This window comes from Tistrella mobilis (assembly GCF_041468085.1).
Lineage (GTDB): Bacteria > Pseudomonadota > Alphaproteobacteria > Tistrellales > Tistrellaceae > Tistrella > Tistrella mobilis_A.
Map to the genome: position 1 here is coordinate 2,382,393 of NZ_CP121017.1, position 57,111 is coordinate 2,439,503.

53 protein-coding genes, 1 tRNA gene and 1 pseudogene (2 of these 55 running past the window's edge) are annotated in these 57,111 nt (G+C 66.0%); 17 read left to right on the forward strand and 38 right to left on the reverse strand.

What is annotated here, in order from left to right:
• From P7L68_RS16595 to P7L68_RS16605, 3 genes are all read left to right on the forward strand, one after another.
• Positions 1-1,651, forward strand: partial view of a SurA N-terminal domain-containing protein gene (locus tag P7L68_RS16595; RefSeq protein ID WP_372006725.1) — the 3' portion only. Its footprint begins 263 nt before the window's first position; only the last 1,651 of its 1,914 coding nucleotides appear in the window; its start codon lies off the left edge, out of view; its stop codon occupies positions 1,649-1,651.
• Between the two features lie 71 nt (positions 1,652-1,722).
• Positions 1,723-3,240: an anthranilate synthase component I gene (gene trpE, locus P7L68_RS16600; protein ID WP_372006726.1), complete on the forward strand. Its 1,518-nt coding sequence runs from the start codon at positions 1,723-1,725 to the stop codon at positions 3,238-3,240.
• 2 nt (positions 3,241-3,242) lie between these two features.
• Positions 3,243-3,818, forward strand: coding sequence for a GNAT family N-acetyltransferase (locus tag P7L68_RS16605; protein ID WP_372006727.1), 576 nt, complete (start codon positions 3,243-3,245; stop codon positions 3,816-3,818).
• A gap of 7 nt (positions 3,819-3,825) precedes the next feature.
• Here the strand turns inward: P7L68_RS16605 and P7L68_RS16610 are convergent, their stop codons facing one another.
• The 4 genes from P7L68_RS16610 to P7L68_RS16625 are packed head-to-tail and all read right to left on the reverse strand — an operon-like array spanning position 3,826 to position 8,482.
• Positions 3,826-4,035: a heavy-metal-associated domain-containing protein gene (locus tag P7L68_RS16610; RefSeq protein ID WP_372006728.1), complete on the reverse strand. Its 210-nt coding sequence runs from the start codon at positions 4,033-4,035 to the stop codon at positions 3,826-3,828.
• A gap of 5 nt (positions 4,036-4,040) precedes the next feature.
• Positions 4,041-5,702, reverse strand: coding sequence for a divergent polysaccharide deacetylase family protein (locus P7L68_RS16615; protein ID WP_372006729.1), 1,662 nt, complete (start codon positions 5,700-5,702; stop codon positions 4,041-4,043).
• A gap of 54 nt (positions 5,703-5,756) precedes the next feature.
• Complete coding sequence (gene cueR / locus P7L68_RS16620; protein WP_372006730.1) at positions 5,757-6,221, reverse strand: Cu(I)-responsive transcriptional regulator; 465 nt, start codon at positions 6,219-6,221, stop codon at positions 5,757-5,759.
• A complete protein-coding gene (locus P7L68_RS16625; RefSeq protein WP_372006731.1) occupies positions 6,218-8,482 on the reverse strand; it encodes a heavy metal translocating P-type ATPase in 2,265 nt (754 codons plus the stop codon). Before P7L68_RS16625 ends, cueR begins: the two co-directional genes overlap by 4 nt.
• Before the next feature lie 267 nt (positions 8,483-8,749).
• Between P7L68_RS16625 and P7L68_RS16630 the strand changes: the two genes are divergently transcribed.
• The 6 genes from P7L68_RS16630 (at position 8,750) to lexA (ending at position 14,098) form a co-directional block, all read left to right on the forward strand.
• On the forward strand, positions 8,750-9,355 hold the full coding sequence (locus P7L68_RS16630; RefSeq protein ID WP_372006732.1) for an aminodeoxychorismate/anthranilate synthase component II: 606 nt from the start codon (positions 8,750-8,752) through the stop codon (positions 9,353-9,355).
• Positions 9,352-10,392 (forward strand): anthranilate phosphoribosyltransferase, encoded by a 1,041-nt coding sequence (gene trpD, locus P7L68_RS16635; protein WP_372006733.1) that lies wholly within the window; start codon positions 9,352-9,354, stop codon positions 10,390-10,392. Before P7L68_RS16630 ends, trpD begins: the two co-directional genes overlap by 4 nt.
• Positions 10,393-10,396: 4 nt before the next feature.
• On the forward strand, positions 10,397-11,212 hold the full coding sequence (trpC, locus tag P7L68_RS16640; RefSeq protein ID WP_372006734.1) for an indole-3-glycerol phosphate synthase TrpC: 816 nt from the start codon (positions 10,397-10,399) through the stop codon (positions 11,210-11,212).
• Positions 11,213-11,217: 5 nt separating this feature from the next.
• Entirely contained in the window at positions 11,218-11,712 is a 495-nt protein-coding gene (moaC, locus tag P7L68_RS16645; RefSeq protein WP_372006735.1) for a cyclic pyranopterin monophosphate synthase MoaC, read from the forward strand.
• Between the two features lie 38 nt (positions 11,713-11,750).
• Positions 11,751-12,986: a gephyrin-like molybdotransferase Glp gene (gene glp, locus P7L68_RS16650; RefSeq protein ID WP_372006736.1), complete on the forward strand. Its 1,236-nt coding sequence runs from the start codon at positions 11,751-11,753 to the stop codon at positions 12,984-12,986.
• 254 nt (positions 12,987-13,240) lie between these two features.
• Positions 13,241-14,098, forward strand: a complete 858-nt coding sequence (lexA, locus tag P7L68_RS16655; RefSeq protein ID WP_372006737.1) for a transcriptional repressor LexA — start codon at positions 13,241-13,243, stop codon at positions 14,096-14,098.
• A gap of 98 nt (positions 14,099-14,196) precedes the next feature.
• Here lexA and P7L68_RS16660 read toward each other — a convergent pair whose 3' ends face one another.
• The gene (locus tag P7L68_RS16660; RefSeq protein WP_372006738.1) at positions 14,197-16,341 is read right to left on the reverse strand and encodes a ComEC/Rec2 family competence protein; all 2,145 of its coding nucleotides are present in this window, start codon (positions 16,339-16,341) and stop codon (positions 14,197-14,199) included.
• A 120-nt stretch (positions 16,342-16,461) separates the two neighbouring features.
• On the opposite strand from P7L68_RS16660, the gene gltX reads away from it, so the two are divergent.
• The gene (gene gltX, locus P7L68_RS16665; protein WP_372006739.1) at positions 16,462-17,859 is read left to right on the forward strand and encodes a glutamate--tRNA ligase; all 1,398 of its coding nucleotides are present in this window, start codon (positions 16,462-16,464) and stop codon (positions 17,857-17,859) included.
• 152 nt (positions 17,860-18,011) lie between these two features.
• Positions 18,012-19,400 (forward strand): hypothetical protein, encoded by a 1,389-nt coding sequence (locus P7L68_RS16670; RefSeq protein ID WP_372006740.1) that lies wholly within the window; start codon positions 18,012-18,014, stop codon positions 19,398-19,400.
• 50 nt (positions 19,401-19,450) lie between these two features.
• Here P7L68_RS16670 and lpxB read toward each other — a convergent pair whose 3' ends face one another.
• The 23 genes from lpxB to rplM all read right to left on the reverse strand — a co-directional run bounded on the left by lpxB (position 19,451) and on the right by rplM (position 44,109).
• On the reverse strand, positions 19,451-20,641 hold the full coding sequence (lpxB, locus tag P7L68_RS16675; protein ID WP_372006741.1) for a lipid-A-disaccharide synthase: 1,191 nt from the start codon (positions 20,639-20,641) through the stop codon (positions 19,451-19,453).
• Positions 20,638-21,462, reverse strand: a complete 825-nt coding sequence (locus P7L68_RS16680) for an LpxI family protein (protein ID WP_372006742.1) — start codon at positions 21,460-21,462, stop codon at positions 20,638-20,640. Before P7L68_RS16680 ends, lpxB begins: the two co-directional genes overlap by 4 nt.
• Complete coding sequence (lpxA, locus tag P7L68_RS16685) at positions 21,459-22,283, reverse strand: acyl-ACP--UDP-N-acetylglucosamine O-acyltransferase (protein WP_372006743.1); 825 nt, start codon at positions 22,281-22,283, stop codon at positions 21,459-21,461. The genes P7L68_RS16680 and lpxA overlap by 4 nt, the downstream gene beginning before the upstream one ends.
• 11 nt (positions 22,284-22,294) lie before the next feature.
• Entirely contained in the window at positions 22,295-22,771 is a 477-nt protein-coding gene (fabZ, locus tag P7L68_RS16690) for a 3-hydroxyacyl-ACP dehydratase FabZ (protein WP_372006744.1), read from the reverse strand.
• Positions 22,772-22,834: 63 nt separating this feature from the next.
• Positions 22,835-23,866 (reverse strand): UDP-3-O-(3-hydroxymyristoyl)glucosamine N-acyltransferase, encoded by a 1,032-nt coding sequence (gene lpxD, locus P7L68_RS16695; protein WP_372006745.1) that lies wholly within the window; start codon positions 23,864-23,866, stop codon positions 22,835-22,837.
• A 109-nt stretch (positions 23,867-23,975) separates the two neighbouring features.
• On the reverse strand, positions 23,976-24,563 hold the full coding sequence (locus P7L68_RS16700) for an OmpH family outer membrane protein (protein WP_372006746.1): 588 nt from the start codon (positions 24,561-24,563) through the stop codon (positions 23,976-23,978).
• Between the two features lie 4 nt (positions 24,564-24,567).
• Positions 24,568-26,838, reverse strand: a complete 2,271-nt coding sequence (gene bamA, locus P7L68_RS16705) for an outer membrane protein assembly factor BamA (protein ID WP_372006747.1) — start codon at positions 26,836-26,838, stop codon at positions 24,568-24,570.
• A gap of 140 nt (positions 26,839-26,978) precedes the next feature.
• Complete coding sequence (gene rseP, locus P7L68_RS16710; protein WP_372006748.1) at positions 26,979-28,106, reverse strand: RIP metalloprotease RseP; 1,128 nt, start codon at positions 28,104-28,106, stop codon at positions 26,979-26,981.
• 79 nt (positions 28,107-28,185) lie between these two features.
• Entirely contained in the window at positions 28,186-29,397 is a 1,212-nt protein-coding gene (locus P7L68_RS16715) for a 1-deoxy-D-xylulose-5-phosphate reductoisomerase (protein WP_372006749.1), read from the reverse strand.
• Positions 29,394-30,281 (reverse strand): phosphatidate cytidylyltransferase, encoded by an 888-nt coding sequence (locus tag P7L68_RS16720; RefSeq protein WP_372006750.1) that lies wholly within the window; start codon positions 30,279-30,281, stop codon positions 29,394-29,396. The genes P7L68_RS16715 and P7L68_RS16720 overlap by 4 nt, the downstream gene beginning before the upstream one ends.
• Positions 30,268-30,981 carry an isoprenyl transferase gene (locus P7L68_RS16725; RefSeq protein ID WP_372006751.1) on the reverse strand — a complete coding sequence of 238 codons (714 nt, stop codon included), beginning with the start codon at positions 30,979-30,981 and terminating at the stop codon, positions 30,268-30,270. The genes P7L68_RS16720 and P7L68_RS16725 overlap by 14 nt, the downstream gene beginning before the upstream one ends.
• A 37-nt stretch (positions 30,982-31,018) precedes the next feature.
• Positions 31,019-31,540 (reverse strand): ribosome recycling factor, encoded by a 522-nt coding sequence (frr, locus tag P7L68_RS16730; protein WP_372006752.1) that lies wholly within the window; start codon positions 31,538-31,540, stop codon positions 31,019-31,021.
• A 42-nt stretch (positions 31,541-31,582) separates the two neighbouring features.
• Complete coding sequence (gene pyrH / locus P7L68_RS16735; protein ID WP_014745297.1) at positions 31,583-32,311, reverse strand: UMP kinase; 729 nt, start codon at positions 32,309-32,311, stop codon at positions 31,583-31,585.
• A gap of 261 nt (positions 32,312-32,572) precedes the next feature.
• Positions 32,573-33,496: a translation elongation factor Ts gene (gene tsf / locus P7L68_RS16740; protein ID WP_372006753.1), complete on the reverse strand. Its 924-nt coding sequence runs from the start codon at positions 33,494-33,496 to the stop codon at positions 32,573-32,575.
• Positions 33,497-33,732: 236 nt separating this feature from the next.
• Positions 33,733-34,548 (reverse strand): 30S ribosomal protein S2, encoded by an 816-nt coding sequence (gene rpsB, locus P7L68_RS16745; RefSeq protein ID WP_372006754.1) that lies wholly within the window; start codon positions 34,546-34,548, stop codon positions 33,733-33,735.
• A gap of 289 nt (positions 34,549-34,837) precedes the next feature.
• Positions 34,838-38,338, reverse strand: coding sequence for a DNA polymerase III subunit alpha (gene dnaE / locus P7L68_RS16750; RefSeq protein ID WP_372006864.1), 3,501 nt, complete (start codon positions 38,336-38,338; stop codon positions 34,838-34,840).
• Between the two features lie 98 nt (positions 38,339-38,436).
• The gene (locus P7L68_RS16755; RefSeq protein WP_372006755.1) at positions 38,437-38,931 is read right to left on the reverse strand and encodes a hypothetical protein; all 495 of its coding nucleotides are present in this window, start codon (positions 38,929-38,931) and stop codon (positions 38,437-38,439) included.
• Between the two features lie 222 nt (positions 38,932-39,153).
• Positions 39,154-39,438 (reverse strand): YciI family protein, encoded by a 285-nt coding sequence (locus tag P7L68_RS16760; RefSeq protein WP_372006756.1) that lies wholly within the window; start codon positions 39,436-39,438, stop codon positions 39,154-39,156.
• 97 nt (positions 39,439-39,535) lie between these two features.
• Positions 39,536-40,438 carry a LysR family transcriptional regulator gene (locus P7L68_RS16765; RefSeq protein ID WP_372006757.1) on the reverse strand — a complete coding sequence of 301 codons (903 nt, stop codon included), beginning with the start codon at positions 40,436-40,438 and terminating at the stop codon, positions 39,536-39,538.
• 71 nt (positions 40,439-40,509) lie between these two features.
• Complete coding sequence (locus tag P7L68_RS16770; RefSeq protein WP_372006758.1) at positions 40,510-41,937, reverse strand: amidase; 1,428 nt, start codon at positions 41,935-41,937, stop codon at positions 40,510-40,512.
• A gap of 78 nt (positions 41,938-42,015) precedes the next feature.
• Positions 42,016-42,951, reverse strand: coding sequence for a LuxR C-terminal-related transcriptional regulator (locus P7L68_RS16775; protein ID WP_372006759.1), 936 nt, complete (start codon positions 42,949-42,951; stop codon positions 42,016-42,018).
• A gap of 197 nt (positions 42,952-43,148) precedes the next feature.
• A complete protein-coding gene (gene rpsI, locus P7L68_RS16780; protein ID WP_145978220.1) occupies positions 43,149-43,595 on the reverse strand; it encodes a 30S ribosomal protein S9 in 447 nt (148 codons plus the stop codon).
• A gap of 55 nt (positions 43,596-43,650) precedes the next feature.
• Entirely contained in the window at positions 43,651-44,109 is a 459-nt protein-coding gene (gene rplM, locus P7L68_RS16785; protein ID WP_372006760.1) for a 50S ribosomal protein L13, read from the reverse strand.
• A gap of 303 nt (positions 44,110-44,412) precedes the next feature.
• Here rplM and P7L68_RS16790 point away from each other — a divergent pair, with 303 nt between their 5' ends.
• Genes P7L68_RS16790 through P7L68_RS16805 form a run of 4 tightly spaced genes read left to right on the forward strand, consistent with a single transcriptional unit; the run spans position 44,413 to position 47,683 of the window.
• Positions 44,413-45,222, forward strand: a complete 810-nt coding sequence (locus tag P7L68_RS16790; RefSeq protein WP_372006761.1) for an enoyl-CoA hydratase — start codon at positions 44,413-44,415, stop codon at positions 45,220-45,222.
• A gap of 4 nt (positions 45,223-45,226) precedes the next feature.
• On the forward strand, positions 45,227-45,730 hold the full coding sequence (locus P7L68_RS16795; RefSeq protein ID WP_296709664.1) for a CoA-binding protein: 504 nt from the start codon (positions 45,227-45,229) through the stop codon (positions 45,728-45,730).
• Positions 45,727-47,043 carry an O-acetylhomoserine aminocarboxypropyltransferase gene (locus tag P7L68_RS16800; protein ID WP_372006762.1) on the forward strand — a complete coding sequence of 439 codons (1,317 nt, stop codon included), beginning with the start codon at positions 45,727-45,729 and terminating at the stop codon, positions 47,041-47,043. The genes P7L68_RS16795 and P7L68_RS16800 overlap by 4 nt, the downstream gene beginning before the upstream one ends.
• 34 nt (positions 47,044-47,077) lie before the next feature.
• A complete protein-coding gene (locus P7L68_RS16805) occupies positions 47,078-47,683 on the forward strand; it encodes a histidine phosphatase family protein (RefSeq protein WP_372006763.1) in 606 nt (201 codons plus the stop codon).
• A gap of 18 nt (positions 47,684-47,701) precedes the next feature.
• Here P7L68_RS16805 and P7L68_RS16810 read toward each other — a convergent pair whose 3' ends face one another.
• Positions 47,702-48,331 (reverse strand): FMN-dependent NADH-azoreductase, encoded by a 630-nt coding sequence (locus P7L68_RS16810; RefSeq protein WP_372006764.1) that lies wholly within the window; start codon positions 48,329-48,331, stop codon positions 47,702-47,704.
• A gap of 131 nt (positions 48,332-48,462) precedes the next feature.
• Here P7L68_RS16810 and P7L68_RS16815 point away from each other — a divergent pair, with 131 nt between their 5' ends.
• Together P7L68_RS16815 and P7L68_RS16820 are read left to right on the forward strand one after the other, a co-directional pair.
• A complete protein-coding gene (locus P7L68_RS16815) occupies positions 48,463-49,422 on the forward strand; it encodes a LysR substrate-binding domain-containing protein (RefSeq protein WP_372006765.1) in 960 nt (319 codons plus the stop codon).
• Positions 49,413-49,985: a flavin reductase family protein gene (locus P7L68_RS16820; RefSeq protein ID WP_372006766.1), complete on the forward strand. Its 573-nt coding sequence runs from the start codon at positions 49,413-49,415 to the stop codon at positions 49,983-49,985. Before P7L68_RS16815 ends, P7L68_RS16820 begins: the two co-directional genes overlap by 10 nt.
• Positions 49,986-49,989: 4 nt before the next feature.
• Here the strand turns inward: P7L68_RS16820 and P7L68_RS16825 are convergent, their stop codons facing one another.
• The 9 genes and pseudogenes from P7L68_RS16825 to P7L68_RS16865 form a co-directional block, all read right to left on the reverse strand.
• On the reverse strand, positions 49,990-51,018 hold the full coding sequence (locus tag P7L68_RS16825) for a nucleotidyltransferase domain-containing protein (protein WP_372006767.1): 1,029 nt from the start codon (positions 51,016-51,018) through the stop codon (positions 49,990-49,992).
• A gap of 11 nt (positions 51,019-51,029) precedes the next feature.
• A complete protein-coding gene (locus P7L68_RS16830; RefSeq protein WP_372006768.1) occupies positions 51,030-52,298 on the reverse strand; it encodes an HD domain-containing protein in 1,269 nt (422 codons plus the stop codon).
• A 130-nt stretch (positions 52,299-52,428) separates the two neighbouring features.
• A complete protein-coding gene (cutA, locus tag P7L68_RS16835; protein ID WP_372006769.1) occupies positions 52,429-53,154 on the reverse strand; it encodes a divalent cation tolerance protein CutA in 726 nt (241 codons plus the stop codon).
• The gene (locus tag P7L68_RS16840; protein WP_372006770.1) at positions 53,151-53,594 is read right to left on the reverse strand and encodes a response regulator; all 444 of its coding nucleotides are present in this window, start codon (positions 53,592-53,594) and stop codon (positions 53,151-53,153) included. Before P7L68_RS16840 ends, cutA begins: the two co-directional genes overlap by 4 nt.
• Before the next feature lie 97 nt (positions 53,595-53,691).
• Positions 53,692-54,816, reverse strand: coding sequence for an NAD(P)/FAD-dependent oxidoreductase (locus P7L68_RS16845; protein ID WP_372006771.1), 1,125 nt, complete (start codon positions 54,814-54,816; stop codon positions 53,692-53,694).
• Positions 54,817-55,065: 249 nt separating this feature from the next.
• Positions 55,066-55,143, reverse strand: a tRNA-Pro gene (locus tag P7L68_RS16850).
• A 735-nt stretch (positions 55,144-55,878) separates the two neighbouring features.
• A pseudogene (locus P7L68_RS16855) lies at positions 55,879-56,173 on the reverse strand (MerR family transcriptional regulator); the annotation flags it as partial.
• Between the two features lie 40 nt (positions 56,174-56,213).
• Positions 56,214-56,558, reverse strand: a complete 345-nt coding sequence (locus P7L68_RS16860; RefSeq protein WP_372006865.1) for an integration host factor subunit alpha — start codon at positions 56,556-56,558, stop codon at positions 56,214-56,216.
• A 159-nt stretch (positions 56,559-56,717) separates the two neighbouring features.
• On the reverse strand, positions 56,718-57,111 hold the end of the coding sequence (locus P7L68_RS16865) for a beta-ketoacyl-ACP synthase III (protein WP_372006772.1). It continues 584 nt past the right edge of the window; only the last 394 of its 978 coding nucleotides appear in the window; its start codon lies off the right edge, out of view — the gene reads right to left on this strand; the stop codon is at positions 56,718-56,720.

The following is a 57,111-nucleotide window of genomic DNA, read 5'->3' on the forward strand; positions in this document are numbered from 1 at the left end:
GGTGGGCATGGCGGTCGGCGATGCGATGATCCGTGCCGAAACTGCGCGCCTGGGCCTTGGTGTTACCGACGACATGATCGCCCGCTCGATCACCGAGGCGCCTGCCTTCCGCGGCATGGGCGGCCGGTTCGACCGGATGGTCTATGAGCAGGTCCTGGCCCGCAACGGCTACACGCCCGCCACCTATGAGGCTTCGCTTGCGGACGATCTGCGTCGCCAGCAGCTGATCTCGGCCCTGGCTGCTCCCGTCCCGGCTCCCGAGCCGCTGGTGACGCTGGAACACATGTTCCAGGGTGAAAGGCGCCGGCTGATCACGGTGCGGGTCCCGGCCGATCCGGCCATGATCGAGGCGCCGTCGGACGAAATGCTGGCGACGTATTACGACGCCAACAAATCGACCTATGCGATCCCCGAACGGCGGTCGGTCAGTTTCGCGACGCTGACCCCCGAGGTGCTGGCATCCGAGATCACCATCGACGAGCCGGCGCTGCGCGAAGCCTATGAGGCCCATCTCGATCGTTACACCACGCCTGCCACCCGTCAGGTTCTGCAGATGACCTTCCCGGACGAGGCCGCCGCCAGGGCTGCCCGCGATCGGATCGGGGCGGGCGAGTCCTTTGACGATGTGGCAGCGGCGCTCGGCTTCGACGCCTCGACCATCGATCTTGGTGAAGTGACCCGCGAGCAGATGCTGCCCGAGCTCGCCGATGCCGCCTTTGCACTCGACGATGGCGGGGTGTCGGCGCCGGTGCAGAGCCCGCTCGGCTGGCATGTGCTCACCGCCCGCAACATCATCGAGGGCCAGACGCAGAGCTTCGACGACGTGCGCCGCGGGCTTGAAGAGGATCTCAAGCTGGAGCGCGCCCTCGACAAGGTCTATGAGGAAGCGACCCAGATCGAGGATAGCATCGCCGGCGGTGCGACCATCGAGCAGGTCGCCCAGCAGTTCGGCCTTGAGCTGGTGAAGATCGATGCGATCGCGGCCGACGGGACAGACGGCCTCGGCCGTCCGGTCGCCCGTGCGCCCGAAACCGACCGCTTCCCGGCCCTCGCCTTCTCCACCGATCAGGGTGCCACCACGCCGCTGACCGAATGGGAGAACGGCCGCTACTTCATTCTGCGCGTCGACGGCATCACCCAGCCACAGGACCGCCCGCTGGACGAGGTGCGTGAGCGCGTCGTTGCCGACTGGCGTGCCGACGAGGCCCGCAAGCAGGCGACCGATCGCGCGACGAAGCTGGTCGAGGCCGTGAAGAGTGGCGCGGCGCTTGCCGCGGCGGCAGCCGAATTCGGCCTGGATGTCGAGACCCCGCCCGCGATCGACCGCCGCGGCCAGATCGCCGGTGCCGCTGGTGCACAGCCGCAGCGCGCAAATCTGCCGGCCCCGCTGGTCCGTGATGCCTTTGCCGCAAAGACCGGTGATGCCATTGCGGCCGACACCGGCGACGGCAGCCGGATCGTCGCGGTGATCGCCGATGTGATCGTGCCCACGGCACCGGAAGGTGCGGAAGCCGCCGCGCTGGGTGCTCGGCTGGAGCAGGCGCAGTCCCAGAGCATCCTTACCCAATATGAGAAGGTGCTGCGCGCCCGCCATCCCGCCTCCATCAACCAGGGCCTGATCAACCAGATGTACCCGGCTGCCGGCTCCTGAGCCGACCACCACCTGCATCGACCCCAGCACAAGCCCCCGCCCGGCCCCTCTTTGAAAGCACATGGTCGCCCATGGACATCGCGCCCGATTTCGACCGCTTCGCGACGCTCTACGGCGAGGGCCGGGCACAGGTGGTCTCAACCACCCTGGCCGCGGATCTGGAGACGCCGGTCTCGGCCATGCTCAAGCTTGCGGATCGGCGCCCCTATTCCTTCCTGCTTGAATCGGTCGAGGGTGGTGCGGTGCGTGGCCGCTACTCCCTGATCGGCCTGAAGCCCGATCTGATCTGGCGGGTGGTCGACGGCAAGGTCGAGGTCAATCGCGACGCCCGGGCGGATCTCGACGCTTTCGTCCGCGAAGAGGGGGCCGATCCGATCGCCTCGCTGCGGGCACTGATCGCCGAAAGCCGTATCGACCTGCCTGAAGGCCTGCCGCCCATGGCGGCCGGCCTGGTCGGCTATCTGGGCTACGACATGGTTCGCTTCATGGAGCGCATGCCGGCCCCGAAGAACGATGCGCTGGGGATCCCCGACGGGGTGTTCACCCGGCCGACGGTGATGGCGATCTTCGATGCGGTCGACAGCACCGTCACCCTGGTAACGCCCGTCCGCCCTGCCGAGGGCTGCGATGCCGCCATGGCGTGGCGGCTGGCCCGGGAGCGGCTGATGGATGTGGTGGCCGATCTGGGCCGCGGTCTGCCGGTGGGGCTTGCGCCGCCTGCAGCCGATCTCGGACAGGGGGCCGAGCCGCGCTCCAATGTCGGTCAGGAGCGTTTCGAAGAGATGGTGCGGACGGCGAAGGAGTACATCCTGGCCGGCGATGCCTTCCAGATCGTGCCCTCGCAGCGGTTCACCCTGCCCTTCCGGCTGCCGCCCTTTGCCTTCTACCGGTCACTGCGCCGCCAGAACCCCTCGCCCTTCCTGTTCTATCTGGATTTCGGCACCTTCCAGGTGGCAGGGTCCAGCCCCGAGATTCTGGTCCGGGTCCGCGACGAGGTGATCACCGTCCGCCCGATCGCCGGCACCCGTCGGCGCGGCAAGGATGCGGCCGAGGATCAGGCGCTGGCCCATGAACTGGCGGCAGATCCCAAGGAAGTGGCCGAACATCTGATGCTCCTCGACCTCGCCCGCAATGATGTCGGCCGCTTTGCCGAGATCGGCACGGTCAAGGTCACCGAGAACATGATCATCGAGCGCTACAGCGCGGTGATGCACCTGGTCTCCAATGTCGAGGGCCGGCTTTCCAATCGCCATGACGCGCTCGACGCTCTGATCGGCGGCTTTCCCGCCGGCACGGTGTCCGGCGCACCGAAGGTGCGGGCGATGGAGATCATCAACGAGCTGGAGCCGGACCGCCGGGGCGTCTATGGCGGTGGTGTCGGCTATTTCTCAGCCGGTGGGGCCATGGACAGCTGCATCGTGCTGCGCACCGCGGTCATCAAGGATGGCGAGTTGCACGTCCAGGCCGGCGCCGGGGTCGTCGCCGACAGCGACCCGACCTCGGAATATGAGGAAACCCGCGCCAAGGCCCGGGCTCTGATCCGCGCCGCCGGCGAAGCCTGGCGCTATGCCGGCGGTCTGGCCAGGTGACGGTGTCGGCGACCGACCCGCTGGCACCGCCAGAAGTGCCCCCGGCGAGGATCGAGACCGACCGGCTGATCCTGCGCCAGTGGCAGCATCGCGACCTTGCACCCGTTGCCGCGCTCCGCGCAGATGCCAGAGTGGGCGAGATGCTCGGCGGTATACTCACCGAAGCGCAGGCACATGACTTTGCGCACCGGCAGGCAGTGGAGATCGCCAGGCGCGGCTGGGGCTTCTTTGCCATCGAGGACCGTCGCTCGGGAGCATTTGCCGGCTTCGGCGGTCTGCGGCCTGTCCCTTTCGAGGCGACCTTCACCCCGGCGGTCGAACTGGGCTGGACACTGGCCCCCGCCCTCTGGCGACAGGGGCTTGCAACCGAGGCCGCACATGCGGCGAGCCGCTTTGCCTTCAGCACCCTGGATCTGGACGACGTCGTGGCCTATACCGCTGCGTCGAATCAACGCTCACGGGCAGTGATGCTACGCCTTGGCATGGTTCCGGATCCGGCGCAGGATTTCGACCATCCGCGCCTGGCTCCGGACCATCCCCTCGCCCGTCACGTGCTCTATCGCCTCAGGCGAGCGTGATGCGACATCACGCGGCCTTGCCCGCGAAGTCATAACCCGCGTCGTCGATCGCCTCGCGCACGACGGCCTCGTCATGGGCACCGGCGATCGTGACCAGGCCCGCCGGCCGGTCGATCTCGATCTCCGCCTCGGGCAGGCGGGCGCCCAAGGCGCGGCGGACCGCCTTTGCACAACCGTCGCAGGTCATGCCCTCGACACGATAGGTCCGGGTGGTCATTTCCATCACTCCTTCACAGCCGGCCCGTCCGCAAAGACAGGGCCTTCCTCGGCCCGTGCGGGGGCCGCCTCGTCCGACACGGTCCGGGGACCGGCCGGTTCACTGGCACCGGGGACCGCGACCAGCGCGGTCAGCGGCACGAAGACGACCCCTCGCGCCCGAGCCGCCGGCAACCAGCGGTTCAAAACCCTCAGGGTCTCGGGATGCGGATGCCCGATGGCGATCGCAGCGCCGTGGCGCCGGGCAATCGCTTCCAGCCGATCGAGCTGGGCCGCAATCTTGCGCTCGTCGATCTCGTGATCCAGGAAAACGTCGCGCTGCGCATTCGGGATGCCCGCCGAGATAGCGGCCTTCGATCCCACCGACTTCGCCGTCGTCCGGCTGTCCAGGAACATCAGCCCCCGCGCCTTCAGTTCGGCCATGACCGCCGCCATGAGCGGCGTGTCCTCGGTTGCCCGGCTGCCCATGTGGTTGTTGATGCCGACATAGGCGCCGAAGGCATCCAGATTGTGCTTCAGCCGTTTGACGTTCTCGGCCACCGAAAGCGCGGGGTTCAGCGCACCGGGGCCCGGATCGGCTGCGCCCTGCGGCTGCATCGGCATATGCACGATCAGTTCATGCCCGGCCGCCCGCGCCTTGGCCGCCTGGCCCGCGACATCCTGTGCATAGGGCAGGAAGGCGAAGGTGATCGGCGACGGCAAGCCGATTGCCGCCGCGGTCTGCGGCTTGTTCACGCCCATATCGTCGATGACGATGGCCACCCTTGGCCCCTTTGGTGCGGCGGGTGCAGGCACTGCATAGCGCTGCCAGGCGGGCTTGCCGTCGGCCGGTGGCCGGATGGCATCCGGCACCGGTGGCTGGATCGCCGCCAGCTGCTGCGGCCCCCGTTCGGGTACGGCCGCAGCCGGCGCCTCGGCCGGCTTGACAGGTGACGGTTTCGGGGTGGCCGTCGGCGATGGGGGTTTCGCGGACGCGGAGGCGACCGGTGCAGGCGACGCGGTCGCCGCAGCCTGGGGCTGCGACTCTCGGCTCGCATCGGCACCGGTGATCGTGTCACCGCTGCCGGCAAGGTCGGGCGTCCACTCCTTACGCGGTGCTTCCGGGCCTGAGGCGGGTACGGCAGGCGCGGCCTGGGCCTCCGGCCTGGCGGTTTCGGTCACGGCCGCGCCCGCAGGCAGGGTCGGCCGGGCAACCTGTTCGTAACGGGCCGGCTTGATCAGCGACCCGATCACGGCACCTGCCACCACCAGAACCGCGATACCCACCAGCCCATAGCCCAGGAAACGTCGCCGGGCGAGCAGCGCAGTCCCAAATCGGGTAAGAGGTCCGGGTTCCGCAGCGGTTGAAGGTCGCACCGGCCCGCGCAGGCTGGGCAATGTGTTCCCGGCTGCGGGCTTGCGGGGGGCGGACTTCGGCTTGCGCGCACCGCCGGCAGCCGCTTCGGACCTGGCCGCGGCCGCTTTGGGGGCACCGCCCCTTGCTGCACCCGCTTTGGCCGCACCTGTCTTCGCCGCGCCCGTCTTTGAAGCCCCGCCGGTCGTGCTGCGCGGCCTGCCTCCGGCAGCCGCCTTCCGTCCTGCGGTGCCGGCCTCGTCGCCGCCCTTGCGGGTGCCACCACCCTTGCGGTCGGCGCCGCCACCGCGGCGTCCGTCCTCGCCCTTGCTCATGCGTCTGGTCCGTGATCACTCTGGTCCTGGGCCGACCGGCGGCCGGCGGGCGCACTATAGCCCATCGCCCGGCCGCTGCCGATGGTCCCGCACGTCATGGCAGCCCGGCATATCCGGGCCGTCATGCTCGGCCAGATCGTCAAGGATCGGGCAGTCCGGGCGACCATCGCCATGACAGTTGGCGACCAGATGAGCGAGGGTCCGCCGCATACTCCCGAGTTCTGCCATCCGCCGGTCGATCTCGGCGATGCGGGCCTCGGCCAGCTGGCGGACGTCACGGCTGGCCCGCCCGCGATCATCCCAGAGCGCCAGCAGGTCCCGGACATCATCGACCGAGAAGCCCAGATGCCTGGCACGCAGCACGAAACGCAGGCGATCGAGTGTCGTCGTCGGATAGCTGCGATAGCCGTTGGCGGCCCGCGCAGGTTTCGGCAGCAGGCCGATCTCCTCGTAATAGCGCACCGTCTTCGGATTGGTTCCGGCCGCCTCGGCGAGCGCACCGATGGTCAGATCGCTCATACGGCCGTCTCCCTCCTCTCGGCCGGCCGCCAGCGGGCCAGCAGCAGGGCATTGCCAAGCACGCTGACGGAACTCGCCGCCATTGCCGCTCCGGCAAATACCGGATCCAGAATGCCCAGGGCCGCGAGCGGAATGCCGATCACATTGTAGCCGAAAGCCCAGGCCAGATTCTGGCGGATCTTCACCCGCGTCGCCCGGCAGATATCGAGCGTCGCCGGCAGCAGGGACGGGCTCTGCCGCATCAGCGTGACATCGGCCGCGGCCATCGCCACATCGGTGCCGCCACCGATCGCGACCGACAGATCCGCCCCGGCGAGTGCCGGTGCATCGTTGACGCCGTCGCCGACCATCATCACCCGCCGGCCGGCCGCCCTGGCTTCGGCCACGACGGCGGCCTTGCGCGCCGGATCGGCGCCACCGACTACCTCGGTAATGCCCAGGCGCGCAGCCACGGCCCGGGCGGTCGCCGGTGCATCGCCGCTCAGCATTTTGACGGTGATCCCGCGATCATTCAGCGCCGTCACTGCCGCCGCGGCATCGGACCGGGGTGCGTCGGCCAGCACGAAGCCGCCGAGGAGTTCGGGCGTACCCTCCTCCGGTACCGTCGCCAGCCAGACGACCGTGGCCCCATCGGCTTCAGCCGCTTCTGCCTCCGCCGTCAGTCCGGCCGGTATCTCCACCCCCGCTTCGGCCATGAATCGGCGCGAACCCAGGCGATGGGGTAGTCCTGCGATCACACCTTCAACGCCGGCACCCGGGCGGTTTCGCCTCTGCACGACCTCTGCGGGCACCACCTCCCCGGTCTCCGCAGCCGCACGAATGGCCCGGGCGAGCGGATGCTCGCTCGCCTGCTGCAAGCCAGCCGCCCGGGCGAGCGCATGGCCCGTGGCGCCGATCATCCGCAGCAGCCGCGGCCGTCCTTCGGTCAGGGTGCCGGTCTTGTCGATCAGCGCCAGATCGATGCCGACACCGTGATCGAAGGCTGCCGGAGATCGCACCAGAATGCCGGCTTTCGCCGCGGCCCCCGTTCCGGCCACGATCGCGGCCGGTGTGGCGAGGCCCATGGCGCAGGGACAGGCGATGACCAGAACGGTCACCGCGTGAATGATCGCGTCGGGCCAGGGCGAACCGGCCGCCATCCACCCGGCGACGGTGGCGATGGCGATCAGGATCACCGCCGGCACAAAGACCGCGCTCACACGATCGACCAGCGCCTGCACCGGCGCGCGCGTCGCCTGGGCGTGTTCCACCATCCGCACCACCTGGGCGAGGGTGGTATCACGGCCGACCCGGACGATGCGGGCAAGCAGAGGATCGAGACCATTCACCGTGCCGGCCGACAACGTGTCGCCGGCACGCTTCATGACCGGCAGGCTTTCCCCGGTCAGCATGGATTCGTCGGCGGCCCCCTCGCCTTCGATCACGCGTGCGTCTGCTGCGATACGCTCGCCCGGCCGGATCGACAACACGTCGCCCGGCCGGAGTGCGGTCACGGCGACCTCGACATCATTTCCGTCCGGCGTGCGGCGCAACGCCGTGTCGGGCCTGAGCGCCGCCAGGGCTCGTATTGCGGCGCCGGTGGCACGACGCGCCCTGCCCTCCATCCAGCGGCCGAAGAGGACCAGCACGATCACCGCGGCCGCCGCCTCGAAATAAAGATGATGGACCCGGCCATGAACCGCCCAGAGATAGAGGCTGAGACCGAAGGCCGCCCAGGTGCCGAGAACCACCAGAAGATCCATGTTCCCCACCCCGGCGCGCAGCGCCCCCCAGGCGGGTTTCAGGAACCGCCGGCCCAGGCCGACCTGCACCGGCACGGCCAGAGCCAGCTGCGCCCAGCCCGGCAGCGGACCGATACCGAACTGGGTCCAGACCATCTGACCGACCAGCGGCAGGGCCAGCAGAGCACCGATCAGGACCTCGATGCCCATCCGGCGGCTCTCGGCAAGCTCCTGGGCCTCACGCGCCTCGCGGGGGTCGACACCCAGGCCGCCATCCGCGGCGGCTTCGCGAATGATGTCACCCTCATAGCCGGCGCGGGTGAGTGCCTGAATCAGACGCTCATCGGTGACGCCCGGATCCAGCGTCACCAGCGCCTCGTGGGTGGCGAGGCTGACCTCGGCATCCCGGACCCCTTCAACCCGCTTCAGCGCCCGCCCCACCCGGGTGACGCAGGTGCCGCAGGTCATGCCCTCGACGGCGATACGGCGTTCGACGGCATCCTGGTCCGGTTCCTGTTGCGCGGTGGTGATCGTATCCATGTTCGCAACCCTTATTCGGATGCTCCGCGGGGGCGATGCCGTCGGGCGGCATCGGATGGAGCATCCCTTCGCGGCTCAGTCTGCACCTTCCAGTCGCTGGAAGGTCAAGCGCCCCCGGTCGGTTGCGACCGCCTGTCGCGGCTTTCCGGTGATCGCCAGTCGATCCGGCAGCATCCCGCAGCTTGACGACGGCGGATGCAGGGGGTTTCCTGTGCCTCCGGCGGCCCGTATGGGCCGGTCTTCTTCCGCGCGAGGACCCTGACCCCGATGATCCTGATGGTGGACAACTACGACAGCTTCACCTGGAACCTGGTCCACTATCTGGGCGAGGCCGGCGCGGAGGTCGAGGTGGTGCGCAACGACCAGATGACCGTGGACGAGGCCATGGCGCTTCGGCCCCAGGGCATTCTGCTCTCTCCGGGCCCCTGCGATCCCGATCGCGCGGGCATCTGCCTGGACATGGTGGCAGCAGCCGCACGAACCGGCACGCCGCTTCTTGGCGTCTGTCTGGGCCACCAGACCATCGGCCAGGCCTTCGGCGGGCATGTGGCGCGCGGACCAAAGCCGATGCACGGCAAGGTGACCCCTATCCACCATCATGGCGGCGCCCTGTTCGACGGCCTGCCCCGGACCTTCCCTGTGACCCGCTACCATTCCCTGGTGGTGGAGCGTGCCAGCCTGCCTGCCGCGCTGGTGGTGACGGCCGAGGATGACGACGGCATCATTATGGGGCTGTCGCATCGCGAACTGCCGATCCATGGCGTGCAGTTCCACCCCGAAAGCATCGCATCCGCCCACGGTCACGAGCTTATCGGCAACTTCCTGAAGACGGTCCGCACCTCCGGGACCGCACGCGCTACGGAGACCGCATGACTTCCGACACCACCGGCCCGGATTTCCGGGCGCTGATCGCCCGCGCCGCCGACGGCCATGCCCTGAACCGCGAAGAGGCCCGTCAGGCCTTCCGGTTGATGATGGGCGGCGAGGCGACGCCGGCGCAGATCGGCGGATTTCTGATGGCGCTCCGCGTGCGGGGCGAAACGGTTGAGGAAATCACCGCGGGCGCCGAAGTGATGCGGGCCAAGGCCACGACGGTCAAGGTACCGGCCGGAGCGATCGACACCTGCGGCACCGGCGGCGACGCACGCGGCACCTACAACATTTCGACCGCGGCCGCCCTGATCGTCGCGGCCTGTGGCGTGCCGGTGGCCAAGCATGGCAACCGCGCACTCTCCTCCAAATCCGGGTCGGCCGACGTGCTCAAAGCGCTGGGGCTTAACATCGATGCCGATCTGGAGCGCGTGGAACGGGCCGGGCGCGAGGCGGGTTTCTGCTTTCTGATGGCCCCGCGCCACCATGCCGCGATGCTGAACGTCGCCGGCCCCCGAGTGGAGCTCGGCACGCGGACCATCTTCAACCTGCTGGGCCCGCTTGCCAATCCGGCCGGCGCGACCCGCCAGTTGATCGGTGTCTTCGCCGAGCGCTGGGTGGAGCCGGTCGCCCAGGTTCTACGCAATCTCGGCTCGGAACGCGCCTGGGTGGTCCATGGCCGCGACGGCCTGGACGAGATCACCGTCACCGACGAAACCGCCGTCTCGGAACTGAAGGACGGCGAGGTCACGAGTTTCAAGGTCGCACCCGAAATGTTCGGCCTTTCGCGGCATCCGGCAGAGGCATTGAAGGGCGGTGACGCCCAGACCAATGCCGCGGCGATCCTGGCGATGCTGGATGGCGCGCCCGGCGCGCTCCGCGACATCGCCCTGCTCAATGCCGGTGCAGCCCTGCTGGTGGCCGGCGTTGCCGGCGATGTCGGCCAGGGCATCGCCATGGCCCGCGACGCCCTGGATCAGGGCCGCGCCAAGGCGGTTCTGGACAGGGTCATCGCGATCACCAACGGCCGGGAGGGCTGAGAACATGGCTGGAGATACGCTCGCCCGGATCTGCGCCGACAAGCGCGACCACATCGCCCGCATGAAGGCCGAAACGCCGCTGGCGGCCCTTGAGGCCCGGCTTGGTGAGGTTTCGGCACCTCGCGGCTTCCGCGACGCCCTGGCCGGTAGAACCGCCCAGGGCATGCCTGCGCTGATTGCCGAGGTCAAGAAGGCTTCGCCCTCCAAGGGCCTCATCCGGGCCGATTTCGACCCGGCGTCGCTCGCCCGCGCCTATGCTGCCGCCGGGGCTGCCTGCCTGTCGGTGCTGACGGACACCCCCTATTTCCAGGGCGAAGATGCGTATCTGGTGGCAGCGCGTGGGGCGGTCGACCTGCCGGTGCTGCGCAAGGATTTCATGCTCGATCCTTATCAGGTCGTCGAAGCCAGGGCATTGGGTGCTGACTGCATCCTGCTGATCATGGCGGCGCTGGACGATGATCAGGCGGCTGAACTTGAGGCGGCAGCCTTCGATCTCGGCATGGATGTCCTGATCGAGGTTCATGATCGTGCCGAACTCGATCGTGCCCTTCGATTGAAAAGTCCGCTGCTCGGCATCAATAACCGCAATCTCAAGACCTTGGTGGTTAATCTTCAGACGTCGATCGATCTTGCGGCCGCAGTGCCCGCCGATCGGGAACTGGTCTGTGAAAGCGGCCTCGACGGCCCTGACGCGCTTACCCGCATGATGGGCCACGGCATGTTCCGCTTCCTGGTCGGCGAAAGCCTGATGCGTCAGAGCGATGTTGAGGCGGCGACCCGCCATCTGCTCTCGGCGCGTGCGCCGGCTGCGGCGGAGTAACCGCCATGACATCCGGCCTCACCCATTTTGACGAGAGCGGCGCCGCAGTCATGGTCGACGTATCGGCCAAGGAAATCACCGAGCGTGTGGCCGTGGCCGAAGCGCGGGTCCGCATGGCGCCCGAGACACTGGACGTGGTGAAGCGCGGCGATGCAAAAAAGGGGGACGTGATCGCGATCGCCCGCCTCGCCGGCATCATGGGCGCCAAGCGCACCGCCGACCTCATTCCACTCTGCCATCCGCTGCCGCTGCAGTCGGTGACGCTTGATCTCGAAGCCGATGACGCGCTGCCCGGCCTGGTCATCCGGGCCACCGCCAAGGTCACGGCACGCACGGGGGTCGAAATGGAGGCGTTGACCGCCGCCAGTGTCGCAAGCCTTACGGTCTACGATATGCTCAAGGCGATCGATCGGGGCATGACCATCGAGAATGTCCGTCTGATCGAAAAACGCGGCGGCCGGTCCGGGCATTGGCAGGCGCCCGCCGACGGCGACCGCTGATCCACACCCCCCTCCTCATATACCGGGAGCCCGACAAGATGCTCACCGTCGACGACGCCCGCGCCCGCATCCTTGCAGACGCCACGCCGCTCGGCGCCGAGACGGTACCGCTGGGGCTCGCCCGCGGTCGGGTGCTGGCACGCGATGTGATTGCCCGCCGCACTCAGCCGCCGCAGGCCATGTCGGCCATGGATGGTTGGGCGCTGCGGAGTACCGATCTTGCGAACGGGCGCCGCAGTTTCCGGGTGGTCGGCGAAGCCCGGGCGGGTCAGGGTTTCGATGGTGACGTCGGCACCGGAGAGGCGGTGCGGATCTTCACCGGGGCCCCGGTCCCCACAGGGGCCGATCTGGTCGTGATCCAGGAAGACACGCGGATCACCAGTCATCACGAGGACGGCACACCTGCGGCGATGTACATCACCGGCGAGCATCCCGACATGGAATCCGGCGACAATATCCGGCCGGCCGGCATTGATTTTCAGACCGGCGCGGTCGGTCTCCAGGCCGGCAGGGAGCTGGAAGCCCGCGCGATCGCACTTGCTGCGGCCATGGGACATCCCTGGCTGCCGGTGCACCGGCGCCCGCGGGTGGCGCTTCTCGCCACCGGCGATGAATTGGCCCGGCCGGGGGAGCCGCTCGGCCCGGATTCGATCGTCGATGCCGTCAGCCCCTGCCTCACCGCCCTTTTCACCGATGCCGGCGCCGATGTCGTCGATCTCGGTATCGCCCCTGATATACGCGACCAGATCGACGCTCAGATCGCCACGGCGCGGGGCGCCGACCTGCTGGTCACCATCGGCGGAGCGTCGGTCGGTGACCATGACCTGGTTCAGGCCGCGCTGGTGGCCGCCGGCGCCGGGATCGACTTCTGGAAGATCGCCATGCGCCCGGGCAAGCCGCTGATGTATGGCCGGCTCGATGGCATGCCGGTGCTGGGACTGCCGGGCAATCCCGTCTCGGCCTATGTCTGCAGCGTGCTCTTCGCACTGCCGCTCATTGACCGGCTGGCGGGCCGCGCGCCGCGCGCCGCCGCTTCCGAGCGGCTGCCGCTGGCAGCGCCGATCGCCGCAAATGCGATGCGTCAGCATTACATGCGGGCCCGTCTTTTGTGCGAGCCCAACGGCCAGGCGACAGTGCTGCCGGTTCGCGATCAGGACAGTTCGCTGCTGTCGGCCCTGGCCGACGCCGATGTCCTGATTCTCCGCCGCCCGCATGCAGCTGCGGCGGAACCGGGCGAACTGGTCGATGTTCTGCGCCTTGATCGCCTCGGCTGAGAGGCTGGCGTAGAGCCACACCCAATGCTGGAATAACGCTCAAGATATCACCTCTTTTTGTTGCATTTTAGCGAACAGGTGCGAACAAGACTGAAACGAACAGACGACAAGCGCCTTGACGCAAGGCGCGTACGGGCGTAGCCTGAAATTGATGTTGCGCCTTTGTTCTGTGTGACATCAGTCTCGTTCAAGCAGTCTGCGGTTTCGAGACCGGTCGGGGCCGGTCTCTGCCGCGCGATCACCGGGAGGCGCGGGTGCTCACACGCAAGCAGCACGAATTGCTGCGGTTCATCCTGGACCGGGTGCGGGCCACAGGGGTGGCGCCGTCCTTCGAAGAGATGAAGGACGCGCTGGACCTCAAGTCCAAATCGGGCATCCATCGCCTTATCCTTGGGCTTGAGGAGCGCGGTTTCATCCGCCGCCTCGCCCACCGGGCGCGGGCGATCGAGGTCATACGCCTGCCGGATGGCGGTCCGTTCCAGATGCCGGGGCAGATGCAGGGCGACAGCCCTACCCCGGCGCCGACTGCCATGGCCTCTGCAAATCCCTTCGTCAGCCAGGCCGCAGCCCAGCGTGGACCGCGTCTGGTTGAGATCGGGGGCGGACGAATGGCCAACCCCGTGCAGCAGGACACCCAGCCTCAGCAACAGCCCCAGCGCTTCCGCAGCCTGACCCGACCGCCGCTGAATGCGCCGCCGCGCCTGGGGCGGGCGGAAGACAGTGGCAATGTGGTACTGCCGCTCTACGGCAAGATTGCCGCCGGTACGCCGATCGAGGCCCTGTCCGATGGTGATCGGACCGTCGAAGTGCCGGCAACCATGATCCCTGCGGGCTCTGAGTATTTCGCGCTCGAAGTCGAAGGCGATTCGATGATCGACGCCGGGATCATGAATGGTGACACCGTCATCATCCGCCGGACCGATACCGCCGATAACGGGACCATTGTCGTTGCGCTGATCGATGGTGGCGAAGCAACGTTGAAGCGTCTGCGCCGCCGGGGGCAGTCGGTGGCGTTGGAGCCGGCGAACCAGCACTATGAAACCCGGATCTACCGGCCGGATCAGGTGAAGGTGCAGGGGCAGCTGATCGCCCTCTTCCGCCGCTACGCCTGATCGACATCCCCGGACGACAGATTGCCGCCGTTCCGCAAACCTGCGGCCGGCGGCTTTTTTATCGGATGCTCATTTTGCCGATGCCGGAAGGGGGATATTCACCTGGTCCAAGGCCGGTCACCCCGCGGACCCACAACCCCTTCCATCACCGGCCGGGCCTCATCGAGACGAATCGTGACCGCGCCGCCCCCAAAGCCACGGCCGGTGCGCTCGACCAGCGTGATGGTGGCACAGCCGTCGGGCCGGCCGGGATGAGCGACATCACGGCGGGGATCGGCACCGGCGACCACAAGCTCCGCAGCGGCACAGGCCTCCGCCAGCCGGCTGCGTCCGCGGGTTATCGCGATCCGAAGTCCTGCCCGTTCAAGCCGGCACAGATCGTCGCCGTCACAATGAGCGACCTCTGCCATATCTCGGATGGCGAGCGTCCCGAGTTTTTCCGCCCATTGGTCGAGCACGAAACGGTCACGCTCCGGCGTCATGGCATAGAGGGCGCCATCGAACCCGCGGAGGGCTATGCTGCGCCCATCTCCTGACAGAAACAGGTCCGGCAATGCCGGCCGGGCCGCCAGCACGAGCCCCAGGGCGATGGCGGCGAGGCCCGCCCAGCGCCAGGCGCGCCGCCAGATCACCAGCCACAGCCCGCCGAAGGTCATCAACAGCAGGGCCGTCACGCTGAAACCCGCGACCGGTACCACCGCCCCCGGCCAGCCTGCAACGGTGGTTGCGGTCGCAATCACCAGTTCCATGCCGCGTGCCGCGAAGGCGAAGCAGATGCCGGCTGCGCTTTCCGAGACGAGGCTGAGCAGGCTGCCGGTCAGTGCGACGGGCATGATCCAGAAGCCGGTGACGGGCACGGCCACCAGATTCGAGACAAGGCCATAGCCGCTCGCCCGTCCGAAGGCATAGGCGGCATAAGGGGCCGTGGCCGCACCGGCGATCATCGAGGTCGCAAGCAGACCAAACACCCATGCGGCCGCCCGCATCGGCAGTCCACGGGTGGTGCCGGCGTCAAGGCCGGCGAGGCGCCGGACGGTCGGGCTTTCATAGAGCGCGATCAGCGCGACGACCGCCGCGAAGCTCATCTGAAAGCTGGGACCGATCAGCGCTGCCGGCTGCAGCACCAGCACGACGATCGCAGAGCTCGCCACGAGAGGCAAGGACAGCACCGGCCGGTCGGTCAGGATGGCAAGCAGGCCCAGCCCCGTCATGACAAAGGCACGCTGGGTGGGCACGGCAAAACCGCCGACGGCAAGATAGGCCGCAGCCCCCAGCAGGGCGGCCAGGGCTGCGATCTTCCGCCCCGGCCAGCGGTCCGAGACGCGGGGCAGAAAAGCCATGACCAGTCGGACCGCGCCGAAGATCAGCCCCGCAACCATCGTCATGTGCAGACCCGAGATGGAGATCAGATGGGCAAGACCGCTGTCGCGCATCGCCGTTTCCGTCTGGTCGCCGATCGCCCCTCTCAGTCCTGTGACCATGGCGGAGAGCACCGCCCCGCCCTCGCCCGGTGCGGCCGCGCGTATGACCGCATCCAGGTCGAGACGCAGCCGTTCCACGGCTTCGCGTATGGTCTGAAAGATTTCGGACGGTGGCGGTGTCGGCACGATCTCCGGTCGGGCATAGGCGAAGCCAATACCGCCAAGCCCCTGAAAAAAGGCACTCCTGGCGAAATCATGGCCGCCCGGTACGACGGGCAGCGAGGGTGGCGACAGGCTCGCGCGCAGGCGCACCCCGTCGCCCGGTCGCGGTACCGGCCCCTGCCGGACGGTAATCCGCACCCGGGCCGGAAGAGCCCCGGCAGTAAGACGGTCGATCGCGGTCGGGATGATCAGAAGCCGCCCGCCACCACGCCCGTCGGGCTCTACCGCCAGCACACGACCGATCACCTCCCCCTGAACCGGACGTAGCAGCATGGGAGCATCGACCAGCCGCGTGCCGGTGACCGCCGACCAGAAGCCCGCCGCCGTCCAGGCACAGGCGAAGAGCGCCAGGGCGACCCATGGCAGCCGGGATCTGAGGACGATGCCGAGGCCGAGGGCGCCCAGTGTGAGCACGGCCCCCAGCCAGACCGGCGGTTCCTCCACCATGCCGAAATAGCTTCCGCAGCCGGTCGCGAAAAAGACCGCACTCCACAGCCGCCATCTGTCCTGCTCGGCGATGAAGGCGCGATACAGCGGTTCCCCGATACTGCGACGGGGCGCCGCTGCCGGCTCTTCCCCCATCTCTTCCGCCAGGCTCATGCCGCCCCCGCCGTCCGGTGTGGATGACGCCAAGCCCGGGGCTGCACCCGCGGGTTTTTCGTGCTAAGCAGAGGACCACTCGCCGTGCCCGCCGCGGCGCCCATTCGAAAGCCGTGTTCCATGACCGTCGTCACCCGATTCGCCCCCTCACCCACCGGCTTCCTCCATATCGGCGGCGCACGCACCGCGCTGTTCAATTGGCTGTATGCGCGTCATACCGGCGGACAATTTCTACTCCGGATCGAGGATACCGATCGACAGCGTTCGACCAAAGAGGCGATCGACGCCATCCTCGACGGTCTGAAGTGGCTGGGCCTGAATTGGGACGCCCCGGAGATCTATCAGTTCGCCCGTGCAGAGCGTCATGCCGAGGTCGCGCGCGACATGCTGGCACGCGGCCGCGCCTATCACTGCTGGTGCACACCGGAAGAACTGGACGCCCAGCGGGCCGAGCAACGTGCAGCAGGCAAGCCGGTGCGCTATGACGGCCGCTGCCGCCATCGCGACCCGGCGACCGTTCCGGCCGGCGTGAAGCCGGTGGTTCGCCTGCTCGCGCCATCGGAAGGCGAGACCCTGGTCGATGACCAGGTCCAGGGCATGGTGCGCTTCTCGAACGATCAGCTGGACGATCTCGTTTTGCTGCGCGGGGACGGGACGCCCACCTATATGCTGGCGGTGGTGGTCGATGATCATGACATGGGCATCACCCATGTGATCCGCGGCGACGATCATCTGACCAATACCGCGCGTCAGAGCCTGATCTACCAGGCGAATGACTGGCCGACCCCGACCTTCGCTCATATTCCGCTGATCCACGGCCCCGATGGCGCCAAACTGTCCAAGCGCCATGGGGCGCTGGGGGTGGATGCCTATCGCGATATGGGCCTGTTGCCCGAGGCGGTCCGGAACTACCTGCTGCGTCTGGGCTGGTCACATGGCGATGACGAGATCATCTCCGATGCGCAGGCGATCGAGTGGTTCGACCTGCCGGCCATTGGCCGGAGCGCCGCGCGCTTCGACATGGCCCGGCTGACCAACCTGAACTACCATTACCTGCGTACGGCCGAGGATGCCCGGCTTGTCGAGCTGGTCGTCCCGTTCATCGAGGCCAAGACGGGCAAGGCCGTGGACGATACTGGCCGCGCCCGGCTGCTGGCAGGTATGGCAGGGCTGAAAGAGCGCGCGAAGACTCTGATCGAACTTGCTGATTCTGCGGCCTTTTATACCGTCGATCCGCCCTTCGAATTCACCGATAAGGCCGCCAAGATCCTTGAGGGCGGCGGTCGCGACGTGTTGGCGGCGCTGAAGCCGAAGCTGGAGGCGGCAACCGCCTGGGAAGATGCGATTCTTGAGGATATCGCCCGGGTCCATGCCGAAGAAACCGGGCTGAAACTGGGCGCCGTCGCCCAACCGCTTCGGGCCGCCCTGACCGGCACCACCGTTTCGCCCCCGATCTTCGAGGTGCTGCGCGTCCTCGGCCGGGATGAGGCCATGAAGCGCATCGCGGCCGCAGTCTGACTGCCGGGTTTCCAGTCCATCCGGACCGGCCATCCCCTTGGGATGGCCGGTTTTTTGTGCATCTGCCTTGACTCCATGCCACCGCTTGCCCTGCAGCACCGTCCGTGACACGCTCGCCAGATCCAGGCGGCACAACAAGGGTGGCAACGACGATGCAGGCCGCAGAGACCATCTGGACCGACGCGGATGAACTCTGGCGCTGGCAGACGGAGCTCGACGTGCTTGGGCCCCGCCTGCCGGGCAGTGCCGCTCACGAGGCCTTCAGTGACCAGATCGCCGACCGGCTGCATCGCCTCGGCTTCGAGGTACAGAGCGATATCCATCACTTCGACCTCTGGCAGCCGCTGAGCTGGAGCCTCAGCCTGCCGGATGGCACGAATGTTCCGTGCTGCATTTTTCCGTATTCAGGGGAGACGCCGGACGGCGGGGTGACGGCCCCCCTGATTCGATGCCGCAGCCGGCGGGATCTTGCGCGGGCCCGTGGGGCGATTGCGCTGATCGAAGTCGACATGCCGGCCATACCGGCCCGGCTGCTGTTTCGCAGGCGCCTGTCGATCCCCTCAGACCTGCGCCCCCCTGGCCGGATCCGCAATGCGGTCATCGCTTCGGTGCTGAAGGCACCCGATCTGCGCCGGGCCGCTGCACTCGGCGTTCGCGGCGTGGTGTGCGTCTGGAAGGGCATGTCGGCAGAGAATGCCAGGGATCAGCATCTCCCCTTCACCACGCCGTATCAGGGTTGCCCGGCAGTCTGGGCAGATATGGCCGCCCGCGACCGTCTGATCGCCCATGCCGAAGCCGGCGGCAGGATTACCCTCACCCTGACCGCCGAACGCCGAGCGGCGACGTCACGCACGCTTTGGACCGTGCTCCCGGGCCGTGAGGCGGATCGTACCATTCTCATCAACACCCATACCGATGGCCCGAACGCCTGCGAAGAGAACGGGCCGATCGGCCTGATCGCCCTTGCCCGGTATTTCCGTCATCGCCGACAGCCCCCGCGTCGGACCATGGTCTTCGTCTTCACCACAGGCCATTTCCAGATCCCGCAATTCGGTATCGGCCATCGTCAGGCCACCTCCCGCTGGCTGGAGGATCACCGCGACTGGTGGGACGGTGCGGACGGTCATCGCAAGGCCGTTGCCGGCGTTACCCTGGAACATCTCGGCTGCATGGACTGGCAGGACGGCCCCGACGGTTTCGGGCCGACCGGTGAAATTGCGCCCGAACTGGTCTATGCCGGCAATCCGCAGCTGGCGCGGCTCTATCAGGATTGCCTTGCCGGCCGGAAGAGAACCCGGTCGATCATCCTGCGGCCGCATAACCGGCTGCATTTCGGCGAAGGCCAGCCCCTGTTCCAGGCCGGCATCCCGGCACTCGCCCTGATCCCGGCACCGGACTATCTCTGCCGCACCGGCGACGTTCTGCCACAACTGGATGCCGGGCTGATGCTGGAACAGCTCAATACCTTCCGGGAGGTTCTCGACCGCCTGGACCAGCTTGACGATCCGGGACCGGTTCAGCGTCAATCCTGGGGTCTGTGAGCGCTGGTTATTCTCTGCAAACCTGGAGACAGGATATCAGGGCGGGCCGGTCATCCCCGCCCGAGCCGGCGCGCAGCAAGGTCGAGAACGACCCGTGCTGCGCGGGCGCTCGGCCGGGCCGGATCATCAGCCGGGCCCCGCAGACGGCTCAACGCTTCGGCGAGATCGGCACGCTGGGCATCGCGTGCACCGGCACTCTCAATCAACGGGGTCAGGGTTCGAACCATCGCATCCGACGTCGCATCGTCCTGGATCAGTTCGGGGATGATTTCACGCGCCATCACCAGATTGACCAGGCTGACATGGCGCACGGTCACCAGCTGCCGGGCGATCCTGAAGGTCAGCGGGTTGATGCGATAGACCACGACCATGGGCACCGACTGCCGGGCAAGCTCCAGGGTGACCGTACCTGACGCTGCGAGCGCCAGATCACCGGCCGCAAAGGCATCACGGCGCTCGGCCGCAGTCGCCACCACCACGGCCGGCTGCGGCAATGCCCAAGCTGCGACAATGGCGCGAACACGATCCGCTTCGGCACGGATCGCCGGCACCACCACACGCAGGCGCGGATGCTGCTGCGACAGGCGCGCCATGGCTTCCCCCATCGGCGGCGCCAGGCGAGAGATTTCACCCTTGCGGCTGCCCGGCAGCGCCAGCACGATCAGATCGTCGTCCGCTATGCCATGCGCGGCCCGGAAACCGGGGCCGTCACCAACATCGACGGCATCCTCGACCGCAGGATGGCCGACAAAGGTGCAGGGCAAGCCGACCCGCGTGAACCAGGGTGGTTCGAAAGGCAGCAGGGCCAGCAGGTGATCGAAGATGGCCGCAAACTTTTCTGCCCGCTTCGGGCGCCAGGCCCAGACGGTGGGCGCCACGTAATGGACCAGCGTCAGCCCCAGCGGCTTCAGGCGTGTCGCCAGCCGGCGGTTGAAACCAGGGCTATCGATCGTCACCACGACATCAGGTCGTGCTGCTGCAATGGCTTCCGCCGTCTGGTTCAGACGTCGTCGCAATGACCGGACATGCGGCAGCACTTCCAGCAGACCGAACAGGCTGAGTTCTTCCATCGGGAAGAGGCTCTCTAAGCCCTCTGCCGCCATGGCCTCGCCGCCCACGCCCATCAGCCGCACCCGGCCGCCGGTCAGTTCACGGAGCGCCCGGATCAGCCGGGCGCCGATCAGATCACCCGATGCTTCTCCGGCAACGAGGGCGATCAGCGGCCCTTGGGTGGTGGTCACGACATTTCCCCCGTGACGAACAGGCCTGCGGCATCCGCAGCCGCAATGATCGCCGGGCGGTCGAGCACCAGAACCCGCCCTGCCCCAAGCGCCAGACCGGCAAAACCGGCCTTCCGGAGCTGATCGATGGTGTCGGCGCCGATGGTGGGCAAATCGACCCGGCGCTCCTGCCCTGGCTTGGCGGTCTTCACCAGAACCGGTCGCGGGCCCGGACGCGCCAGGGCGCCGCAGCGCGAGATCAGGGCTTCGGTCCCTTCAATGGCCTCGACGCCGAGCACGATCCCCTGCTGAACCACGACCGCCTGACCGATATCGAGCCCGCCCAGAACCTGCACGACTTCCAGGCCGCGGCAGATATCCACCCGCGCCTGATCATCCGGCACATGCCGGCCCCAGACGCCGGGTGGTGCGTCGAGCCCGCCGGCTATTTCATCCGCGCCGACCACACGGAAGCCTTCGGATTCCAGATCGGCCACCACGGCTTTCAACAGGGCATCGTCTCCCTGCCCGATCCGTGTCGCCACCCGGGCAAGCAGTCTGGCTCCCCGCGCATCGGGCATCACGGTCGCAAAAGACGGCCGCTTCACCCCGCCGGCCATCACCAGATCGCGCACACCGGCCGCCTTGAGCGCTGCAATGATCCGTCCTGCTGCGCCAATCCGGATCTGCGCATGCGGAACATCTGCAAAGCGCACCGGATCTCCGGCACCTTCCAGCACAACCACAAACACAGGCCGGCCGGCGTCACGGGCAGCCTGTACCACGAGTTCCGGCAGGCGCCCGGCACCGGCGATGACGCCGAGCGTAGCCCCGCCGGTCACGACGCGTCGCCCGCTCCGCCCTTCACCCGTGGGCGGGTCAGGGCCCGGTCAGCCTCGGCCTTCACGAAGTCGATCAGCGGACGCACCGCATCCACGTCACCGAACTCCGCTTCGACGGCGGCCAGACGTTCGGCCTGAGTACCGCCATCGGCCAGGAACAGCCGGCGATAGGCCGCGCGCACCGCATGCATGTCTTCGCGGCTGAAACCGCGCCGCTTCATGCCGACGATATTGAGGCCGGCCAGATGCGCGCGCTCGCCGGTTACCGTGCCATAGGGAATGACATCGGCCTCGACGCCGGACATGCCGCCGATCATCGCATGGGCGCCGATCCGCACCCACTGATGCACCGCCGACAGGCCGCCGATGATGGCGTGGTCCTCAACCCGGACATGGCCGCCGAGCGTCGCGTTGTTGACCAGCAGGCAGTGATTGCCGACATGGCAGTCATGGGCAACATGGGCGCCCACCATCAGCAGCACGTTGTTGCCGATGGAGGTCAGCATGCCGCCCCCCTCGGTCCCGGGATTGACGGTCACATGCTCGCGGACCACCACGTCGTCGCCGATCTCAATCCGGCTGTCTTCCCCACGGTACTTCAGATCCTGGGGCTGATGGCCGATAACCGCGAATGGAAACGCCTGGAAGCGCGCACCAATACGGGTGTTGCCGGTGACGACGACATGGCTGTGGAGCACGGAATCGGGGCCGATCTCCACCCGCGATCCGATGACGCAGAACGGGCCGACGCGGCTGCCGGCACCGATGCGGGCACCCGGCTCAACAACTGCGCTCGGATGGATCTGGATGGTCTCGGTCATGATTTCATCCGTCACGCGCGGTCGACGATCATGGCGGCGAACGTGGCCTGGGCCACCACCTTGTCGTCGACGGTCACCTTGGACTCGAACTTCCACACCGCACCGCGGCTCTGCTTCTTCTCGACATTCACACGCATCACGTCGCCGGGCTTGACCGGACGGCGGAAACGCGCTTCGTCGATCGACATGAAGTAGACCAGCTTGCCCTCACTGTCGGGGCCGAGCGTACGGACCACGAGCACCGCCGCCGTCTGCGCCATACTCTCAATGATCATGACACCGGGCATGATCGGCGCGCCGGGAAAATGGCCCTGAAACTGATATTCGTTCATCGAAACGCATTTGATGCCGACCGCGCTTACGTTCGGCTTCACGTCGACCACCTTGTCGATCAGCAGGAACGGATAGCGGTGCGGGATCATCTCCATGACCCGCTCGATCTCGATCACCTCGGACTGTTCTGCGGAAGGCACGGTGGTTTCGCTCATCTCGATGGATATCCCCTAAAAGTTGCCCGCGCGGATTGTTTCCCGCTGTCAAGCTGCCCGATGTCAATGTTGCTCCCGGTCGCGCCGCCGGATCAGCTTCGCCAGCGTGACACTCTGACGATGCCAGTCGCGTACCGGAACTGCCGGATAGCCGCCCCACACCGCACCGGCCGGCACGTCGGTGATCACCCCCGACTTGGCCGCAAGCTGGGCACCGGCACCGATGTTCAGATGGCCGGCGATGCCAACCTGCCCGCCAGCCACCACAAAATCGCCAAGCACGGTAGAGCCGGAAATGCCCACCTGTGCCACGATCACGCAGCCGCGGCCAAGGCGGACGTTGTGGCCCAGGGCCACCAGATTGTCGATCATGCAGCCATCGCCGATGACCGTGTCGGGGCCGGCGCCCCGGTCAATGGTCGAGTTCGCGCCGATCTCCACATCATTTCCAATGATGACCCGCCCAACCTGAGGGATACGGACATGACCGGCGGCCGGATCGCTGGCGAAACCGAAACCATCCTGACCGATCCGCACACCGGTGTAGACATAGACGCGATCGCCAAGGACGGCGAAACCGACATAGGCACCAGCGCCGATCACGCAGTTCCGGCCGATCACCGTGTTCCGGTCGATCACTGCATTGGCCTGGATGATGCTCCCGTCGCCGATACTGGCACCCGCCATCACCACAGCACCCGGGCCGATCTCGACACTGCTCCCCAGTTGTACGCCATCTTCAACTACTGCGCGAGAATGAACGCCAGGGCTGACGGGCCGCGGTGGATGAAATCGTCGGGAGATCCGTGCAAAAGCCATGTACGGAGCCGGAGACACCAGCAGAGGCAGATGGGCAGGCGCGCGCTCGGCATCGGCCGGCGACAGAATGCACAGCCCTGCCCGGCACTCGGCCAGCTTGGGAAGATAGGACCGGTTGTTCAGGAAGGTGACGTCATCCGGACCGGCGAGATCGATCGGCGCGACGGCACGGAGCATGCCCGCAGGCGCCGGGCCACGCAGGGTCGCATTTACCGACTCGGCCAGTTCCTGTGCCGTAAACGGGCCAGCAACCTCGAAGAACCGTGGATCGGCCATGGCCTTTACCATCCCTCCTGCTGGAGACGGCACCGTAACGCTCCCGCCACGGTGCCGCTTCCGGTCGTCTGATCATGTCCGCAGATCCCGGTTGGAACCGGCAGATGGATCACTTCTTAGGTGCCTGGGCCTTGGGCAGATCCAGTTTCGGCACGCTTTTGTTCATGCGCTGGATGACTTCGTCAGTCACATCCAGGCTGTTATCCACCAGGATCGTCGTCTGGCGCGGCAGAACCAGGGTATAGCCCCGCTCTTCAGCCAGATTGGCGAGCACCTGCAGGAAGGCCTGATCGATTGCCATCTGCGCACGTGCACTGGTCTCGTCGAAAGACCGGCGACGCTCGGCAACCGCCTTCTGCATTTCGCCGTATTTGCGTTCGAACTCCTCGCGACGCTTCTGGAACGCCTCGGGCGACAGCAGGCTGCGCTGCTTCTGGAGGTCCTCCTGCTCCTTGCGCAGCGCCTCCTCGTCCTTGGCGATACCGTCGCGGAAGCCTGCGCGCACCTTGCCAAGCTGCTCCTGCAAGCTCTTCGCAGCGCTGGTTTCCTCCATCACCTTCTGCACATCGACGACAGCAACGCTCAACGGTTTCTGTTGAGCGGCGGCCGGCCCGGCAGCCAGGAGAGAGGCGGAGGTGAGGACGAGTCCCGCGGCGAGCGCGACACCACGCAGGCGCTGGCCGATCTTGGAAGTCATGGGTTCAGAACCTCGTTCCGAAGCTGAAGCGGAAGACCTCGGTATCATCGAAGTCTTCCTTGAGAACCGCCTGGGCAGCGTCCAGGCGGATGGGACCGAAGGGCGAAATCCAGGTCAGGCCCACGCCGACCGAGGCGCGGATGGAGTTGACATCCCGGATTTCAGGGCCGCTGTCATCAAGCTCGGTGACACTACCAAAATCGCTGAACACGCGGCCACGCACGTCGTAATCATCCGGCAACCCAAGAGGGAAGCCGACTTCGACCGTGCCCGAATAGAGGAAGTTACCGCCGAGGGCGTCGCCGGCCTTCACGTCGCGCGGGCCAACGCCAGCTGTTGCAAAACCACGCAGGCTGTCACCGCCCAGGAAGAAGCGGTCGTTAATGGGCACGTCTTCGCCGAGCCCAAGGATATAGCCGACCTGGCCGCTGACCAGACCGACCACATCATCAGTAATCGGATAATACCATGCAGCATCCGCGCGGTGGCGTGCATATCTGGCATCACCACCAAGGCCAGCAAGATCCTGGGTGAGGCGCAGCAGATAGCCATCACGCGGATCGACTTTGCTGTCACGTTTGTCGTAAGTAAACGTTTGACTGACGATCGAACTAAGGCGCTCGCCTTCCTGTTCACGGATATAACGAGACGCATCATCGTCGACATCCGTTACTTCGTCATTGCGCAGCGTATACTTCAAACCATGCCGCAGGCTGGGAGTCAGCCAATAGTCCGCCCGGAGGGCGCCGCCGGTCGTCTTCTGCACGTAACCGGATTCGTCTTCACGGTCGATCTCGCGACGGAAGACGTCGAAACCGGCAGCAACGTCGCGGTTCAGGAAATAAGGTTCCGTGAAGCTGAGGTCGATCAGCTGCTCATCGCCGGAAATGGTGAAACCCAGTCGCAGATCCTGGCCCCGACCGAGAAGATTCCGTTCGCGAATGCCCACATCACCCAGCGGGCCGGAGCCCGTGGAGTAACCGACGCCGAACGAGATTTCGCCGGTCGACTTCTCCTCGACATCCACCTTGACCACGGTCTTGTCGGGATCAGTACCAGGCTCAGTGGTCACCTCGACCTTGTCAAAGTAGTCGAGATTGCGAACGCGATCCCGCGAGGTACGAATGCGTTCGGCATTGAACGGATCGCCTTCGGCCACGCGGAACTCCCGACGGATCACTTCGTCCAGAGTCCGGGCGTTACCGTTCACCTCGATACGTTCGATGAAGTTTCTTGGCCCTTCATCAATGTTGTAGGTGATGTTGATGACATGAGTCTCTCGATCCTTCGTCACCGAAGGCTGGACTCGTACGAAAGGATAGCCGCGATTGGTGACCTCGGTCGTCAGCGCTTCGACCGTGCGATCGACCTTAGTCGCGTCGTACCAATCTTCGCTTTCGGTTTCGACGACATCTTCGAGCGTCGCCGTATCAAGGCCCGGCAGCGTGCTCTGCACGTCGACCTTGCCCAGCTTGTAGCGCTCGCCCTCTTCCACCACGAAAGTGACGTAGAACTCCTCGCCCTCTGGCGCCAGTTCCGCCACTGCCGACTGGACCACGAAATCGGCATAGCCGTTCTTCAGATAGAAGCGGCGCAGCAGTTCACGATCATAATTCAGGCGATCCGGGTCGTAGGTGTCGTTCGACGTAAAGAAGTTGTACCACCGTGCTTCTGTGGTCAGGACCACGTCACGGAGTGCGCTGTCGCTGAAGCGGTCATTGCCGGTGAAACTGATCTTGCGCACCTCGGTGCGCGGACCTTCTTCGATCTCGAAGATCAGATCGACGCGGTTCTGATCGAGCTGAATGATCTTGGGATCAATCCGGGCAGCATAGCGGCCGTTGCGCCGGTAGACCTCCTGCAGACGCTCCACATCCTGGGCGACCCGGGTGCGGGTATAGACCGTGCGCGGACGCAGCAGAACCTCCTTCTCGAGGTCACTGTCTTCCAGGCGCCGGTTGCCTTCGAAGTCGATCCGGTTGATGACCGGGTTCTCGACCACGTCCACCACCAGCGCGTTGCCTTCGACACGCAAGGCGACATCGGCAAACAAGCCCGTGCCGTAGAGGGTCTTCAGGCTCTCGTCAATCAGGGACGGATCGGCCGGATCCCCCTGGCGCAGAGACAGATAGGACCGGATGGTCTCAGCCTCGATGCGCTGATTGCCGTTCACCTGGATACGGTCAATCCGGACCGCCTGGGCGGCCGGCGGCGCCACAGGCGCCTGAGCATGCGCGATTGCCGTGCTGGCGAGCATCGTCGCCGTCATGGTCATGGCCAGCCAAGAACGCGGCACGCGGGGCCTCCCACCTCAAGCCAGATGTCGACCGGCAATCATGCCCGGCCGACCTCAAATTTCATGCGACCCGCCGGACAGCTCCTACCGGGCCCCTTCTCCTGCCGCATCGCAACGCGTCAGGTGAAGAGGCCTGCAAGATAGTCGACAACCCGGAGCCTGACGAGATCATTCCAGGTCGCTACGATCATCAATGTCAATACCAAGACCAGCCCGAAGCGGAAACCATATTCTTGCGCCCGCTGGCTCAGCGGACGACCTCGCGCAGCCTCGGCTGCATAGAATGCCAGATGTCCGCCATCGAGCAAGGGGACCGGCAAAAGATTGATGAGCCCGAGATTGATCGACAGCATCGCCGTGAACCAGATGACGGTCGCGACGCTCATACGGACCACCTCGCCCGACATCTGAGCAATGCCGATAACACCCGCCAGTTCTTCAGTACCTCTGGTACCGGCGATCATTTCCCCGACGGCCCCGAAGGTTATCGCGACGATGGACGCCGTCTCGCGTACGGCACCGGAGACTGCCTCCACCGGCCCCTGCCGGACCCATTCCGTGCCCGATGCCGAGATGCCGATCCGCGGCATCTGGTGAGTGTTGCCGAAGCGGTCGTCCACCGACACCATCTCGGGCGTCAGCGACATGGAAAGGACACGGCCCCCACGATCGACCTCCAGCGTCACCGGCTGGCCATTGCCCGCAACCACCGCGGCCTGCAGATCCTCGAAACGAGTGACCGGACGGCCGTCGACGCCGGTCACCCGGTCACCGGGCTCCAGCCCGGCTGCCGCCGCCGGACTGTTCTCAAGAACATTGCCGATCACTGCCGGTGTGGTCTGCTGCCCCCAGATCATGTACAGCGCCGCCAGGGCAACAATCGCATAGATGAAGTTGAAGACGGGCCCTGCCGCCACAATCGCTGCCCGCGCCTTCACCGAGCGGCCATGGAACGACACCTTGCCCGTGGCAGGATCATCCGCGGCACGACCGCCGGCGCTGGCCGCATCGGCATCACCATACATCTTCACGTAGCCCCCGAGCGGCAGGAGCGAGACCTTCCAGCGGGTTCCGGATTTCGCCGTCCAGCCGAAGATCTCGGGGCCGAAGCCGATCGAGAAGGTTTCAACGGTCACGCCGCAGCGCCGCGCCACCCAGTAGTGGCCGTATTCGTGCACAAAGACGACGATGCCAAGCACGACGGCGAAACCGATCGGGTAGCTCAGCGATTGGATAAGCTGGTCCATCTGCAGCGTCAGATCCCGCTTTGTGTGCAACCGCGCATTCGCTGTTGCAAAGGGTCGTCCAAAGAGCGGCCGCGGTCGTTCAGCGCGCGTCCACCAGCATCATGGCCCGGCGCCGTGCCGCAGCATCAAGCGCGATCACTTCGTCGATCGACCCGGGTGCCCGCCGAGGCTCGGCATCCAGCGTATCGGCCACGACACCGGCAATGTCGAGAAAACCGATCCGGCGGGCAAGAAACGCTGCCACAGCCACCTCGTTCGCGGCATTCAGGATTGTGGCGGCGCCATCGCCGCATTTCAAGGCATCCCGGGCAAGCGCCAGACAGGGGAAACGCACGAGGTCCGGCGCTTCAAAAGAGAGTGTCGCAATCCGCGCCAGGTCCAGCCTGTCGCTGGGTGCCGGCCTGCGATCGGGCCAGGCCAGCGTCCAGGCAATGGGCGTTCGCATGTCCGGTGCACCCAGATGCGCGAGTACCGACCCGTCGGCATACTGGACCAGACCGTGGATGATCGACTGCGGATGTACCAGTACGTCAAGGCGATCGAGCCCCACCGGGAACAGGTGATGCGCCTCGATCAGCTCCAGGCCCTTGTTCATCATCGACGCACTGTCGACCGAGATCTTCGCCCCCATCGACCAGTTAGGATGGGCAACCGCCTGCTCCGGCGTCACCTGGCGCATCTGATCAAGGGTAAAGCTCCGGAACGGGCCACCCGAAGCTGTCAGAATGACCTTTTCGACCACATGCAGACGTTCAGGTTCCAGGATCTGAGCGATGGCATTGTGCTCGCTGTCTGCCGGCAGCAACCGGGCGCCATGTCGTTCCACCTCGGCGGTAAACAGATCACCGGCGCAGACCAGGCATTCCTTGTTGGCGAGCGCGACGAGTGCACCGCGACGCACGGCCGCGAGCGTCGGCGCCAGCCCTGCCGAACCCACGATCGCCGCCATCACCCAGTCCGCCGGCCTTTGTGCCGCCTCGATCAACGCCTCGGGGCCGGCCGCCGCCTCGATTCCGGTGCCGGCAAGACACGCTTTCAGATCGGTGTAGCGCGCTGGATCAGCGGTCACTGCCAGCCGCGCCTTCAGCTGAACGGCGTCGCGCGCCAACTGCTCCACATTGCCATTGGCGGTCAGCGCCTCAACCGGATAGCGCTCGGGATCACGGGCGATGAGATCGATGGTCTGACGACCGACGGACCCCGTGGCCCCCAGGATCGACACCCGTCGCGGCGTTCCGGCCGCGGCAGAAACAGAGGATGAACGTGCAGGTGACTGTGGGGGTTGGGTCATAGTCCCTCGGCAAACAGGCCGCCGGTCACCATCAGCATTAGTGCCAGCGCCGGGGCAGCGAACAAAAGGCCGTCGAGCCGATCGAGCAGGCCACCATGGCCCGGCAGCAGCCGGCCGCTGTCCTTGACGCCGAAATGGCGTTTCACGCCGCTCTCGACAAGGTCGCCGATCTGCTCCACGACCGCAAGCGCCGCCCCGGCGGCGCCGACGGCCACAAGATCCTGGGGCAGGCGCACACCAGCGATGACGGCAACCAAGACAGAAATGACGAAGGCGGAAAACATGCCGCCGAACAGGCCGGCCCAGGTCTTGTTCGGGCTGATCCGGGGAGCGAGCCGGAACCCACCGATAGCCCTGCCGAAGACGAAGGCTCCGATATCCGTAGCCCAGACCACGAGCATCAGCCAGAAGGTCCATTCCAGCCCGAGCGGCTGCGCCCTCAGCCAGATGAGTGCCAGCACCGGCAGGCCGACATAGACAACACCCGCCGCCAGCCAACGCCGCCGGGCACCCTCGATCTTCAGGAAGGCGGCGGCGAGAGCCGCAACGGCAACCATCAGCAGCGCGGCCTCGTAGCGCCCGGTTCCGGCAACCCAGGCCGCGGCGCCAAGCACGCCCCCGAGGCCGAGCCCCACCGCCATCCAGGTCATGCCGGTCAGGTCGACCAGGCGCCGCCACTCGTTGAACAGCAGAACGGCCAGCAGCCCGGCAAAGAGGTGAAAAACGTCGCCGCCCAGATAGATCAGGGCCAGTACCGGCGGGCCCAGAACCAGCGTCGTGAGCAGACGCAGCTCCAGCGTACGCCGCCGCTCCGCGCGGGCATCTGCGGCCGCGGCTCCCCCCCCGCCGGGAGGTAGGGGCTGGTGCCCGCTAGACGGCGCCATAGCGACGTTCGCGGCGTTTGTATTCGGCGAGCGCCGCATCCAGCGCCGCCGCGTCGAAATCCGGCCACAATGTCGGAACGAAAATCATCTCCGCATAAGCCAGCTGCCAGAGCAGAAAGTTGCTGATCCGCTGCTCGCCGCTGGTCCGGATGATCAGATCGGGGTCCGGCAGATCATGGGTCTGAAGACGCGCACCGAAAGCCTCCTCGTCCAGCTCATCCAGATCAACCCGACCGGCAGCGGCTTCGGCGGCCAGCTCTCGTGCCGCGGCCAGAATCTCAGCCCGCCCCCCGTAGCTGATCGCGATGGTCAGGACCATTCCCGTACAATGCCGTGTCCGCTCCACAGATCGGTGCAGCAGGTCTTGCATGTCAGGTGACAGCCGTGAACGGTCGCCGATAAAATTGAGGCGAACATTGCGATCGATCAACAACTTGACCTCCCGGTCGAGATAGAAGCGCAACAATCCCATGAGGTCACGGACCTCATCGAGCGGGCGCTTCCAGTTCTCGGACGAGAAGGCGAAGAGGGTGAGATAACCGATCCCGTGCTCCGCGGCGCGATCGATCACCTTCCGAACCGATTCGGCCCCACGATAATGACCGACGGTGCGCGGCAGGCCGCGGGCTTTCGCCCAGCGGCCATTGCCGTCCATGATGATCGCGACGTGGCGCAAGGGGGGATCTGAGACCAGCGCCATGGGGCTCGGCTCCATCCTGAGGGGACGCGCTCCGGGCTCAGACCTGCATGATCTCCTTTTCCTTCGCCGCCACCAGGTCGTCGATCTGCTTGATGCGTTCATCCGTCACGGTCTGCACGCGCTCAGAGGCGCCACGCAGCTCGTCCTGGCTGATCTCGCTGTCCTTCTCAAGCTTCTTCAGCTTATCGAGGCCGTCACGACGAACATTGCGCACAGAAATTCGGGCCTGCTCACCGTAACGCGAGGCCACCTTGCCCATCTCGCGACGACGCTCTTCGGTCAGTTCCGGAATCGGCACCCGGATGACGGCGCCCTCGCCGATCGGGTTGAGACCGAGACCGCTGTCGCGAATCGCCCGCTCAACCGCCTTGGCGAGGCTCTGATCCCAGACCTGGACCGACAGCATGCGCGGCTCGGGGACGCTGATGGTCGCGACCTGGGAGACCGTCATCTCGGAGCCGTAGGCATCGACACGCACCGGCTCCAGCAGATTGGCCGAGGCGCGGCCGGTGCGCAGACCCGCCAGCTCATGCTTCAGGGCGTCGATTGCGCCGTCCATGCGGCGGCGGACGTCCTTGATGATGTCATCCTTGGACACGGTTCAGGCCTCGTTGGTAATGATGGTGAAAAGTCCCCGACCGAGCATCACTTCGGCAAAGCCGCCGGCATGATGGAGGTTGAAAACCACGATCGGGATGTTGTTATCGCGAGCCAGTGTGATGGCGGAAGCATCCATCACTTTCAGGTCACGCGAAAGAACTTCCAGATAGCCGAGGCTGTCATAGCGCTCGGCGCGCGGGTCCTTTTTGGGGTCGGCGGTGTAGACACCATCGACCTGAGTTCCTTTCAGGAGCGCATCGCAGCCCATCTCCACCGCGCGCAAGGCTGCGGCGGTATCCGTCGTGAAGAAGGGGTTGCCGGTACCGGCGGCAAAGATCACCACCCGGCCCTTCTCCATATGCCGCACTGCCCGGCGCCGGATATAGGGCTCACAGATGCTCGACATCGGGATGGCGGACTGCACGCGGGTTGCCACGCCGATCCGCTCCAGCGCGCTCTGCATGGCCAGCGCGTTCATGACCGTGGCCAACATGCCCATGTAATCGGCCGTCGCCCGCTCCATGCCGGTCGCGGCGCCGGAGATGCCGCGGAAGATGTTGCCGCCGCCAATCACCAGGCAGACCTGCACACCCATGGACTGCACGGACCGGATCTCGCCGGCAACGCGCTCCACCATATCGACGTCCAGACCATACTGGCGATTGCCCATCAACGCTTCGCCCGAGACCTTCAGCAGGACCCGGCGGAACCGCGGGGTGGAGAACGACATGGATTGTCTCCTGTTCGACGACGCTGTTCGGCCCGGAGAGGATGCTACCGGATCCGGAGTGGCTACGCCGGTCTGGGCGGAACGGATGCGGACGCGGTAAGTCGGCCGCGGCAGCGATACCGGGCGCGGGCCGTGTAACGTATAGCCGTGCGCGCGGGCCAAGGCAACCACCGCAACGGCCGGCACCGCACTCCCGGCCGGAGCAAAAAAGGGGCGCCCGTGGGAGCGCCCCTCTTCCGTATCCGCAGACCTGCGGGGTGATCAGGCGCCGAGCGCCTTCTCAACCTCAGCCGCGAAGTCCTCCTGCTTCTTCTCGACACCCTCGCCGAGTTCGAAACGGGCAAAGGCCTTCAGGGTCACCGGCGCGCCGACCGTATCCTTGGCATTCTCGACGACCTTGCGGATCTTGGTCTCGCCGTCGATCACGAAGATCTGCTCAAGCAGGCAGACCTGCTCGTAATACTTGCGGATGCGGCCTTCGACCATCTTCTCGATGATGCTCTCGGGCTTGCCGCTCTCGCGCGCCTGCTCGATCAGCACCGCGCGCTCACGGTCGAGGGACTCGGCCGACACGTCGGCGATGTCCAGCGCCTCGGGGCGCGCAGCTGCGGCATGCATAGCGATCTGGCGGCCGAGCTCGGCCAGCTTCGCCTTGTCTCCGGTCGATTCGAGGGCGATCAGCACGCCGATCTTGCCCAGACCCTCTGCGATCTGGTTGTGGACGTAAGCGGCGATCACGCCATCGGTCACGTCGAGCACGGCTGCGCGACGCAGGGCCATGTTCTCGCCGATGGTCGCGATCAGGTCGGTCAGCTTCGCTTCGACAGTGCCGCCATCGGGGTAGGCAGCGGCCTTCAGCGCCTCGATATCGGCACCGGCCTCAAGGGTCACACCCGCGACCTTGGCAACATAGTCCTGGAACTTCTCGTTGCGGGCCACGAAGTCGGTCTCGGAGTTCACCTCGACCACCGCGGCACGCAGGCCGTCGACCTTCACGCCGACCAGGCCTTCAGAGGCCACACGGCTCGCCTTCTTGGCGGCCTGCGCCAGGCCCTTGGTGCGCAGCCAGTCGATGGCCGCGTCCAGGTCGCCATCATTCTCGGTCAGCGCCTTCTTGCAGTCCATCATGCCCGCGCCGGTCTTCTCGCGGAGCTCCTTGACCAGGGCAGCAGTGATCTGAGCCATGATTCCACCTCGTGTGAGTTCTGTTGCGAACGCAGTCGCCAGACGGCGCATCGCGTCACGGAAATCCTGCGGGTCCGGGTTCGCATGTCTCGCGGCGATGGGCCGCATGCGCCCTGCCCGTCTTCGGTTCTGTCGTCGATCCGGTCCGGAAACGCGAACGGCGGCACCCCGGGGCGCCGCCGCATCGCCAGCCGCCCCCGGGGAGAGGGCGGCCGTTCGTCCGTGGTCCGGATGCGTCAGGCCTGGGCCTCGCCCGCGGTCTCGGCAGCCTCTTCGACCACCTCGTCCTCGGCGCCCTCGTCATCGAGATCGACCGAAACCGGATCGGCCAGTGCGCCGAGATCGGCGCCCGAGCGGATCATCTCCTGCTGGATGCCGTCGAGGACCGCGCCCGAGATCAGCTCCAGATAAAGCTGGATCGCCTTGGTCGAGTCGTCATTGCCGGCAACCGGGAAGGTCACGCCGTCGGGGTTCGAATTGCTGTCCAGGATCGCGATCACCGGAATGCCCAGCTTCGCCGCTTCGCGAACTGCCAGCTCTTCCTTGTTGGTGTCGATCACGAACAGCGCGTCCGGCAGGCCGCCCATGTCCTTGATGCCACCGAGCGACGCCTCAAGGTTGTCGCGCTGACGGGTCAGCTTCAGCAGCTCCTTCTTGGTCAGGCCCAGATCGGCCTGCTGGTCGAGAAGCTGCTCGATCTCACGCAGACGGCGGATCGAGTTGGAGATGGTCTGCCAGTTGGTCAGCATGCCGCCGAGCCAGCGGCGGTTGACGTAGTACTGACCGCAGCGCTTCGCGCCCTCGGCGACCAGCTCCTGCGCCTGGCGCTTGGTGCCGACGAACAGCACGCGGCCACGGTTGGCGACGATGTCGCGCACCGCTTCCATCGCACGATAGAGCTGCGGCTGGGTCTCGCGCAGGTCGATGATGTGGATGCCGTTGCGGGTGCCGAAGAGATACGGCGCCATGCGCGGGTTCCAGCGGCGGGACTGATGCCCGAAGTGAACGCCGGCTTCGAGAAGCTGACGCATGGTAAAGGTGGGAAGCGCCATGGAAAATCGTCCTTTTCCGGTTCGGCCTCCGCGAGGTTGAGATCGGCACCGGCATCGTATCCCGAGGTTCCCCCTCAGGATGCGACGGCCACCGGTACCGACACCGGAGCGACGCCGACCGCCCTTCCCCGTGTTGCCACGGGCATGCTGGCAGTTGGCCGCGGACCTCGCGTGCGTGTGAACGCCCCGACGAAACCCTCGCCGGGACGGCCGCTCTATAGCCCGGGCGGCCGAGTTTGGCAAGGGTTTAGCGGGCAATCTGCGCCGTTTTCCGCCCTTTTGGGCCGGTTCAGGCCTCGATGGCGTCGATCACGCCGGGGGTGATCTTGAGCGCGGCCTTCAGGGCCGGCGTGATCGAGACCGGCTTGGGCAGATCCAGGCGCACGACCTGACGCTCTCCCTCAAGGTCGATATCCAGCTCCAGGGTGATGCGGCCGCGACCTTCGGGTTCCCGTTCGATCAGCCGACGGATGAGCGCCAGCGCCCGCTCTTCGGCCACCTGGATGGTCAGACGAGCAGAGGACGAAGCTGCGACATCGTCGAGCGAGCGGACGTTCTGGGCCGTCAGCCGGACCGTATCTTCGCGCCACTCGCCACTTGCCTCGATCAGCAGCGGGACGCCCGGCTCCAGCAGATCGCGGGCCTGGGACAGGGTTTCGGAGAACAGCGTGACCTCGAACACGCCGGTCGGATCGGAGAGCTGGGCAAAGGCGAACCGGCTGCCCTTGGCCGACCGGCGTTCCTGCTTGGCGATCAAGGTCCCGGCAAGCTTGAGCCCCGCCGCCCCTTCCCGCTCCAGCTTGGCCGCCAGATCGCCGGCCCTCACCACCCCCAGCCGGTCCATGACCTTGTCATAGGCATCGAGCGGATGGGCCGAGAGGTAGAAGCCCACGGCCTCAAGCTCCCGCTTCAACTGCTCCATCGGCATCCACGGGTCGACCTGGGGCATCGGTGGCTTGGGTACGGCCTCGCCACCGGGGCCGCCGAACAGGCTGACCTGGTTGCTCTCCCGCTCTTCCTGGGCAGCCTGCCCGTAGCGCAGCACCATGTCGATGGCGTTCATCACCTGCGCACGATTGGCGTTCAGGCGATCGAAGGCACCGGCCTTGGTCAGGCTTTCCATCATGCGCTTGTTGATGATCTTGGTGCCGAGCCGCGCTGAAAGGTCGAAGAGATCGGCATAAACTCCGCCCTTCCGGCGTTCGGCCACCAGCTCTTCCATCGCCTGCGGACCCACTTGCTTCAGGGCGCCCAACGCATAGAGGATCTCGCCCTTGGGCGCCGCCTTGGTCCGGCGCACCGAAAACACGGCATCCGACTGATTCACGTCCGGCGGCACGACCCCGATCTTCAGCCGGTTCAGCTCCTGCCGGAAACCGGCCAGCTTGTCGGTGTTGTGCATATCGAGCGTCATGGAAGCCGCCATGAACTCGACCGGCCAGTTGGCCTTGAGATAGGCTGTCTGATAGGCAACAAGTGCGTAGGCTGCGGCATGTGACTTGTTGAAGCCATAGCCTGCGAACTTGGCGATCTGATCAAAGATCAGGCCGGCGGTCTCCTTGTCGACCCCGTTGGCGACGGCCCCCTTGGTGAAGCTCTCACGCTGGGCATCCATCTCTTCCTTGATCTTTTTGCCCATCGCGCGGCGCAGCAGATCGGCCTGACCCAGGCTGTAGCCCGCCAGCACCTGGGCGGCCTGCATCACCTGCTCCTGATAGATCATGATCCCGTAGGTTTCCTCCAGGATCGGCTTCAGCATGGGATGCAGGTATTCGGCCTCTTCCGAGCCGTGCTTGACCGCAATGTAGCGTGGGATGTTGTCCATCGGACCGGGGCGATACAGCGCCACCACCGCGATGATGTCCTCGAACTTGTCGGGGCGCATCTTGCGCAGCACGTCACGCATGCCCGAGCTTTCCAGCTGGAACACGCCGACGCCTTCGCCGCGCGCCAGCATCTCGAAGCTCTTCCGGTCATCCAGAGGCACCCGGTTGATGTCGAAATCGGGCTCGACCTGCCGTATCAGACGTTCGGCCGTGGTGATCACGGTCAGGGTCTTCAGCCCCAGGAAGTCGAACTTGATCAGCCCGGTCTGCTCGACATACTTCATCGAAAACTGGGTGACCGGCATGTCGGAGCGCGGGTCGCGATAGAGCGGCACCAGTTCGTCGAGCGGCCGGTCGCCGATCACCACACCGGCAGCATGGGTCGATGCATGGCGGTAAAGGCCTTCGAGCTTGAGCGCGATGTTGATCAGCCGCGCGACCTGCTCGTCCTCGTCGCGTGCCCGCTGCAACGCCGGCTCGCCGTCGATCGCCTCCTGCAGGGTAACCGGATTGGCAGGGTTGTTCGGGACCAGCTTGCAGATCTTGTCGGTCTGACCAAAGGGCATGCCCAGGACGCGGCCGACATCGCGCAGCACCGCGCGGGCTTGCAGCTTACCGAAGGTGATGATCTGGGCGACCCGGTCGAAGCCATAGAGTTCGCGGACGTGCTGAATGACCTCGTCACGGCGATCCTGACAGAAGTCGACGTCAAAATCCGGCATCGACACGCGTTCGGGGTTCAGGAAACGCTCGAACAGCAGGCCGAACCGCAACGGGTCGAGATCCGTGATGGTCAGCGACCAGGCCACGACCGAGCCCGCGCCGGAACCGCGGCCGGGCCCGACCGGAATGCCATGTGCCTTCGCCCACTGGATGAACTCCGCCACGATCAGGAAGTAGCCGGGAAAGCCCATCTTGACGATCACGTCGAGCTCGTAGTCCAGCCGCTCCCGATAGGGAGCCGCGACGGCCTCGCGCTCCGCCTCGTCCATGGCCGGCGTGTAGACGGCCGTCTCCAGGCGCCGCTCCAGCCCTTCCCTCGACAGTCGGCGAAGTTCGTCCTCTTCCCGCGCATTCGGATCACGGGTGGATTTGGGCAGGATAGGCTTGCGGAACGGCGCCTTGGCTGCACACCGCTGCGCAATCACCAGCGTATTGTCCACCGCTTCGGGCAGATCGGCAAACAGCGCCCGCATGTCAGCGGCCGACTTAAAATAGTGGTGCGGCGTCAGACGGCGGCGGTTGGTGTCTTCGATATGGCGACCTTCCGCGATGCACAGCAGCGCATCATGAGCCTCGTACATCGCCTCGGTCGTGAAGAACACGTCATTCGTCGCAACAAGCGGCAGATCGAGATCATAGGCGATCTCGACCAGCCCGGGCTCGCTGTCCGCCTCGGCATCGGGCGGGGTCTCACCCGGAGCGCAGTGACGCATCAGCTCAATATAGAACCGACCGGGAAAAATCGCTGCCAGGCGCCCGGCCTGCGCCCGCGCCTCATCATCGCGCCCCTCAAGAATACGTGCACCCACCGGACCGTTGGGGCCGCCCGACAGGCAGATGACATCGGACGAGAATTCTGCCAGAACCTGTTCCGATACCTGGGGCGTCTCCCCAGTCGGCGTGTCCATGAAGGCCCGGCTGACGATGCGGCCAAGATTGTCATAGCCGGCGCCGGTCTGCGCCAGCAGCACAAGCGGTTCAGGCTCCGGCCGCCGGCCGAAGCGGTCCTCTCCGGCCGCACGGGTCAGCCGGATGATCATGCCCAGGATCGGCTGGATGCCCTCCTTAGGCAGGGTGGAGGAAATCTCCATGGCCCCGAACAGATTACCGGTGTCGGTCACCGCCACCGCCGGCATCTTCTGCGCCTTGACCAGTTTGACCAGATCCTTGGTCTTCACCGCCCCTTCCGACAACGAATAGGCGGTATGGACGCGAAGATGGACGAAATCGGCATACGACACAGGTAAAGGCGCTCCATCGCTCAGGGCGGGGACGATCCCCGAAATCTGGACCAAATCCCCGCCCGGAGCAACCTCGGGCGCGGTCGGCGCCCAGCGCGTCAGTTCAGCCGGGTGGAGAGATGCGCGACGATGTCATCGGTTGCCGGCGTCGGCCCCTTGCACTGCTGACAGGTCTCGATCAGGCGGTAGTCGCCGCGATAGTCGTCATCGGCGAACCAATGAGTCAGCGCCCGGAGCGTGCGGGCGCGGTAGTCCTCCTGCTCCTCTCCCAGAGCTGCGAGCGGGGCATGATGGATATAGGTGCCGAACAGCTCTTCACACATCTCGACATACCAGCGGGTATCGAGAATCGCACGGTGCCAATATTCATCTGCCTCCACCCCGGGCGCGTGATAGCTGTCAGGATCGAGGAACATGAGCGCGAGGAACTGCTTCAGCTTCATCTCGGCCCAACGGCACTTCTCGACTGACCAGCCAAACCTCGCTGCGCACATCTCGTTGATGCGTGAGAAGTCATAGGCCTCAAGGCGGCCGAGAACGGCAACCAGCCGATCATTCAACGGATCACGATGCAGATTCAAAGGAAGAGTCATCGGCAGTCTCCCGCAAAAACATCACAGGCCCGGCCAAAAACCGTGCAGCGGCTGCGGCAGGGCCGTCCGGAAAGCAAGAAGGCGGTGTCGGAACACGTCGTAGAAAGCCTGCGCTGCGATCAGACGCCTGACGGCTCGCCTGTCGACGGCAGTGCTGAAATTCTATTACAGGTTTATTATTGTCGCAATAAATTTCGCATTTATTCGAGATACATGCGACCTCTAGGCGATCATAAAATCCAGGCGAGGATCAGCACGGTTGGCGGCGATCTCCAGGATCTCGGCCGTAACCACCCCCTGCGACACGAACGGATCTGCCGCGACCCGCCTCTCGACCTCCTCACGCGAGAGGCCATGGATGACGACAGCACCGCCCTGCCCCGTTGCGAGACTGCCCGCAAGCACGAACCGCCCATCGGCGAAGCCGTCGTCCAGCCATGCCCTGTGCCCGGCCAGAGCCCCGGCAGCCCGGTCACGATCAGCAAACCTCAGCACCACAACGAACATTTTCGGCCAACTCCTTCGGTTTCCTCGTCCGGCCAGTCTGCCGACACATCGATCGAGGCCCCATCGAAGATGTTGAACAGTCTGATGAAAAAATTTTTCAGGCAGCGACACCGTCGAGCACTGGTCCGAGGTTCCGCAAGGCACGCGCCAGGACATCGGCTACGGCCCGGACGCGGGGTACACGCGCCATTTCGGGATGGATCAGAAGCCAGAGGCCGAGTGACAGACCCGGCAACGGCGCCGATACCCGGACCAACCCCGGAACCGCCGCGCCGATGAAGCAGGGCAGCACCCCGAACCCGATGCCCGATCGGATGGCCCGGGTGGCCCCCGGAAGGCTATTGGCGCGAAAACGGATCTGCGATGGCCGGATATTGGCCGCGACCCAGCGTGCCGGCCCCGTACAGGCGAGCCCCTCGTCATAACCGGTCCAGGGCGCATCAGCGGGATCCCGCCCGTCCCATGTTCGGGCCAGCGCGGCATCGGCATGAACGGCCATCGCCACCGTCCCCACCCGCCGCCCCTTCAGCGACAGCTCCGGTGCATCGGTTACACGCAGGGCGATATCGGCGGCGCGCCCCGCCAGCGACAGGACGTCGTTCGAAATCACCAGTTCAAGAGTAACGTCCGGCAGATCCTGACAGAGCGTGACCAGCAGGTCCGGAAGCAGGTACTCGGCGACGGCATCCGGCGCCGTCAGCCGCACGATGCCCCGTTGCCCTTCGTCCCGGCCGCGGATGCGGCCCTCAAGGGCCTGGATGTCGGTGCGCAGGCGAGCCGCCAGATCGCACATCTCCTCTCCGGCTGCCGTCAGACGCCAGCGGGGCGGCGTGCGGTCGAACAGCCGCACGCCCAGGCCGGCCTCGATCTGCCGCAGGCGTCGGGAGAGGGTCGGGTGACTGATCCTGAGTGCCGCTGCCGCAGCAGTTACCGTACCCTGCTCGGCAACCGCCAGGACCAGACGCAGATCATCCCAATTGAGGCCAAAGGCTTGCGACATGATCCCGACCCACGCCCAAAGCTGCCAGGGAGCAGCACTGTGACCACTCCCCAGCTATAGCCCGGCGATGGTCAGACGGCAAATATTCCCGGCCGGACCTGACGCCAGGGCTGAAGCTCCTCCAGATCCCGCCCGAGTTGCAGCAGAAGATCCTCCCGGCCCATGCCGGCCGCGAGCTGGATCGGCACCGGAATGCCGTCATGCAAGCCGGCAGGCAACGCCATCGCCGGCAGGCCGGTCATATTGAACTGGGCGGTGAAGGGAACCGTGTCAAACAACCGGTCATACCAACCTTGCGCATCAAGATGGGGATCGCTCTGGTCAAGATAGCCAAGCGGCACTGGCACATCCTTCAGAACCGGCATAAGAATAATGTCATAACTCCCGAAGAATACTCCAAAATTTCGCGAGACCATATTCATCACCATGAAGGCCTGCTCGACATCCATTGCGGTCAGCCTGGCTCCTGCCTGCGCACAGGCCATGGTCACCGCCTCGACATTATCCGGCCCCGGCTGCAGGTTCAGCATCTCGGCCATACCGTAGACCCCCGCCGCCAGGAACGACATCCAGGCAGTGAAGTTCGCTCGATGGAAGGCTGCCACATCGTAATCCGGCACCGCTTCTTCGACGATATGCCCTTCGGCCTCCAGCAGCTTCGCCGTCCGGACCAGTGCCGCATCGATATGGGGCGCCGCTGCCGGCGATCCCGGCCACTGCCGCGCCAGGGCGATGCGCAGCTTTGGCGTGGAGCTCCGAACTGCTTCGGCATAAGGCATGGCCGGCGGCCGGATGTCGGTCATCGCGCCGGGGTCCGCCCCCGCAACGGCGTCAAGCAGGGTGGCTGCATCGCGGATGCTCCGCGTCACGGCGAACTCGTTGGCCATACCCAAAAGAGGCAGCCCGTAATAGGGGCCGAAGGGAATGCGCCCGCGCGAGGGCTTGAGGCCGACCAGCCCGCACGCCGCTGCCGGAATACGGATCGAGCCGCCGCCATCATTGGCGTGGGCCACCGGCACGATACCCGCCGCCACCGCCGCCGCCGAACCGCCGGATGAGCCGCCCGGCGAGCGTTCCGGGTTCCAGGGATTGCGGGTCGGGCCGTAAAGTACGGCCTCGGTGGTGGCATTGAAGCCGAATTCGGGTGTCGCGGTCACACCCAGCGTGTTCAATCCCGCCCGGCGGAAGCGGGCGAAGAGCTCGGAATCGACCGGCGGCACAAACTGGCCCTGGCCGAGCATCCGCGAGCCCATCATCTCCGGATGGCCGCCGACCGCCAGCACCAGATCCTTTACCAGAAAAGGCACGCCGGCAAAGGGGCCGGACGGATCACCCGGCACCGGCTGGTCAAAGCGGCGAACCACCGCGTTGATCCGGCCATTCACCGCCTCGATCGCCTGGTTGGCGCAATCGGTCAGCTCGGCGGCGCTCACCTCGCCCGCAGCGACCAGACCAGCAAGGCCGGTCGCGTCCTCGACGACGTAATCCTTCAGATCCATCCCTGATCTCCCTGTTTTATAATATGGGATCAGAGGATCTTCGGCCGATCCGCAGGCGGCCTCCAGGATGCAGATGGATCACATCGACCCGAGCGCCGTCACAAGTGCGGCGCGGGAATTGATTTCCAACTTGTCATAGATCCGCCGCGTCTGGTTGCGGATGGTCACAGGCGACAACCCGAGCCGCCGGGCGACCTCTTTATGACCAAGACCCCGCGCGAGCAGGGCAGCGATCTCGGCCTCGCGCGGGGACAGCCGGTCGGCGGGTGCCGCACGACGCAGCACAAGCCGCACCAGCCCGGCCCCTGCCCCATCGACCTCGGCGATCAGCCCGAATGCCGGAACCTCCTGTTGTCCGGGACGCCCCAGGATTGCCCGAAGTGGTGCCGGCAGCAGCGGTTCCGCCGCAAGGCCCAGCCGCGCCAGGCGCTGCCCGCCGAAGATACACAGCCCCGCCGGAGTAACATGCAGTTGCACGGCATCGGTATCCATAGGCGCCTCGGCACGGCCACGAACCATCCGGTCCAGGGTGGTGACCGCTCCATAAAGGAAATCCTGCTCATCCTCCTCCCAGGGCCGTCCGTCGCCACCGTTGCGATAACAGGACAGAAACAGGGAGGCCGGCTGCCCGGGCCGTAACGACATGGCCGCGGCCGCGGCATCCAGGTCGTAACGCCTGGCCATCTGCATCAGCCCGGCGGTCTGTTCGATCTGCCGCCTGCGATAGGTCGCAACCCGGTCAGGCGCACGACGGATCTGGCCCAGCATCAGATCGTCATGACGCATCGCCCGCCAATCGTCGAAAAACGGCCCGGCAATATTGAAGGTCCGCGAGGCGGCGATCTCGACCCGCCCGCCATCCCAGGCGGAAAAGCCATACCAGGCGGCATCGAAGCCGAGCACCCCCGCCAGCCGTCCGATCGCCAGATCAAGTGCGTTCAAAGGCGAGGCCTCGGCAAGAAAACCGTCGACGTCTTCCAGCCAGGTCGAGAAGCTGCGGATGTCCATGGCCATGGGAGGCGTCCCTTCAGAGCGAGACGACATGCAGACTATGTTACGATGGTGACACCAGCCGGGACATTCAGCAATGGCGGCATCTCTCTGCCCCATAACGAAAAGCCGGCAGTCCCGAAGGAACTGCCGGCTTTTCGCAAAGGCATACCCGGTGCACGGGGCCGCAGATCCCGGAAGGATCGCAGCCCCGGCGCGGATCAGCGCTTCGAGAACTGGAAGCTGCGGCGGGCCTTGGCCTTACCGTACTTCTTGCGCTCGACGACGCGGCTGTCGCGGGTCAGGAAGCCTTCCTTCTTCAGCGGCTTGCGCAGGGTCGGCTCGTAGAGGGTGAGCGCCTTGCTGATGCCGTGACGGACGGCACCCGCCTGACCCGACAGACCACCGCCGACCACGGTCGCAACGATGTCGAAATTGTCGACGACGTTGGCCACGGTGAAGGGCTGGCGGATGACCATCATCAGAACCGGACGCTTGAAATAGGCGTCGGCGTCCTGGCCGTTGACGGTGATCTTGCCCGAACCCGGCTTCACCCAGACGCGAGCGATCGCGTTCTTGCGCTTGCCGGTGGCATAGGAACGGCCCTGCGCGTCGCGGACCGGCTCGGGGAGCTGCTCGTCGGCGATCAGACCGGCGGCCTGGGCCATGTCCTTCAGCGCGCCGAGGCCCTGGGCCTGAACGTTGGTTTCGGTCATGACTCGATTACCCCACGTTCTTGCGGTTCAGGGCGGCGACGTCCAGCGGCTCGGGCTGCTGAGCCGCATGCGGGTGCTCGGGGCCGGCATAGACGTGCAGCTTGCGCATCACGTCGCGGCCGAGGGGGCCGCGGGGGACCATGCGGCGCACGGCGGCCTCGATCACGCGCTCAGGATAGCGACCGTCGAGGATCTTGTCCGCGGTCCGCTCCTTGATGCCGCCGGGATGACCGGTGTGCCAGTAGTAGGTCTTCTGGACGCGCTTGCGGCCGGTGAGCACCACCTTTTCGGCGTTGACGATCACGATGTGATCGCCGCAATCCATGTGGGGGGTGAACATCGGCTTGTGCTTGCCGCGCAGACGGTTGGCAACAAGGGCAGCGAGACGGCCGAGCACGAGCCCGTCAGCGTCGATCACCGTCCACTTGTGCTCAAGGTCTGCCAGCTTGGCGGTATAGGTCTTCATGAGCCTTGGCACCGAGATGGGTTCTTGAAACTGGAGGCGGAGTATGCCAGAGAACCGGCGGTCGTCAATGACGAAGAAGTTAGCGTTATCAATAACTTATAAAATCGGTATTATAATACCACACACCCTGAGCCAGGAGAACCGGGGCTTTGAGGCCGTTTATCGCAGATCATGGGGTCCGGCGAGGCTTGGACGGTGGCACCGGCCGGCGTTATGATGCGCGCGGATCCATAGTACATTCCCGCAAGCGCGCGCAGCACGACGCCCGCAGATACAGGTGAGCAAAAGGAGGGAGAACGCGCCATGACCGACCAGTCGCCAGCCAGAACCGCCGAGGCAGCCCCCATCCGGCTGGACGTGGATGCCGACGGCGTCGCCGTGCTCACCCTCACCCGCTCGGCGCAGCGCAACGCGCTGTCGCTCGGCATGATGACCGCGATCGAGACCGCGCTGGAACAGATTGCCGCCGATCCTGCGGCACGGGTGGTTGTGCTGCGTGCGCAAGGCCCGGCCTTCTGCGCCGGCCACGACCTGAAGGAAATGCGCGCCTCACCGGATCGCGCCTCTTACGAAGCGCTCTTCGCCCAGTGCAGCCGGATGATGACCCGGATCGTGCGCCTGCCCAAGCCGGTGATCGCCGAAGTGTCGGGCATCGCCACGGCGGCAGGCTGCCAGCTGGTGGCGAGCTGCGACCTGGCGGTTGCCGCCACCACCGCCCGCTTCGCGACCCCCGGGGTCAATCTCGGCCTGTTCTGCTCGACGCCGATGGTGGCGCTCTCGCGCGCGGTCGGCCGCAAGCACGCGATGGAGATGCTGCTGCTGGGCCAGATGGCCGATGCCGAGACGGCGTACCGCTTCGGCCTGGTCAACCGCGTCGTCGCCCCTGAAGAGCTGTCGGACACGGTGATGGGCATGGCGCGGATCATCGCGTCCAAATCGCCGCTGACGCTCAAGATCGGCAAGGAGGCCTTCTATGTGCAGGTCGAGATGCCGCTTGACGACGCCTATGCCTATGCCTCGCGGGTGATGACCGAAAACATGATGGCCCGCGATGCCGAAGAAGGCATCGACGCCTTCATCAACAAGCGCCAGCCCGTCTGGCAGGGGTGCTGATCCGATGACCGGGACCCGTGCGGTCGTCCATGACCGCTATCCGGATGCCTATATCCGCGACATCCTGCGCAACACCCGCGTCATCGCCATGGTCGGCGCCAGCCCGAACTGGAACCGGCCAAGCTATTTCGCCATGAAATATCTGCAGGAAAAGGGCTATCGGGTGATCCCGGTCAACCCCGTCGCCGCCGGCCAGACCATTCTGGGTGAACCCGTCTATGCCACGCTGGACGAGCTGCCGGTGGTCCCCGACATGGTCGACATCTTCCGCAATTCCGAAGCCGCAGGGCCGATCACCGACGATGCCATCCGCATCGGCGCCAAGACGGTGTGGATGCAGCTGGGCGTGCGCAACGACGCGGCAGCCGCCCGCGCCGAAGCGGCCGGGCTGAACGTGGTGATGAACCGCTGCCCGAAGATCGAATACGGCCGCCTGTCCGGGGAGCTGGGCTGGAGCGGCGTGAACACTGGCGTGATCAGCGCCAAGCGCATGGGACCGCCCCGATGACCGATCAGACGACGAAGCCCGATGCCGCAAGCGGCGCCGCCGGCTTCGGCTTCTCCACCCTCGCCGTCCATGCCGGCAACCGGCCTGAGCCCCATACCGGCGCGCGGGTGACGCCGATCTACCAGACATCGTCCTTCGTGTTCGACAGCGTCGACCACGCAGCTTCTCTGTTCAACCTCCAGACCTTCGGCAACATCTATTCACGCCTGGGCAATCCCAGCGTTTCGGCGCTGGAGGAACGGGTGGCGGCGCTGGAAGGCGGCCGGGGTGCCACCGCCTGCGCCAGCGGCCATGCCGCGCAGTTTCTGGCGCTGGCCAGCCTGATGGAGGCCGGCGACGATCTGGTTGCTTCACGCTTCCTCTATGGCGGCTCCTACACCCAGTTCAGCCAGAGCTTCAAGCGCTTCGGCTGGGGCTGCAGCTTCGTCGACGCCCGCGACCCCGAAGAGGTCACCAGGGCGATCGGGCCGCGCACCAAGGCCGTGTTCGTCGAAAGCCAGTCCAACCCCTCGGGCGTGCTGACCGACATTGCGGCACTCGCCGATGTCGCCCATGCCCACGGTCTGCCGCTGATCGTCGACAACACCATCCCGAGCCCCTATCTCTGCCGGCCATTCGAGCTGGGCGCCGACCTCGTCACCCATTCCCTGACCAAGTTCCTCGGTGGCCACGGCAATTCGCTGGGCGGGGCGATCGTGGAAAGCGGCCGTTTCGACTGGAAGGCATCCGGTAAATTCCCGTCGCTGTCGGAGCCCAATCCCGGCTATCACGGCCTGCGGTTCGAAGAGACCTTCGGAGATTTCGCATTCACCGTCCATGCCCACGCCGTGGCGCTGCGCGATTTCGGCCCGACACTCTCGCCCTTCAACGCCTTCATGATCATGACGGGCATCGAGACCCTGCCGCTGCGCATGGACCGCCATGTCGCCAACGCAAAGGCAGTCGCCGAATGGCTGGAAGCCCACCCGAAGGTCGCCTGGGTCTCCTATGCCGGTCTGCCGTCGAGCCCGCAATACGATCTTGGTCGCCGGCAGATGCCGCGCGGTGTGGCGCCGGTCTTCACCTTCGGCCTGAAGGGCGGTTATGAGGCCGGCATCCGGCTGGTGGAAAGCGTGGAGCTGTTCAGCCATCTCGCCAATGTCGGCGACACCCGTTCGCTGATCCTGCACCCGGCCTCGACCACCCATCGCCAGTTGTCGCCCGAGGACCGGACGAGGAGTGGGGCGGGTGACGATGTCATCCGGATTTCGATCGGCATCGAGACGGTCGACGACCTGATCGCCGATCTCGACCAGGCCTTTGCCCGCCTCTGACGCTCGTTCTCACATCAAGGCTTCCGTCCCGTTCATGGCATCGTCCAGCTTTCCGGGGGCCGGGCCCGCCCTGCCCGCTCTTGCATCCGTCGACCGGCTGATCTTCCTGCGCCATGGCCGCACCGCCTTCAACGCCGAAGGCCGCGTCGCCGGCCAGAGCGACATTCCGCTTGATGAGACCGGCCGAAACGAGGCCTGGGCTGCGATCGAACCGGTTCGCGCCCTTGCCCCTGACGCCATCGCCGCCAGCCCCATGCAACGGGCACGAAGCACCGCGGCGATCATCGCCGAAGGGCTGGGCATGACCGATCTCGTGCAACTGGTCCCGGGGCTGCGTGAACGGAATTGGGGTATGTACGAAGGGGCCCCGCTCGGCGACCGCCCCCCTTACGAAGACACGCCGCCCGGGGGTGAACCCTGGGCGGCGTTCCTGGACCGCACGGCGCATGCTCTGGCGGGTGCGTTGCGCATGATGGGCAACCCGCGCCGCCCCCTGATCGTGGCCCATTCCGGCACCTCGCTCGCCCTGTCGAAACTGCTGGGCGCGCCGATGCCGGTCGAGAAGGCGCAGAATGCGGTACCGCTGGTGTTCCAGCGCGCCCGCGACGGGTCGTGGCGCTGCTGGATACCGGGCAGCTGACGCGCGGGATGGCGGTCGTCAGGCGGCAACCGCCTGCGGCACCAGACGGGCGATCTCAGCCTCGGCAGCGGCGATCGCATTGGCACGGGCATCCGGCCCCATGCCAATGCCCTCGGCACGGACGATTTCGACATCGGTGATGCCGATGAAGGCAAACACGGCCTTCAGCCAGCTCTCCTGATGGTCGAAGGCGGCCATGGCCGGGTTGGACGAATAGACACCACCACGGCTCGACACCACGATCACCTTTCGACCACCGGCCAGGCCTTCGGCACCATTCGGGCCGTAGCGGAAGGTGCGGCCAGCGCGGGCCAGGCGATCGATCCAGGCCTTGAGCTGGCTCGGCACCGAGAAATTGTACATCGGCGCGCCGACCACTACGACGTCGGCCGACAGGAACTCGTCGAGCACCGCCTCGGCCAGCGCCAGCTCATCCTGTTGGAGCGGCGTCAGATCCTCGGTCTTGCCGGCGCGGACCACCGGCATGCGCTCGGCCGACAGATGCGGCAGCTCATGCGCGGCCAGATCGCGGGTGATGACCTCAAGGCCCGGCACGACCTCGGCGATGGCGGTGGTGATGGCCTCTACCAGCTGGCGGCTGACAGACTCGCCTTCCGTGGCACTGGACTGGATCTGGAGCAGCTTCATGACAGGCGTCCTAGGGGTGATGCAGAGGGATGGAAAACTCCCCCTATACCTGCCGATGGAACGCGTCTGGTGCCAGATGGCAAATTCTGGATAATACGTTCCACTGATGGAACGATCCGACGAGGTGGCTGATGCAGGACCTGAACGACCTGATGATCTTCGCCCGCATCGTCGAGCATGGCGGCGTCGCGGCTGCGGCCAGGGCGCTGGGCCTGCCCAAATCCACCGTCAGCCGGCGGCTGGCCGTCCTGGAAGAACGTGTCGGCGTGCGGCTGATCCAGCGCAATACCCGCGCCTGGACCGTCACCGAGGTCGGCCGCGCCTATCATCGTCATTGCCAGGCGGTGATCGCCGCCGCAGAGGCCGCACAGGAGGTGATCGACCACAGCCGGGCCGAACCGCGCGGCCTGATCCGGATGAGCTGCCCCCTGCCGCTGCTGTTTACGGCGATCGCTCCAATTCTGTCTCGCTTCATGGCGGATTATCCGGACGTGCGGGTGGAAGTGGAGGCAACTCAGCGGCGGGTCGATGTCATCGAAGAAGGCTTCGATCTTGCGCTGAGGGTCAGATCACTGCCGCTTCAGGATAGCGATCTGGTGGTTCGGATCCTGGGGCAGAGTGCAAGCGTGGTCGTGGCTTCGCCACAGCTGCTCGACGGTCGCCCGCCTTTCACCCGCCCCGAAGAGATCCCGATGCTTCCGACCGTCGCACAGACCATCCCCGGCACGCGTGGCCATGCCGGTAGCAACGCCGGCCCGCCCCACCACTGGCAGCTCACCGGGCCCGGCGGTGAGGTCGTACGAGTGGCCCATCATCCGCGCCTTGCCGTGGATGACCTGCCGACCCTGCATCACATGGCCCTTGCCGGCATCGGCGCCACCATTCTGCCGGATTATCTGGTGGCGCCGGATCTGGAAGCCGGCCGGCTCGTCGCCCTGCTGCCCGACTGGCACCCGCCTTCTGGTGCCGTCCATGCCGCTTTCCCGTCCCGCCGCGGTCTGGTGCCGGCGGTCCGGCGCCTGATAGACCGGCTTGCAGACGAGTTCGACGGCGAGGCCGGCTTTTCACGAGGAGACAGGGGATGTCCGTAAACCGGCACCGCCGCTTCACCAAGCCTGAGATGCCGCTCGACCTGGTGCGGCGACATCTGGAACCGGGCCCGGTGGTCCTGGTGACCTCCGCACACGGCTCCAGCCGCAACGTGATGACGCTGGGGTGGCAGACCGTGATGGAATTTTCACCATCTCTGGTCGGCTGCATGATTTCGGCTGCGAATCACAGCTTCGAGCTGATCCGACAAAGCGGCAGCTGCGTGATTAACGTGCCCCCGGCCAGCCTGATCGATACCGTGGTCGGTATCGGAAACATAAGCGGTGCGGATGTCGACAAATTCGAGACCTTCGGCCTGACCACGGAGCCGGGCGTCGAGGTCGCAGCGCCTTCGATCGCCGAGTGCTTTGCCAGCTTCGAATGCCGGATCTCGGACGACCGGCTGGTCACCAGCCACAACTTCTTCATCTTCGAGGTCGTCCGGGCTACGGCTGCCCGTCTGGCCCGACCGTCCCGCACCCTGCATTACACGGGTGATGGCGTGTTCATGATCTCCGGGCGGCGGGTCGACAGATCGGCCCTGTTCGACCCGCGCATGCTCTGACGTTTCAAAGCACCAGCCGCAGGCGGAGCGGATGATCCGCCGGATACCGGCTTTCGATCAAGGTCAGCAGCTCTCGGCTGAAACCGGCCGCCTCCTCCTTGAGATCGCGATAGAGCGGCAACGCCCTCGCCTCGGCCGGTGGCACATCGAGCGCCGCACGATTGGCGGGATCATCAAGGGCGGCAAGAAAGCGGTCGTAATGGCCAAGTGCCGGCGCCAGTGCCGCCGGGCCGCAGACATCAAGCATACGATCGATCGGTGGCCGCCCCAGAAGGCCGCCGAGCAGGCGGCGCTTCTCTTCCACCGCCAGACCGGCGGTTTCAGCCGCAGCCACCACGCCCGACACGTAGAGCAGCTTGCGTGAGAAGACCAGTTTCACATTGCGCAGGCCCCAGCCCTTGGCCTCGGCCCCCCGGGTCTTCATCTCGAAATCGACGCAGATGCTGCGGTAATACCGGATCACATCGTTGAGCAGGAAAGTGGCCGGATCGTCGCGACCATGGTGATCCTGGACATAGGTGGCGATCAGCCCGTCGAGGGTCCGGCGGAACACCGTATTGCCGGCAAGCGCCCGCCCCTCCAGTAGCATCAGCAGGCGGCGGGTGGTGATCTGGTTGACGTCTGCGACACCGCCGATGGTATTGATCAGTGCGTCCGTAGACTGAGCACTCTCGAATGCCCCACCATCGGCCGGCTGACGGATCCCCGCCGCCCTGGCGGCTCCGTGGACCCGTCGTGCCAGCACCCTTGCCCTGGCCTCTGCGGTATGCTCCGGCTCGTAGAGCACATAGCTGTCCAGATCCGCCTGCGGTCCGGCCTCGCCACGGCCATAGGAGCCGCAGACGACCACCGACAGGCCAGGCTCAATCACACCGGTCGGCTCTGCGGCCCTGAAGAGATCATCCTCGTCCAGCACCGATACCGCAGGCAGGGCCTCGGAGAGGCGGCCGAGTTGTATCTCAGTCCGCCGGCGCAATTGCACCAGATGGGGTGCATCGGGCTCAAGAGCCGTAAAATCTGAGATGGCGGACATCCCATGCGCGGTCATGCGGCCACGCCGAAAAGGTCGGGCTGGCGCCCACCCGCGCCTTCAGCCGCGATGGCGGCGAGTGCGGACAGACCGTAAAGCGGCCGCCTGCGGCGGGCCTTTACCTCACGGTAGCGGCGGGCATAGGCTTCGGGCGAATCCAGCACCACGTCGGGCTCGATCGTGAAGCGCCGCTCGCGCCCCATCACCATCTCCACCGGCATCGCCGGCTCGGCGGCAGTGCGCCTTCGACCCGCAGCGGCAGCACGGACGGCGCGGAAATCGGCATGGATATGCCCCACAAGGATCGAGATCAGCGCCTGGAGATCGCGGGCGCGACCAAGCAGCGCCCGCTCGGTCAGGAAGAAGTCTTCGGCGCGGTAGCGGTCGATGGTCTGATCGACATGGCGCTGCACCAGCGCGTCCGCGGAGCGGCAGACATCGCCATAAATGAAGCTGTCATAGATCTGTTCCTTCAGCCGCCAGAAGCCGTCAAGGCGGCGCACACCCGCCCGGTCGACCCGGGCCAGTGCCAGAACTGAAATCAGCGGATGAGCATCGACCGGCGCCCGGTGCAGATAGGTGTTGGCCCGGCAAATGCCGTCGATGGTGTCGATATTGATCGGTCCGGAGAACAGATGCGCATGTGGCCGGTTCGACCGCCGGGCAATCAGCGCCACAACCTCGTCAGGGTCAACTCCGTGCCGGTCGAGCGCGGCGCGAACATCGCGGCCGACGGGCACCTCTCCCCGGATCACCGCTGCGGTCGCGGCGTGATGATCGATGCCGAACCGGTCGGCAAAGACCGGCTCCAGCGTATGCGACAGCGGCCCATGACCGACATCATGCAGCAGCGCGGCGGCAATCAGAAGGTCGCGGTCCCGGGGTTGAACCCCGGCCAGCCGGCAATAGCTGATCGCCAGCAGAGCCACCCCCAGCGAATGATGGTAGCGGTTGTGTCTGACGAAAGAGGGCTTGCCGTTCGGATGAAACAGCCGGTCGATGACCCCCAGAAAGGAGATGTCGCGAAGCCGTTGGAAGCCGGGACTGGCGATCAGCTCGCGATGCAGGGCCTGCGGAAAGGCCTGAGCGATGGCCCCATCGTCCAGCCGGAACCGGAACCGCGGCGCCTCGGGAAACAGATCGCCCGCCGCTCTCGCCTCTTCAGGCCAGGAAACAGGCGCCCAGTCGGCCAGATCCTCGAAAGCTTCGGCCATTGCGGGCGCATGGGGCGGCTCCGCCGTCTCTACACCGAAGTCCCAGATAGTGATCTGCCGTCCGGTCATGCCTGCTCCGCTCGCGTGCCTCGCCGCGGGTCGGGGAGCCCCGCGCGGCCGGATAATTGATCTAGCACCCGCAATGCCGGCGGGTCCAGTACCCCGCAACGCACCTGCCGTTCGGCCCCCGCATTCCTGCTCAACTATGGCATTCCCGCGCGATCCAGGCCAGAAAGCCTGCCGACCCGCCCTCGATCGGCCAGGCAGATATACACGGCAGATCATAGCTGTGCAGGGCGTTCACCCGGGTGGTCAGAAGTTCAAGCCGATCGGCAGTCGTCTTCGCGATCAACACCACTTCCTCGCCGGTTTCGATGCTCCCCTCCCAGCGATAGATCGCGGTCATGCCGGCGATCAGATTGCAGCAGGCGGCCAGACGTTCCTCGACCAGCGTCCGGCCGATCGTCAGCGCTTCCTCGCGGCTTCCGCAGGTGACATAGGCCACCATGGGGCGTGCGGCAACGCAGGCCTCCTCGACCAGAGGCCGCTCGGGAGCGTCGAGCGGTGCCACACCATCGACAGCCAGGGCAAGCACCGAGAGCGCATGATTGACCTCCGCAGCCCCCGGTGCGCCCGCCTGTGCACCTTCCAGAAGCCGTTCCAGCTGCCTCGCAGCTTCGCCAACCCAGGGGAAGCCAAAACTACCCGCCGCGCCGGCCAGGGAATGCGCCGCCCTCTCGGCGTCATCAAGACCCGTGGCTTCACCCCGGTCATGCCAGGCGGCGATGCCTTCACGGATCCGCGCGATGCGCGCGGGCAGGCCCTGCCGGAACTCCTCAGTCAGAGCAGCGATAATATCCGTGGCGCCACCGGCCCTGCTGCCCCGACCATCATCGGGGGCATCGGTTTCGGGACTGTCGGTCACGACCAGCTTCTCCGTTCGGTAGGGATCGGTTCGGACGGCGGCCCGCCCGGGTTATCACGGCGTGGCAGAGCCTGATAAATTGCCTGCAGTTCTGCGGCCAGAGTCAAGGGATCGAACGGTTTTGCAATGACGGCAGCCGCTGCAACGCCGTCGACGCCATCCAGATCGGTCCGTGTGCGCGCCGTCAGAAAAACTGCCGGCACGGCCGCGCCCCCCGGCAACAACCGCAACCGCCGAAGGGTTTCCGGACCATCCATTCCCGGCATCATCACATCCAGAAGCACGAGATCGTGACAGCCTGCATTGAAGGTTTCGAGAGCCGTCTGCCCGTCGGCACAGATCGTAACCTCCATCCGGCCGACAGCCGACAGTGCCAGGCGAACGAGTTCGCGCAGATCGGGCTCGTCCTCCACGAGCAGTACATGCCGAAGTTCACCCATGCTCCGCCTCCACTGTTTTCGGCGATCATCGCCCGCACCCGATCGTCGCCCCGGAGAACAGATGTCGACCGGACAGGGAAGACCGCCGTAGGCCGCATCACCTCAAGCCCAGCCGGGCGACCACCCGTTCGGCGAGGGGCAACGCAGAGGTCAACCCGGGGCTCTCGATTCCCAGCAGATGAACCAGCCCGGCAACGCCATGGCGCTCCGGTCCGTCGATGCGGAAATCCGCATCAGGCTCCCCCGGACCGACGATCTTGGGCCGGATGCCAGCATAGTCCGGCACCAGCGCGACATCCGGCATGCCCGGCCACCAATGGCGGATCGCGCGCGCAAACCCGTCCGCCCGCGCCGGATCGACGGCCAGAGCCACAGGATCATCCACCCATTCGACGTCGGGGCCGAACCGCGCCTGCCCCGCCAGATCGAGGGTCAGGTGTACGCCCAGCCCGCCCGCCTCCGGGACGGGATAGATCAAATGGCTGAAAGGTGCACGGGCGCCATCAAGGCGGAAGTAGTTGCCTTTTGCAAACCGCGCCGGAACCACCAGGTCTGCGGGAATACCCGGCCCTTCGATCGCGCGGGCCAGGGCCGCCGCGCCGAGACCGGCAGCGTTCACCAGAATTTCACAGGTGAATTCCGCAGGCTCGGCGCCGCCGGTCGCAATGGTGATGCCCTGCGCATCCGCCCGGCCGGCCACCACCGGCGTATGGGTGACAAGCATGCCGCCCTGCGCTTCCAGCCGGGCCAGCAGCACCGCCATCAGTTCATGGCTGTCGATAATGGCGGAGGCCGGAGACCACAAGGCGGCATGAACGGCAAGCGCCGGTTCCATTTTTCGCGCCCGAACCGCCGATATCGGCTCCACCTCGGTTGCACCGTTGGCGTGGGCGCGCGCCAGGATGGCCTCAAGCCGCGGCGCCTCCTCGGCGGTGGCAGCCACGATCAACTTGCCCAGTCGCCGATAGCCGATTCCGGTTTCAGCGGCAAATGACGACAGCCGCTCCCGGCCTTCGACGCAGCATTCGGCCTTCAGGCTGCCCGCGGGATAGTACAGGCCGGCATGAACGACTTCGGAGTTGCGGCTGCTGGAACCTTCGCCGAAACGCGGACCAGCTTCCAGCACCGTCACGGCACGCCCTGCCCGTGCAAGCCGTTCGGCAACGGCCAGCCCCACGACACCTGCGCCCACCACCACGGCATCCAGATCCGGTTGTGCCACTCGTCGCTCCTCTTCTCCGCCGTCCTCGCGGGCCAGTCCGCGGCACGGCATTCAAGCAGAGCGACCGCCCCGCCGACAATGCCGGGGTGCGGATGGGCTCAAAATACGCGGCGATGCAGGCCGGTCCAGTCGGAGCTGCCACCAGCGGAAACGAGAACGGCCGTACCATCCGACGGATGGTACGGCCGTGAAAGCTGCAGACTTCGCTGCTGCTACGGCATCCGGGGATGATGCCGCGAAGAGAAGAATTGGTCGGAGCGAGAGGATTCGAACCTCCGACCCCTAGTCCCCCAGACTAGTGCGCTAACCAGGCTGCGCCACGCTCCGACCGTTCTTCATGGGATCGCGATGCCGTTTCCGTCATCCTCCCCCTTGCGAAGTGCGCGGACTATAGCCAACCGGATCGGCCCGCGCAACCCTTCTGAAGCAGGATTTGTATCAAGGCCGTTCAGCCCTGCCCCTGCCGCGTCGTCTTCTCTGCCTCGCCGGCAGAAATCTCGTCGGCACCGGCAGTTTCAGCCGGCTCTTCACCTGCGAGATCAACCTCGTTCGCCGCATCTCCGGCTACCGCTGCCCGACCGACACCGTCTTCGCCATCGGCAAGCTCGACGACGAAGACGTCCTGCGCGAAGCTCTCATCCGGTGTCAGTTCGTCACCACCGTCGCCGGCGTCGCCACTCTGAGCATCGGATCCGTCGAGGATCGCCCGCGCCTGCTTCAGCAGGTCGAGCGCCTCGCGCAAGACCAGACGACGCTGTTCATCAGCCGAAAGCAGATCCCTGAGGCGGCTTTCCGCACGTTCGGCCGCTGCAACGGCCTCTGCCTCCGCCTGGGATGGCGCGCGATCCCCGGCCAGCGCCTCCTCGTCTGCAGCCGGGGAGGCCACGTCTTCGTCAGCCAGATCGTCCTCGCCGCCGGCATCGACCTCGTCTTCCTCGACGACGTCATCATCGGCATCCTGGCCGTCGTCGAAGGCATCGTCCTCAACCTGACGCGCCAGGGCGTCGAGCAGATCGGGATCTTGCGCTGCCGCCCCGGCGGCGCCGGCTTCCACCCGTTCGGCAACAGCCTTGGCACCACCTTCGCGAAGCAGCTTCTGCACACCCTTGATGGTGTAGCCTTCGGCGTAGAGCAGATCACGGATCCGGCGCAGCAGGACGACGTCATCAGGCCGGTAGTACCGGCGCCCGCCTGCCCGCTTCAACGGCTTGACCTGCGGAAACTTGCCTTCCCAGAAACGGAGGACGTGGGCGGGGACGTCGATCTCTTCCGCCACCTCGCTGATGGTGCGATATGCGCCGGGCGCCTTACCGCCGCCGCGCCGCCGGTCGCCATCATGGGCGGTGGTGTCGGTCATTTCGTCAACGCCTCCATCTCACCGGCCGCATCGCCCTTGCTCAGGCTTCGGCCTCGTCATCCTCTGTCTCGAGGTCCAGATCAGCGACATCAGCCAGGCTCTTGCCGATCCGGTCCTTGAGCACATTCGAGGCACGGAACACCAGCACCTTCCGCGGAAGGATCGGCACTTCCTCGCCGGTCTTCGGATTGCGGCCCACGCGCTCGCCCTTCTGGCGCACCGCGAAGGTGCCGAAGGACGAAATCTTCACGGTGTCGCCCTCGACCAGGCTGTCGGAGACGACGGACAACACCGCCTCCACCAGCTGGGCCGATTCATGCCGCGACAGACCGACTTCCTGATAGACCGCCTCGGCCAGATCCGCGCGAGTGACGGTGCGTGCCATAGTCTTGTCCTCAAATACTTGCGCGCGCAGCTTCACCCTGTTTATGCGCCATGGCGGACGAGAATGTCAAACGCCATGCGCTTCAAGGCCTTGCGACACGCAGTTACGTCGTTTCGGAAAAGGCGTGAAAGGTTTGCCACCGGCGGATGCGCCGGGACATCACCAGCGGATCAGAGCCGAACCCCAGGCCAAGCCGCCGCCGATCGCTTCGACCAGCACCACCTGACCAGGCAGAATACGACCGTCTGCGACCGCCTCGCTCAGCGCCAGCGGGATTGAGGCTGCAGAGGTGTTGCCGTGGCGATCCACGGTCATCACCACCTTCTCCATCGGCAGGCCCATCTTCCGGGCGGTACCGATGATGATCCGGGCGTTTGCCTGATGCGGCACCAGCCAGTCGATCGCCTCGGCCGTCAGCCCGTTTGCCTCCAGTGCCTCGTTGACGCTGTCGGCCAGCTTGACGACGGCATGACGGAAGACTTCCTTGCCTTCCATCCGCAGATGACCGGCGCTCTGGGTCGATGACACGCCGCCATCGACATAGAGTGCGTCA

Excerpts from the sequence above, each read along its gene's own strand:
- P7L68_RS16755 (WP_372006755.1), bottom strand. The coding sequence starts at position 38,931 with ATGACTCTTCCTTTGAATCTGCATCGTGATCCGTTGAATGATCGGCTG.
- trpC (WP_372006734.1), top strand. The coding sequence starts at position 10,397 with ATGGCTGGAGATACGCTCGCCCGGATCTGCGCCGACAAGCGCGACCAC.
- P7L68_RS16860 (WP_372006865.1), bottom strand. The coding sequence starts at position 56,558 with ATGGCACGCACCGTCACTCGCGCGGATCTGGCCGAGGCGGTCTATCAG.
- pyrH (WP_014745297.1), bottom strand. The coding sequence starts at position 32,311 with ATGTCGTTCTCCACCCCGCGGTTCCGCCGGGTCCTGCTGAAGGTCTCG.
- P7L68_RS16615 (WP_372006729.1), bottom strand. The coding sequence starts at position 5,702 with ATGAGCAAGGGCGAGGACGGACGCCGCGGTGGCGGCGCCGACCGCAAG.
- cueR (WP_372006730.1), bottom strand. The coding sequence starts at position 6,221 with ATGAGCGATCTGACCATCGGTGCGCTCGCCGAGGCGGCCGGAACCAAT.
- P7L68_RS16715 (WP_372006749.1), bottom strand. The coding sequence starts at position 29,397 with ATGACCCAACCCCCACAGTCACCTGCACGTTCATCCTCTGTTTCTGCC.
- P7L68_RS16790 (WP_372006761.1), top strand. The coding sequence starts at position 44,413 with ATGACCGACCAGTCGCCAGCCAGAACCGCCGAGGCAGCCCCCATCCGG.
- frr (WP_372006752.1), bottom strand. The coding sequence starts at position 31,540 with ATGGACGGCGCAATCGACGCCCTGAAGCATGAGCTGGCGGGTCTGCGC.
- P7L68_RS16810 (WP_372006764.1), bottom strand. The coding sequence starts at position 48,331 with ATGAAGCTGCTCCAGATCCAGTCCAGTGCCACGGAAGGCGAGTCTGTC.
- rseP (WP_372006748.1), bottom strand. The coding sequence starts at position 28,106 with ATGGACCAGCTTATCCAATCGCTGAGCTACCCGATCGGTTTCGCCGTC.
- P7L68_RS16820 (WP_372006766.1), top strand. The coding sequence starts at position 49,413 with ATGTCCGTAAACCGGCACCGCCGCTTCACCAAGCCTGAGATGCCGCTC.
- lpxD (WP_372006745.1), bottom strand. The coding sequence starts at position 23,866 with ATGGCCGATCCACGGTTCTTCGAGGTTGCTGGCCCGTTTACGGCACAG.
- P7L68_RS16795 (WP_296709664.1), top strand. The coding sequence starts at position 45,227 with ATGACCGGGACCCGTGCGGTCGTCCATGACCGCTATCCGGATGCCTAT.
- moaC (WP_372006735.1), top strand. The coding sequence starts at position 11,218 with ATGACATCCGGCCTCACCCATTTTGACGAGAGCGGCGCCGCAGTCATG.
- trpE (WP_372006726.1), top strand. The coding sequence starts at position 1,723 with ATGGACATCGCGCCCGATTTCGACCGCTTCGCGACGCTCTACGGCGAG.
- glp (WP_372006736.1), top strand. The coding sequence starts at position 11,751 with ATGCTCACCGTCGACGACGCCCGCGCCCGCATCCTTGCAGACGCCACG.
- tsf (WP_372006753.1), bottom strand. The coding sequence starts at position 33,496 with ATGGCTCAGATCACTGCTGCCCTGGTCAAGGAGCTCCGCGAGAAGACC.
- lpxA (WP_372006743.1), bottom strand. The coding sequence starts at position 22,283 with ATGACCGAGACCATCCAGATCCATCCGAGCGCAGTTGTTGAGCCGGGT.
- P7L68_RS16815 (WP_372006765.1), top strand. The coding sequence starts at position 48,463 with ATGCAGGACCTGAACGACCTGATGATCTTCGCCCGCATCGTCGAGCAT.
- P7L68_RS16670 (WP_372006740.1), top strand. The coding sequence starts at position 18,012 with ATGCAGGCCGCAGAGACCATCTGGACCGACGCGGATGAACTCTGGCGC.
- P7L68_RS16825 (WP_372006767.1), bottom strand. The coding sequence starts at position 51,018 with ATGTCCGCCATCTCAGATTTTACGGCTCTTGAGCCCGATGCACCCCAT.
- P7L68_RS16770 (WP_372006758.1), bottom strand. The coding sequence starts at position 41,937 with ATGGATCTGAAGGATTACGTCGTCGAGGACGCGACCGGCCTTGCTGGT.
- bamA (WP_372006747.1), bottom strand. The coding sequence starts at position 26,838 with ATGACCATGACGGCGACGATGCTCGCCAGCACGGCAATCGCGCATGCT.
- rplM (WP_372006760.1), bottom strand. The coding sequence starts at position 44,109 with ATGAAGACCTATACCGCCAAGCTGGCAGACCTTGAGCACAAGTGGACG.
- P7L68_RS16800 (WP_372006762.1), top strand. The coding sequence starts at position 45,727 with ATGACCGATCAGACGACGAAGCCCGATGCCGCAAGCGGCGCCGCCGGC.
- P7L68_RS16720 (WP_372006750.1), bottom strand. The coding sequence starts at position 30,281 with ATGGCGCCGTCTAGCGGGCACCAGCCCCTACCTCCCGGCGGGGGGGGA.
- P7L68_RS16760 (WP_372006756.1), bottom strand. The coding sequence starts at position 39,438 with ATGTTCGTTGTGGTGCTGAGGTTTGCTGATCGTGACCGGGCTGCCGGG.
- P7L68_RS16610 (WP_372006728.1), bottom strand. The coding sequence starts at position 4,035 with ATGACCACCCGGACCTATCGTGTCGAGGGCATGACCTGCGACGGTTGT.
- fabZ (WP_372006744.1), bottom strand. The coding sequence starts at position 22,771 with ATGAGCGAAACCACCGTGCCTTCCGCAGAACAGTCCGAGGTGATCGAG.
- rpsI (WP_145978220.1), bottom strand. The coding sequence starts at position 43,595 with ATGGCCCAGGCCGCCGGTCTGATCGCCGACGAGCAGCTCCCCGAGCCG.
- P7L68_RS16700 (WP_372006746.1), bottom strand. The coding sequence starts at position 24,563 with ATGACTTCCAAGATCGGCCAGCGCCTGCGTGGTGTCGCGCTCGCCGCG.
- P7L68_RS16725 (WP_372006751.1), bottom strand. The coding sequence starts at position 30,981 with ATGGCGCTGGTCTCAGATCCCCCCTTGCGCCACGTCGCGATCATCATG.
- gltX (WP_372006739.1), top strand. The coding sequence starts at position 16,462 with ATGACCGTCGTCACCCGATTCGCCCCCTCACCCACCGGCTTCCTCCAT.
- P7L68_RS16830 (WP_372006768.1), bottom strand. The coding sequence starts at position 52,298 with ATGACCGGACGGCAGATCACTATCTGGGACTTCGGTGTAGAGACGGCG.
- P7L68_RS16765 (WP_372006757.1), bottom strand. The coding sequence starts at position 40,438 with ATGTCGCAAGCCTTTGGCCTCAATTGGGATGATCTGCGTCTGGTCCTG.
- P7L68_RS16840 (WP_372006770.1), bottom strand. The coding sequence starts at position 53,594 with ATGGGTGAACTTCGGCATGTACTGCTCGTGGAGGACGAGCCCGATCTG.
- P7L68_RS16805 (WP_372006763.1), top strand. The coding sequence starts at position 47,078 with ATGGCATCGTCCAGCTTTCCGGGGGCCGGGCCCGCCCTGCCCGCTCTT.
- P7L68_RS16625 (WP_372006731.1), bottom strand. The coding sequence starts at position 8,482 with ATGGATACGATCACCACCGCGCAACAGGAACCGGACCAGGATGCCGTC.
- P7L68_RS16630 (WP_372006732.1), top strand. The coding sequence starts at position 8,750 with ATGATCCTGATGGTGGACAACTACGACAGCTTCACCTGGAACCTGGTC.
- P7L68_RS16775 (WP_372006759.1), bottom strand. The coding sequence starts at position 42,951 with ATGGCCATGGACATCCGCAGCTTCTCGACCTGGCTGGAAGACGTCGAC.
- P7L68_RS16660 (WP_372006738.1), bottom strand. The coding sequence starts at position 16,341 with ATGAGCCTGGCGGAAGAGATGGGGGAAGAGCCGGCAGCGGCGCCCCGT.
- rpsB (WP_372006754.1), bottom strand. The coding sequence starts at position 34,548 with ATGGCGCTTCCCACCTTTACCATGCGTCAGCTTCTCGAAGCCGGCGTT.
- trpD (WP_372006733.1), top strand. The coding sequence starts at position 9,352 with ATGACTTCCGACACCACCGGCCCGGATTTCCGGGCGCTGATCGCCCGC.